The 56,471-nt window shown below is 70.9% G+C and carries 48 protein-coding genes, 1 tRNA gene, 1 pseudogene and 2 riboswitches (1 of these 52 running past the window's edge); of the genes and pseudogenes, 29 read left to right on the forward strand and 21 right to left on the reverse strand.

Annotated features, from left to right (window positions below):
• The 5 genes and pseudogenes from FQY64_RS07305 to FQY64_RS07325 form a co-directional block, all read right to left on the reverse strand.
• Positions 1 to 252, reverse strand: a pseudogene (locus FQY64_RS07305) (type IV secretion protein Rhs); the annotation flags it as partial.
• 67 nt (positions 253 to 319) lie between these two features.
• Positions 320 to 721, reverse strand: a complete 402-nt coding sequence (locus tag FQY64_RS07310) for a hypothetical protein (RefSeq protein WP_146473410.1) — start codon at positions 719 to 721, stop codon at positions 320 to 322.
• Between the two features lie 132 nt (positions 722 to 853).
• Entirely contained in the window at positions 854 to 5,473 is a 4,620-nt protein-coding gene (locus FQY64_RS07315) for an RHS repeat-associated core domain-containing protein (protein WP_146473412.1), read from the reverse strand.
• A gap of 60 nt (positions 5,474 to 5,533) precedes the next feature.
• Positions 5,534 to 6,664, reverse strand: a complete 1,131-nt coding sequence (locus FQY64_RS07320) for a PilT/PilU family type 4a pilus ATPase (protein WP_146473414.1) — start codon at positions 6,662 to 6,664, stop codon at positions 5,534 to 5,536.
• A gap of 152 nt (positions 6,665 to 6,816) precedes the next feature.
• A complete protein-coding gene (locus tag FQY64_RS07325) occupies positions 6,817 to 7,854 on the reverse strand; it encodes a type IV pilus twitching motility protein PilT (RefSeq protein WP_146473416.1) in 1,038 nt (345 codons plus the stop codon).
• A 77-nt stretch (positions 7,855 to 7,931) separates the two neighbouring features.
• Here FQY64_RS07325 and FQY64_RS07330 point away from each other — a divergent pair, with 77 nt between their 5' ends.
• The 3 genes from FQY64_RS07330 (at position 7,932) to FQY64_RS07340 (ending at position 10,681) form a co-directional block, all read left to right on the forward strand.
• On the forward strand, positions 7,932 to 8,654 hold the full coding sequence (locus FQY64_RS07330) for a YggS family pyridoxal phosphate-dependent enzyme (RefSeq protein ID WP_146473418.1): 723 nt from the start codon (positions 7,932 to 7,934) through the stop codon (positions 8,652 to 8,654).
• Between the two features lie 685 nt (positions 8,655 to 9,339).
• Positions 9,340 to 10,179 (forward strand): pyrroline-5-carboxylate reductase, encoded by an 840-nt coding sequence (proC, locus tag FQY64_RS07335; protein ID WP_146473420.1) that lies wholly within the window; start codon positions 9,340 to 9,342, stop codon positions 10,177 to 10,179.
• Positions 10,180 to 10,186: 7 nt separating this feature from the next.
• Entirely contained in the window at positions 10,187 to 10,681 is a 495-nt protein-coding gene (locus FQY64_RS07340) for a DUF4426 domain-containing protein (protein ID WP_146473422.1), read from the forward strand.
• Between the two features lie 462 nt (positions 10,682 to 11,143).
• Here the strand turns inward: FQY64_RS07340 and FQY64_RS07345 are convergent, their stop codons facing one another.
• Both FQY64_RS07345 and pdxH read right to left on the reverse strand, forming a co-directional pair.
• Positions 11,144 to 11,965 carry a cobalamin-binding protein gene (locus FQY64_RS07345; RefSeq protein ID WP_146473424.1) on the reverse strand — a complete coding sequence of 274 codons (822 nt, stop codon included), beginning with the start codon at positions 11,963 to 11,965 and terminating at the stop codon, positions 11,144 to 11,146.
• Complete coding sequence (gene pdxH, locus FQY64_RS07350) at positions 11,938 to 12,543, reverse strand: pyridoxamine 5'-phosphate oxidase (RefSeq protein WP_146473426.1); 606 nt, start codon at positions 12,541 to 12,543, stop codon at positions 11,938 to 11,940. Before pdxH ends, FQY64_RS07345 begins: the two co-directional genes overlap by 28 nt.
• Positions 12,544 to 12,560: 17 nt before the next feature.
• On the opposite strand from pdxH, the gene FQY64_RS07355 reads away from it, so the two are divergent.
• The 5 genes from FQY64_RS07355 (at position 12,561) to hemE (ending at position 16,604) form a co-directional block, all read left to right on the forward strand.
• Positions 12,561 to 13,409, forward strand: a complete 849-nt coding sequence (locus FQY64_RS07355) for a kinase (protein ID WP_146473428.1) — start codon at positions 12,561 to 12,563, stop codon at positions 13,407 to 13,409.
• Entirely contained in the window at positions 13,406 to 13,948 is a 543-nt protein-coding gene (locus FQY64_RS07360) for a shikimate kinase (RefSeq protein WP_146473430.1), read from the forward strand. The genes FQY64_RS07355 and FQY64_RS07360 overlap by 4 nt, the downstream gene beginning before the upstream one ends.
• Positions 13,945 to 15,063: a 3-dehydroquinate synthase gene (gene aroB / locus FQY64_RS07365; RefSeq protein WP_146473432.1), complete on the forward strand. Its 1,119-nt coding sequence runs from the start codon at positions 13,945 to 13,947 to the stop codon at positions 15,061 to 15,063. Before FQY64_RS07360 ends, aroB begins: the two co-directional genes overlap by 4 nt.
• 150 nt (positions 15,064 to 15,213) lie before the next feature.
• Positions 15,214 to 15,468: a WGR domain-containing protein gene (locus tag FQY64_RS07370; protein ID WP_146473434.1), complete on the forward strand. Its 255-nt coding sequence runs from the start codon at positions 15,214 to 15,216 to the stop codon at positions 15,466 to 15,468.
• Positions 15,469 to 15,503: 35 nt separating this feature from the next.
• Positions 15,504 to 16,604, forward strand: a complete 1,101-nt coding sequence (gene hemE / locus FQY64_RS07375) for a uroporphyrinogen decarboxylase (protein ID WP_146473435.1) — start codon at positions 15,504 to 15,506, stop codon at positions 16,602 to 16,604.
• A 159-nt stretch (positions 16,605 to 16,763) separates the two neighbouring features.
• On the opposite strand, the gene FQY64_RS07380 is transcribed toward hemE, so the two are convergent.
• Entirely contained in the window at positions 16,764 to 20,279 is a 3,516-nt protein-coding gene (locus tag FQY64_RS07380) for a sensor histidine kinase (RefSeq protein ID WP_229814879.1), read from the reverse strand.
• A 128-nt stretch (positions 20,280 to 20,407) separates the two neighbouring features.
• Between FQY64_RS07380 and FQY64_RS07385 the strand changes: the two genes are divergently transcribed.
• From FQY64_RS07385 to FQY64_RS07395, 3 genes are read left to right on the forward strand one after another with little or no spacing between them, the layout of a single operon-like run.
• On the forward strand, positions 20,408 to 21,043 hold the full coding sequence (locus FQY64_RS07385; protein WP_386112718.1) for a YceI family protein: 636 nt from the start codon (positions 20,408 to 20,410) through the stop codon (positions 21,041 to 21,043).
• On the forward strand, positions 21,040 to 21,606 hold the full coding sequence (locus FQY64_RS07390) for a cytochrome b (protein WP_146473437.1): 567 nt from the start codon (positions 21,040 to 21,042) through the stop codon (positions 21,604 to 21,606). Before FQY64_RS07385 ends, FQY64_RS07390 begins: the two co-directional genes overlap by 4 nt.
• Positions 21,606 to 22,160 (forward strand): YceI family protein, encoded by a 555-nt coding sequence (locus FQY64_RS07395; RefSeq protein WP_146473440.1) that lies wholly within the window; start codon positions 21,606 to 21,608, stop codon positions 22,158 to 22,160. The genes FQY64_RS07390 and FQY64_RS07395 overlap by 1 nt, the downstream gene beginning before the upstream one ends.
• A 9-nt stretch (positions 22,161 to 22,169) precedes the next feature.
• Here the strand turns inward: FQY64_RS07395 and FQY64_RS07400 are convergent, their stop codons facing one another.
• Positions 22,170 to 22,400: a glutaredoxin family protein gene (locus FQY64_RS07400; protein ID WP_146473442.1), complete on the reverse strand. Its 231-nt coding sequence runs from the start codon at positions 22,398 to 22,400 to the stop codon at positions 22,170 to 22,172.
• Between the two features lie 79 nt (positions 22,401 to 22,479).
• On the opposite strand from FQY64_RS07400, the gene FQY64_RS07405 reads away from it, so the two are divergent.
• The 3 genes from FQY64_RS07405 to FQY64_RS07415 all read left to right on the forward strand — a co-directional run bounded on the left by FQY64_RS07405 (position 22,480) and on the right by FQY64_RS07415 (position 27,426).
• Complete coding sequence (locus tag FQY64_RS07405) at positions 22,480 to 23,862, forward strand: L-serine ammonia-lyase (protein WP_146473444.1); 1,383 nt, start codon at positions 22,480 to 22,482, stop codon at positions 23,860 to 23,862.
• Positions 23,863 to 24,002: 140 nt separating this feature from the next.
• Positions 24,003 to 27,074 (forward strand): ligand-binding sensor domain-containing diguanylate cyclase, encoded by a 3,072-nt coding sequence (locus tag FQY64_RS07410; RefSeq protein WP_146473446.1) that lies wholly within the window; start codon positions 24,003 to 24,005, stop codon positions 27,072 to 27,074.
• A gap of 88 nt (positions 27,075 to 27,162) precedes the next feature.
• Positions 27,163 to 27,426, forward strand: a complete 264-nt coding sequence (locus FQY64_RS07415; protein WP_146473448.1) for a hypothetical protein — start codon at positions 27,163 to 27,165, stop codon at positions 27,424 to 27,426.
• On the opposite strand, the gene FQY64_RS07420 is transcribed toward FQY64_RS07415, so the two are convergent.
• From FQY64_RS07420 to metX, 3 genes are read right to left on the reverse strand one after another with little or no spacing between them, the layout of a single operon-like run.
• The gene (locus FQY64_RS07420; RefSeq protein WP_146473450.1) at positions 27,363 to 28,487 is read right to left on the reverse strand and encodes a homoserine dehydrogenase family protein; all 1,125 of its coding nucleotides are present in this window, start codon (positions 28,485 to 28,487) and stop codon (positions 27,363 to 27,365) included. The two genes, FQY64_RS07415 and FQY64_RS07420, sit on opposite strands and share 64 nt — an antisense overlap.
• A complete protein-coding gene (locus tag FQY64_RS07425) occupies positions 28,484 to 29,665 on the reverse strand; it encodes an O-succinylhomoserine (thiol)-lyase (RefSeq protein ID WP_146473452.1) in 1,182 nt (393 codons plus the stop codon). Before FQY64_RS07425 ends, FQY64_RS07420 begins: the two co-directional genes overlap by 4 nt.
• Entirely contained in the window at positions 29,662 to 30,711 is a 1,050-nt protein-coding gene (gene metX, locus FQY64_RS07430; protein ID WP_146473454.1) for a homoserine O-succinyltransferase MetX, read from the reverse strand. The genes FQY64_RS07425 and metX overlap by 4 nt, the downstream gene beginning before the upstream one ends.
• 76 nt (positions 30,712 to 30,787) lie before the next feature.
• A riboswitch (SAM riboswitch) is annotated at positions 30,788 to 30,899 on the reverse strand.
• Positions 30,900 to 31,005: 106 nt separating this feature from the next.
• Between metX and FQY64_RS07435 the strand changes: the two genes are divergently transcribed.
• The 8 genes from FQY64_RS07435 (at position 31,006) to FQY64_RS07470 (ending at position 40,423) form a co-directional block, all read left to right on the forward strand.
• Positions 31,006 to 32,067 (forward strand): NHL repeat-containing protein, encoded by a 1,062-nt coding sequence (locus tag FQY64_RS07435; RefSeq protein WP_146473456.1) that lies wholly within the window; start codon positions 31,006 to 31,008, stop codon positions 32,065 to 32,067.
• A 106-nt stretch (positions 32,068 to 32,173) separates the two neighbouring features.
• Positions 32,174 to 32,992, forward strand: coding sequence for a class I SAM-dependent methyltransferase (locus FQY64_RS07440; protein ID WP_146473458.1), 819 nt, complete (start codon positions 32,174 to 32,176; stop codon positions 32,990 to 32,992).
• A gap of 488 nt (positions 32,993 to 33,480) precedes the next feature.
• The gene (metK, locus tag FQY64_RS07445) at positions 33,481 to 34,710 is read left to right on the forward strand and encodes a methionine adenosyltransferase (protein ID WP_146473460.1); all 1,230 of its coding nucleotides are present in this window, start codon (positions 33,481 to 33,483) and stop codon (positions 34,708 to 34,710) included.
• Positions 34,711 to 34,808: 98 nt separating this feature from the next.
• Positions 34,809 to 34,918: riboswitch (S-adenosyl-L-homocysteine riboswitch) on the forward strand.
• Positions 34,919 to 34,955: 37 nt separating this feature from the next.
• Complete coding sequence (gene ahcY, locus FQY64_RS07450; protein ID WP_146473462.1) at positions 34,956 to 36,386, forward strand: adenosylhomocysteinase; 1,431 nt, start codon at positions 34,956 to 34,958, stop codon at positions 36,384 to 36,386.
• Positions 36,387 to 36,509: 123 nt separating this feature from the next.
• Positions 36,510 to 37,562, forward strand: coding sequence for a type 1 glutamine amidotransferase domain-containing protein (locus tag FQY64_RS07455; protein WP_146473464.1), 1,053 nt, complete (start codon positions 36,510 to 36,512; stop codon positions 37,560 to 37,562).
• Between the two features lie 164 nt (positions 37,563 to 37,726).
• Positions 37,727 to 38,398, forward strand: a complete 672-nt coding sequence (locus tag FQY64_RS07460) for a response regulator transcription factor (protein ID WP_186760888.1) — start codon at positions 37,727 to 37,729, stop codon at positions 38,396 to 38,398.
• A gap of 31 nt (positions 38,399 to 38,429) precedes the next feature.
• Positions 38,430 to 39,611: a sensor histidine kinase gene (locus FQY64_RS07465; protein WP_146473468.1), complete on the forward strand. Its 1,182-nt coding sequence runs from the start codon at positions 38,430 to 38,432 to the stop codon at positions 39,609 to 39,611.
• Between the two features lie 254 nt (positions 39,612 to 39,865).
• Positions 39,866 to 40,423, forward strand: a complete 558-nt coding sequence (locus FQY64_RS07470; RefSeq protein WP_146473470.1) for a hypothetical protein — start codon at positions 39,866 to 39,868, stop codon at positions 40,421 to 40,423.
• Positions 40,424 to 40,502: 79 nt separating this feature from the next.
• Here the strand turns inward: FQY64_RS07470 and FQY64_RS07475 are convergent, their stop codons facing one another.
• The 3 genes from FQY64_RS07475 to FQY64_RS07485 form a co-directional block, all read right to left on the reverse strand.
• Entirely contained in the window at positions 40,503 to 41,225 is a 723-nt protein-coding gene (locus FQY64_RS07475; RefSeq protein ID WP_146473472.1) for a LytR/AlgR family response regulator transcription factor, read from the reverse strand.
• The gene (locus FQY64_RS07480; protein ID WP_146473473.1) at positions 41,222 to 42,262 is read right to left on the reverse strand and encodes a sensor histidine kinase; all 1,041 of its coding nucleotides are present in this window, start codon (positions 42,260 to 42,262) and stop codon (positions 41,222 to 41,224) included. Before FQY64_RS07480 ends, FQY64_RS07475 begins: the two co-directional genes overlap by 4 nt.
• A gap of 78 nt (positions 42,263 to 42,340) precedes the next feature.
• On the reverse strand, positions 42,341 to 43,258 hold the full coding sequence (locus FQY64_RS07485) for an alpha/beta fold hydrolase (RefSeq protein WP_146473475.1): 918 nt from the start codon (positions 43,256 to 43,258) through the stop codon (positions 42,341 to 42,343).
• A gap of 252 nt (positions 43,259 to 43,510) precedes the next feature.
• Here FQY64_RS07485 and metF point away from each other — a divergent pair, with 252 nt between their 5' ends.
• The 3 genes from metF (at position 43,511) to FQY64_RS07500 (ending at position 45,952) form a co-directional block, all read left to right on the forward strand.
• Entirely contained in the window at positions 43,511 to 44,335 is an 825-nt protein-coding gene (gene metF, locus FQY64_RS07490; RefSeq protein WP_146473477.1) for a methylenetetrahydrofolate reductase [NAD(P)H], read from the forward strand.
• A 72-nt stretch (positions 44,336 to 44,407) separates the two neighbouring features.
• The gene (locus FQY64_RS07495; protein ID WP_146473479.1) at positions 44,408 to 44,935 is read left to right on the forward strand and encodes a hypothetical protein; all 528 of its coding nucleotides are present in this window, start codon (positions 44,408 to 44,410) and stop codon (positions 44,933 to 44,935) included.
• A 96-nt stretch (positions 44,936 to 45,031) separates the two neighbouring features.
• The gene (locus FQY64_RS07500) at positions 45,032 to 45,952 is read left to right on the forward strand and encodes a branched-chain amino acid transaminase (protein ID WP_146473481.1); all 921 of its coding nucleotides are present in this window, start codon (positions 45,032 to 45,034) and stop codon (positions 45,950 to 45,952) included.
• Between the two features lie 639 nt (positions 45,953 to 46,591).
• Here the strand turns inward: FQY64_RS07500 and FQY64_RS07510 are convergent.
• The 6 genes from FQY64_RS07510 to FQY64_RS07535 all read right to left on the reverse strand — a co-directional run bounded on the left by FQY64_RS07510 (position 46,592) and on the right by FQY64_RS07535 (position 52,427).
• Entirely contained in the window at positions 46,592 to 48,001 is a 1,410-nt protein-coding gene (locus tag FQY64_RS07510; protein ID WP_146473483.1) for a sensor histidine kinase, read from the reverse strand.
• Positions 47,961 to 48,641, reverse strand: a complete 681-nt coding sequence (locus FQY64_RS07515; RefSeq protein ID WP_146473485.1) for a response regulator transcription factor — start codon at positions 48,639 to 48,641, stop codon at positions 47,961 to 47,963. Before FQY64_RS07515 ends, FQY64_RS07510 begins: the two co-directional genes overlap by 41 nt.
• 378 nt (positions 48,642 to 49,019) lie before the next feature.
• On the reverse strand, positions 49,020 to 49,904 hold the full coding sequence (gene rimK / locus FQY64_RS07520) for a 30S ribosomal protein S6--L-glutamate ligase (RefSeq protein ID WP_146473487.1): 885 nt from the start codon (positions 49,902 to 49,904) through the stop codon (positions 49,020 to 49,022).
• A complete protein-coding gene (locus tag FQY64_RS07525) occupies positions 49,879 to 50,355 on the reverse strand; it encodes an ATP-dependent zinc protease family protein (protein WP_146473489.1) in 477 nt (158 codons plus the stop codon). Before FQY64_RS07525 ends, rimK begins: the two co-directional genes overlap by 26 nt.
• Before the next feature lie 94 nt (positions 50,356 to 50,449).
• A tRNA-Gly gene (locus tag FQY64_RS07530) sits at positions 50,450 to 50,523 on the reverse strand.
• 77 nt (positions 50,524 to 50,600) lie between these two features.
• Positions 50,601 to 52,427, reverse strand: coding sequence for an autotransporter domain-containing protein (locus FQY64_RS07535; RefSeq protein ID WP_186760889.1), 1,827 nt, complete (start codon positions 52,425 to 52,427; stop codon positions 50,601 to 50,603).
• 144 nt (positions 52,428 to 52,571) lie between these two features.
• Between FQY64_RS07535 and thiS the strand changes: the two genes are divergently transcribed.
• From thiS to FQY64_RS07555, 4 genes are all read left to right on the forward strand, one after another.
• Positions 52,572 to 52,772 carry a sulfur carrier protein ThiS gene (gene thiS / locus FQY64_RS07540; RefSeq protein ID WP_146473493.1) on the forward strand — a complete coding sequence of 67 codons (201 nt, stop codon included), beginning with the start codon at positions 52,572 to 52,574 and terminating at the stop codon, positions 52,770 to 52,772.
• A 67-nt stretch (positions 52,773 to 52,839) separates the two neighbouring features.
• Positions 52,840 to 53,637: a thiazole synthase gene (locus FQY64_RS07545; RefSeq protein WP_146473495.1), complete on the forward strand. Its 798-nt coding sequence runs from the start codon at positions 52,840 to 52,842 to the stop codon at positions 53,635 to 53,637.
• Positions 53,638 to 53,764: 127 nt separating this feature from the next.
• The gene (gene trmB / locus FQY64_RS07550) at positions 53,765 to 54,520 is read left to right on the forward strand and encodes a tRNA (guanosine(46)-N7)-methyltransferase TrmB (RefSeq protein WP_146473497.1); all 756 of its coding nucleotides are present in this window, start codon (positions 53,765 to 53,767) and stop codon (positions 54,518 to 54,520) included.
• A 118-nt stretch (positions 54,521 to 54,638) separates the two neighbouring features.
• Positions 54,639 to 56,471, forward strand: partial view of an SLC13 family permease gene (locus FQY64_RS07555; RefSeq protein WP_146473499.1) — the 5' portion only. The gene runs 6 nt beyond the window's last position; the window shows 1,833 of its 1,839 coding nt (coding positions 1-1,833); its start codon is at positions 54,639 to 54,641; its stop codon lies off the right edge, out of view.

Consider the following 56,471-nt stretch of genomic DNA (forward strand, 5'->3'; position numbering starts at 1 on the left):
GGCAGGGTATGTGTAAGCCGTCGCCGCGCCGCCCGCCATCTTCGAGGTGCGGTTGCCGGTGGCGTCGTAGCCGTAGGCGTGCAGCAGCGCGTCGGTCGCGCCGTCCTTGCTCTCCGTCAGCCGGCCCAGCGCGTCGTAGCCGAAGCGGCGCAGCGGCGGTTCGGTCTGGTCGCCGGTACGCAGCACGGCCAGGTTGCCGACTTCGTCGAACTCGAAGCCGAGCGGCCGGTGGTCAATCCTCGACGTCCTCATCCGCCTTCCCGCCTCCATGAAAAACCCGGGTGCGGCCTTCGGCCTTACCCGGGCTACGCTGATTTCATCACATCTCTGCCATCGACATCCAATAAACGCCAATCACTCGAACTGGCTTGTCGGAAGAAATAGCAATCCTTACCGCGCTGAACGACGCAGGCAGCGTCCCCCGGGCGCAAGAGAGACACACCGATAGCTCTTCGCCCGACGCCACAAGACCTTGCTTTGTCCAACCCTGATTGTTTTGATCAAACTCGATTACCCGGCCATCCTTGCCATAGACTGCCGCCCTCAAAATAGCCCCACCGAGAGCCTGCTCATACAACTCGTCTACGCGCTTCCGATTATCGTACTCAACATTATCAAGCAATACTAAGCAAATCCTGTCATCACCCTGAACAGGAACAGGTTGCCTTACAGTTAAGGTGATAGGATTCGATGTAATTGTGGCAGACGAAGAAAGAAGCACAACGTTATTGTGACCAGGGTATTCATGCCCATCTGGAGAAGTGTGACCATCACACGAGGCAGCCATAGCAGCCCCTAGAAGTGCTCCGCACAAACTAGCAGCTCTTGCAATCGAACAGCTCATCATTTGGGCCTAAAGAGGTGTTTTAACAGGCTCACACTCGTTACACGTCGACCAGATAACCTTCACGAGTTGCGACTTACCGATCAAGAGACTGGCACTCACATCTAGCCCTGCCCCTCCAGCCCCGCAATCGAGGAGCCTGCTAACGGCGGGAGTCCAGTGGCTTCCCAATTGGAAGGCATTGCACCCATATCCCCACGGGCCAATACTTATACCTGCCCCGTAGGTGCCAAACAAGCCGTTGAAATTCTCTGGGTATATGTCGGGCAAGTAGTCCTCTAATGTCATGGCGCCAGACGTGGCATTTGCGAGCGGCATCCACTTAAAGCCCGCACCAACACCGCCTGACTCGGCTTTCACAAGAACTCGTGCGCGGCGTCCTTTTACACACTGCGATTCAAGATCGAACACGAACAGACCAACTGCTCCCAAGGCGCCGATCGTGCCCGGAAGAACCTTGCCGGTCCATCGGACTAAACCGTGACGATCAATCCATTGCAGCGGAGTGCCCCCAACGTATCCGTATGTGGAGGGCCCTCCCTCTAATCCAATCGGATCACTCTGCACATAACGCCCGGTAGCCGGCTCGTAGTCACGGAAGTAGTTGTAGTTCAGCCCGCTCGCACTGTCGTAGCGCTGGCCCGGGAAGCGCATGTCGAACACGAAGGCGATGCCGTCGGCGTCGGGGTCCGGGTTGGGTTGATCCGCGCCGAACGCTTCGCCGGTCAGGGGCCAGGTCCAGACGGCCTTTTCGCGGATCGGGTCGATGACCACCCGCGGGCTGCCGAGGTGGTCGGGTTCGATGTAGTACAGCCGGTCGTTGGCGGCGGTCTCGTCCTTGACGATCAGGCCGACGGGCAGATCGTCCAGCCAGATCACCTCCTGCACGCGGGCGCCGTTGGTGTCGTAGTCGCCCAGCCAGCGGCCGGCTTCGTCGTAGACGCTGTAGGTGTGGGTGGTGCCCACCCAGCGACGGACACGCTCGCCCTTGCCGTTGTAGCGGTAGTTCATCGTCGCCACGCCATTGGCCTTGGTTTGGCTCAGGCGGTTGGTGGCGTCGTACACGAACTCGCGCGCGGTGCCGCCGATGGACGTCGTGTTGCCGGTGGCGTCGTACCAGCGGTTGATGCTGCCCACCCGGCTGAGACGGTGGCTGGTGGCAGGGTATGTGTAAGCCGTCGCCGCGCCGCCCGCCATCTTCGAGGTGCGGTTGCCGGTGGCGTCGTAGCCGTAGGCGTGCAGCAGCGCGTCGGTCGCGCCGTCCTTGCTCTCCGTCACCCGGCCCAGCGCGTCGTAGCCGAAGCGGCGCAGCGGCGGCTCGGTCTGGTCGCCGGTGCGCAGCACGGCCAGGTTGCCGACTTCGTCGAACTCGAAGCCGAGCGACAGCCCGTCCGGCCCGACATCCTGCACGATGCCCGGCTGGTAGTTGCGGTCGAGGGTGCGGCGCAGAGCGCGGCCGTCGCCGTAGCGCAACTCGGAGACCGGTCCGAACGGGTAGTAGGTGACGCTCGAGAGCAGCACCTCCCGCGCTGCGCCCGGTCGGGTGACGGCGATGCCCGAGGCCTGGCCGTTGACGTTGTACACGTAGTCCACACGCAGGCCACTGGGGTAGATCATCCACAGCGGCTTGCCGGCCAGGTCGTGGCCGTAGCGGGTGGTGAATGCCCTGCCGTTGGTGGTCTGCACCTTGCGCGTCAGGTTGCCGAAGCTGTCGTAGCAGTAGGCGGTGCTGCCGCTCGCATCGACCATGCGAGCCAGGCGCCCCGCGTGGAAGCGCTCGTCTCCGTCGCAGGCGCTGGACGGCGTGTCGTAGTGGTACGTCACGTCGTGAGTGCTGTCGGCGTAGGTGATAGCGGTCAGGCGGTTGAGCGCATCGTAGTGGTACGTCGACGTCACGCCGCGCGCATCGGTCTGCGTCTTGCGGTTGCCAGCGCCGTCGTAGGTGTAGGTGGTGGTGCCGGTGTCGGGGCTGGCGAGCTGGGTAAGGTCGCCCAGCCCGTTGTAGGTGTACGTGGTGACCAGGCCCTTCGGGTCGATGACCCTGGTGAGATTGTCGAGCGCGTCGTACTCGAATTTGGTCTCCGCCTTGATGCCGGCCACGTCCTGCAACGTGCGTACGAGACGGTTGAGCGGGTCGTAGTCGTTGTCGGTCACCACCCCCTTGGCGTCGGTGGCCTTATCGAGATTGCCGTTGGCGTCATAGGTGAAGCCGGTCGGACGCTCGTAAGCGTCCTTGGCCGTCTGCAATTGGCCGAGCTGGTTGTAGACGCGCGACAGCGTGCGCAGCAGTTGGCCGTCGGCGTCGAGGGTTTCTTCCTTGATGCGGTTGCCGGCGTTGTCCAGCGTGTAGTGGATCTTGTTGCCGAGGTTGTCGCTGATGTCGGTCAGCCGGTGCGCGGCATCGTAGGCGTAGGCGGTGAAGCTGCCGTCGGGCTGGGTGACCTTCTGCACCAGACCTGTGGGCCAGTACTCGATGCGGGTAATGGCATCGTCCGCCTCGGAAGCGTCGTTCGCGCCACGCACCTTGCGGGCGGTGAGCCAGCCGCGCGGGTGGTACTCGAAGTTGGTGACGACACCATTGGCGTCCTTGACCGATAGCACGCGGCCGGCGCCGTCGTAGCGCAGCGTCTCGGTGACGTGGCCGAGCGCATTTGTGACTTTCCACAGGTCGCCCTTGCGGTACGGGCAGGTGGTAGGCGCGCTGGCGCAGTCGGGGTGGTCGCTGGGGTAGTAGGTGTAGGTGGTGACGTCGCTGACGTCGGTGCACGGGCCGTCGATGGATGTCAGCAGGCCCACCAAGGGGCAGGTGCCGGCATCGACTCCGGCTTGGTCGCAGTACGCATAGCGCACCGACCGAGCCGTGTCGCTTGCCAGATCGACATGCGCGCTCTCGAGCACTTGTCCGGCTGTGTTGTAGGTGTAGCGGAGCTCGGAGCCGCCGCCATTCCTGCGGCGGACCAGCCGGTTGGTCTGAAGTTCGCGAGCTTCCTCGACGACACGCTGAGATGCCGTGCCGAACGCTTCGACCGTGGTCTTGACCCGAAGGGACACGCCATCCACCGCATGCTCGGAGTATTGGTAGCGCGTTTCTGTGCCCCGCCTGTCGACCGTTCGAATCAGCCGCCGCCTGAAGTCGCTACTGGCAGGCGCGTACTCGTATGTCTGGGTCCCGGAGGCATCAGTCGAAGCAACCGGTTTCCGATATTCCTGGCCCCCGGTGTACTCGAACAGGGTCGTCATCCCATTCGAATCAGTGAATCCAGCTCTGCCATCCGGGTATCGATCGACGTGTCCGACGAGCAGCCCTCCCCGGCGGGTACTGACCGCAGAACCGTTCGAGTCGTAGACGTATTCCGTCGAACCGTTGCCGCCCTCGCCCTCGATGGCAGTCAGATGATCGAAAAAGCTGGTGTTGTCGTACCGATACTGTCGAGAAGTTCCATCAGGGAAGATCACGGCCGTCAAGCGGCCATGCTCGTCGTACATGTACTCGGCCAAGATCGCGCCGCCGGACGACAGTCTCTTTATCCTCGACCGTTCCGATGGAGAGGGCCCTTCATAGGCGAACTCAAGCGAGCGCCCACCTGAATGGTCGATTCTGGAGAGACGATCGAATTGGTCGTAGATAAGCGCAAGGCGTGTCCCGTCTCTCCTCTCTATTTGCTCCGCGCGCCCTCCGCTGAAAACAATCACGTCCCCGTTGTGGTACAGAACGTACTTGTTGTCCTTGAGGACGAAACGACTGTTCGCGCCGTCGATCGACTCGTAGCCACCCGCCACCGAGCGAAAGGGAAGCAGGCTACCGTCTGCCAACTGCACGGAGTAATCAGACCGTCCGAAGAACAGCCTGAAGTTGAAGTTATGAGTCCAGTGGGCACCTAAGCCGCTCTGCACCACCGGGGCGACGCTGTGGTATGTCCGCTCGAACGCAATCCATGGAAGGGTGACGTCCCGCTCGACCTGCTTCTTGTCGCCTGTTGCGACCCCGATTGGATTGCCCTTGTAGTCGCACGGGTCGCAAAGGGTATGGTTCACGCGCAGGCGCGCGATGTCGTGCCGAACGCATGCCTTCTCGGTACTGCTCCATGCGAGGTCGACCGGGCAGGCGACCGGCCGCCGCCGCCACCCTTGGACCTTCCAGTTCGGGGAGCAGCTACCCTCAGAAGGCTCGGCCCGCATGTTGTAAAGACGCGTCTCGGCCGTGTGAGTTCCGTCATACCACTTGCTGGAGTACGCCCACTCAGTCGTAGGCGTGATCGAGACGAAATTGCAGGTCGGGTAGCGAGCGTTGTAGATCGCCAATTTGGCCGCTATTGCGCCCTCCTCGGTCGGCGAGGCACCCTCCGCGCTACTACCTTCCAGGTTGTAGGTCCACGAGCCGACATCCGGTGAAGTCGGCCGCGCGCCAAGAACATAGGTCGTGTGGCCTCGCTCGGGAACTACCCGCTCGACCTCGGTTGCCAGTGAATACGGGCGCCCCAGCGCATGGACGGCGGCCAGTGCGGCCTGCTTGGATGAGTGCGAGCCGGCTACAACGTTTGTTGTCCAGGCTTGAGGAGCGTTCTGCGCCCAAGCCGGAACAACCAAGATGAGGACAAGCGCCAGAAGTGCGCGGCAACAGTTCTTCATAAGAGCATCCTTGCTAAGTCTTGAGTGATCGAGCCTGGTTGGCGAGCGTGGCGGGACCGTTTATCGAATCTCCGCCACCTCGACACCGTCGAGGCCGGCCGACAGGGTGCGGGCGTCGCCGCCCTGGGCGAGCTTGATGCGCAGGCGCACCTCGTTCTGCGAGTCGGCGTAGCGCAGGGCGTCCTCGTAGCTGATCTCGCCGGCCTGGTACAGCTCGAACAGGCTCTGGTCGAAGGTCTTCATGCCGAGGTTGGTCGACTCCTTCATCACTTCCTTGATCTTGTGGATCTCGCCGTCGCGGATGTAGTCCTGCACCAGCGGGGTGCCGAGCAGGATCTCCATCGCCACGCGGCGGCCCTTGCCGTCCACGGTCGGGATCAGCTGCTGGGCGACGATGCCCTTGAGGTTGAGCGAGAGGTCCATCAGCAGTTGCTGGCGGCGGTCCTCGGGGAAGAAGTTGATGATGCGGTCGAGCGCCTGGTTGGCGTTGTTGGCGTGCAGGGTGCACAGCACCAGGTGGCCGGTTTCGGCGAAGGCGATCGCGTAGTCCATGCCTTCGCGCGTGCGCACCTCGCCGATCATGATGACGTCGGGCGCCTGGCGCAGGGTGTTCTTGAGCGCGTTCTCCCAACTGTCGGTGTCGATGCCGACCTCGCGTTGGGTGACGATGCAGCCTTCGTGCTTGTGCACGAACTCGATCGGGTCCTCGATCGTGATGATGTGGCCGCTGGAGTTCTTGTTGCGGTAGCCGATCATCGCCGCCAGCGAGGTCGACTTGCCGGTACCGGTGGCGCCGACGAAGATGATGATGCCGCGCTTGGTCATCGCCAGCGTCTTGATGATCGGCGGCAGGTTCAGCTCCTCGATCGTCGGGATCTTGGTCTCGATCCGCCGCAGCACCATGCCGACCTGGTTGCGCTGGTAGAAGCAGCTCACGCGGAAGCGGCCGACGTTCGCCACGCCGATGGCGAAGTTGCACTCGTGCGTCTTCTCGAACTCCTCGCGCTGGCCCGGCGTCATCACGTTGAGCACCAGGTCGCGGCTCTGCTGCGGCGTGAGCGGCGTCTGCGTGATCGGCACCAGCTTGCCGTGCACCTTCATCGACGGCGGCACGCCGGCCGTGATGAACAGGTCGGACGCCTTCTCGTGCGCCATCAGCTTGAGGAAGGAGGTGAAATCGATGGTGCTCATGGGTTGACTCCTGTGGAGTCCGGGAATCGGGTATCGGGAATCGGGAGTCGTCAAGAGCGAACCTGCCTTGCGCGATGTTCCGATCCGCAGCCCCCGATGCCTAGTTCTCCTGCTTTGAAGCGATTGCCGATTCCCGATTGCCGATGCAGGGCTCAGTCGAACAACCGCTTGTCCTTGGCGTACTCGCGGGCGTGGTGACGGGTGACGAGACCGCGCTTGACGAGGTCCTGCAGGTGCTGGTCGAGGGTCATCATGCCGTACTGCTGGCCGGTCTGGATGGCCGAGTACATCTGCGCGACCTTGTCCTCGCGGATCAGGTTACGGATGGCGGGAATGCCGACCATGATTTCCCACGCCGCGGTGCGGCCGCCGCCGACCTTCTTCAGCAGCGCCTGCGAGATCACCGCGCGCAGCGATTCGGACAGCATCGAGCGCACCATCGGCTTCTCGCCGGCCGGGAACACGTCGATGATGCGGTCGATGGTCTTGGCCGCCGAGCTGGTGTGCAGGGTGCCGAACACCAGGTGGCCGGTTTCCGCGGCGGTGAGCGCCAGGCGGATGGTTTCCAGGTCGCGCATTTCGCCGACCAGGATGTAGTCCGGGTCCTCGCGCAGCGCCGAGCGCAGGGCTTCGTTGAAGCCGTGGGTGTCGCGGTGCACCTCGCGCTGGTTGATGAGGCACTTCTGCGAGGTGTGGACGAACTCGATCGGGTCCTCGACGGTGAGGATGTGCCCGTACTCGTTCTTGTTGATGTGGTCGATCATCGCCGCCAGCGTGGTCGACTTGCCCGAGCCGGTCGGGCCGGTGACCAGGATCAGGCCCTGCGGCTGCTGGATCAGCTCGCGGAAGATCGGCGGGCAGCCGAGCGCGTCGAGCGAGAGCACCTCGGACGGAATGGTGCGGAACACCGCGCCGGCGCCGCGGTTCTGGTTGAAGGCGTTGACGCGGAAGCGCGCAAGGCCCGGAATCTCGAACGAGAAGTCGACTTCGAGGAACTCCTCGTAGTCGCGGCGCTGCTTGTCCGACATGATGTCGTACACGAGCGCGTGCACCTGCTTGTGGTCCAGCGCCGGGATGTTGATCCGGCGGACGTCGCCGTCGACGCGGATCATCGGCGGCAATCCGGCCGACAGGTGCAGGTCGGAAGCCTTGTTCTTGACCGAGAACGCCAGAAGCTCGGCGATATCCATGCGTACTCCCCTGCGCTGGCTGCGCTATCCCCTGCCGGGCAGTATAGCCCTCGAACCTTGCGGTCAATCCAGCCCCGATGAACGGTTTTTCCGGCGTGCTTCCACACTCTTTCCATGACGTGATGCGGCGATTGGACGCGGCCTCGGCCGCAGCCGGGCGGCCACGGCCGAGGCTGGTCGCGGTGAGCAAGACGCAGCCGGCCGCGAGGATGGCGGAGGTGGCCGCGCTGTGGGCCGAACGCGGCGAGCGTGCGGCGTTCGGCGAAAACTACGTGCAGGAGGCGCTGGCCAAGCAGGCCGAGCTGACTTCGCTGAACGTGCCCGCCGAATGGCATCTGATCGGCCACCTGCAGTCCAACAAGGCGCGCGAGGCGGCGCAGCGGTTCGACTGGGTGCAGACGGTGGATCGCCCCAAGCTCGTGGACGCGCTCGCGCGCCATCGTCCGCAGACGCTCGCACCGCTGAACGTGCTCATCCAGGTGAACGTGGACGATGAGGCCAGCAAGCACGGCTGCCGGCCGGAGGAGATCGACGCGCTGGCCGGGGCGGTGGCCGCCCAGCCGCGGCTGCGGCTGCGCGGGTTGATGGCGATTCCGCTCCCGCATCCCGAACCGGAGGCGCGACGCGCGGCGTTCCGCCGCATGGCCGGCCTGTTCGAGCGCCTGCAGTGCCGGTTCGACGGCATCGACACGCTGTCGATGGGAATGAGCGACGATTTCGAGATCGCCATCGAGGAAGGCGCGACGATGGTACGGGTGGGCAGCGCGCTGTTCGGGGCGCGGGTGCGGAAGGCGGGCTGAGCGCAACCAAGCCAACATCGCGTTGCGGGGCCCACGTTGGGCTTCGCCTTCGGCTCCGCCCAACCTACGTCAGCCTTGCGTAGGGCGGGACTTGTCCCGCCGCGGTGCGGCAAAGCCGTGCGCGCCCTCGCCCCAACCCCTCGTCCGGTCCACCCGCAATGCGGCGGGCGTTCGTCCGAGTTCCGGAGGTTGGGCTGAGCGCAGCGAAGCCCGACATCGCGTTGCGGGGCCGACGTTGGGCTTCGCCTTCGGCTCAGCCCAACCTACGTCAGCCTTGCGTAGGGCGGGACTTGTCCCGCCGCGGTGCGGCGAAGCCGTGCGCGCCTGCGGCGCGCGCCCTCACCCCAACCCCTCGTCCGGCCCGCCGCAGCGCGGCGGCGTTCGTGCGAGTTTCGTAGGTTGGGCTGAGCGCAGCGAAGCCCGACATCGCATTTGCGGGGCCCACGTTGGGCTTCGCCTTCGGTTCAGCCCAACCTACGTCAGCCTTGCGTAGGGCGGGACTTGTCCCGCCCCGGGTGCGGCGAAGCCGTGCGCGCCTGCGGCCGCAAGCGCGCCTCCTCGCCCCGCAAGCGGGAGAGGGGCTTGGAGCTGGGACTGCGTCACGGGGCCAGCGCCGCCGGAACACCCGCGCTCGCGTGGGTATGCGGTTGCTATCCTCGGCGACGGTCCAGACACGAGCGGTGCGATGTCCGTTTCCTCGATCACCGAGTCCGGCGCGGTCGCCTTCATCGGCGGCGGCAACATGGCGCGCAGCCTGATCGGCGGCCTGGTCGAGCGCGGCATGCCGGCCGCGCGCGTGCACGTCGCCGAGCCGGTGGAGGCGCTGCGCGAGGCGCTGCATCGCGACTTCGGCGTGCAGGCGCATGCGGACGCGCAGGCGGCCGCCGGGCAGGCCTCGACGTGGGTGCTGGCGGTCAAACCGCAGGTGATGCGCGGCGTGTGCGAGGGGCTGGCGGCGCTGGCCCAGGCGCGGCGGCCGCTGGTGGTTTCGATCGCGGCCGGGATCACCGCGTCGCAACTCGACCGCTGGCTCGGCGGCGGGCAGACCGTGGTGCGCACGATGCCGAACACGCCGGCGCTGCTCGGCGCCGGCATCACCGGCCTGTTCGCGGGCGCCGGCGTGAGCGCGGCGCAGCGCGCGCAGGCGCAGGCGCTGCTGGAGGCGGCGGGGCCGACGGTGTGGATCGAGGACGAAGCGCTGATGGATGCGGTCACCGCGGTGTCCGGCAGCGGCCCGGCGTATGTGTTCCTGCTGGCGGAGGCCATGATCGAGGCGGGCATCGCGCAGGGGCTGCCTTCGGAGGCGGCTTCGGCGCTCGCCCGGCAGACCGTCCTGGGCGCAGCGTTGATGCTGACGCGGCAGGACGAGCCGCCGGAGGTGCTGCGCGCGCGCGTGACCTCGCCCGGCGGCACCACGCAGGCGGCGATCGAGACGTTCGAGGCCGGGGGGTTCCGCGAACTCGTCGCACGCGCGATCGACGCCGCGACGCGCCGCGGACGCGAGCTGTCGGCGGCCAACGACTGAGGTGGGCATGACGCATCGCAATGGCCTGAGCATGCGTTGGGCGGCGCTTGCCCTGCTGCTCGCCGCGCTCGCGGCGTGCGGCCGCGGCCCCGAGGCGCCGCGCGAGGGCGCCACGTTCGAGCCGGCGATCGCGAGCGCGGGCGGGGTCACGGTGCGCGCCAGCGTGCTGCCGACCTCGCGACTGTCGGAGACGGTCGCGCGGCGGTACGGCATCGCGCGCTCCGACGCGACGGTGCTGCTGCTGGTCTCCGCGCGGCGCGGCAGCGGCGCCGGCGAGACCTCGGTGCCGGCGCGCGTCGTGGCGCGCGTCGCCGACCTGCAGGGGCGTTCCCGTGCGCTGACGCTGCGCGAGCTGCACGTGGGCGACGGCGCGGACGCGTTGCTCGATTACGTCGGGACGGTCGAGGTCGATGCGCCGGAGACGCTGGTGTTCGATCTCGAGGTGGTACCGCAGGGCGCGCCCGCGCAGCGGCTGCAGTTCACGCGCGATTTCTTTCCCTGAGGCGGGTACGGGAGATCGCGGCGGTTCGCGGCAGAAACCGCTCGTGCAGGGCGCGGGAGGTGCGGGAGGGCGCAGGAATCCGGGCGGCGGGTCGAGACCCGCCCTACGGGATCTGCAGGTGCGGGAGGGGCGCAGGGATCGGGCGGCGGGTCGAGACCCGCCCTACGCGGTCTGCAGGTGCGGGAGGGGCGCAGGGATCGGGCGGCGGGGCGAGACCCGCCCTACGGGATCTGCAGGTGCGGGAGGGCGCAGGAATCCGGGTGGCGGGTCGAGACCCGCCCTACGCGGTCTGCAGGTGCGGGAGGGGGCAGGGATCGGGCGGCGGGTCGAGACCCGCCCTACGCGGTCTACAGGTGCGGGAGGGGCGCAGGGATCGGGCGGCGGGTCGAGACCCGCCCTACGCGATCGTGTGCCTGCGTCGGATTTTTGGTCGCGGCGAAGCCGCGCCTACAGCGCCCGCGTTCAGGCGCGGCGCGCGGCCCAGGCGTGGACGATGCGGGCGATCTCGCGCACGCCGTCGGTCAGCGCGGCGGGGCCGGGCTGGAGGATGATCGGCGACTTGATCTCGTGCAGCTCGCCGTCGCGCACGGCGGGGATCGCCGACCAGCCGGGTCGCGCCGCGACCTTCTCCGCGCGGAACTTCTTGCCGCACCACGAGCCGAGGACGATGTCCGGCGCGCGCCGCACCACTTCCGAGGCGTCGGCGAGGATGCGCGCTTTCGCCAGCGGTTCGGCGGCCAGCTCGGGGAACACGTCGTCGCCGCCGGCGATGCGCACGAGTTCGGCGACCCAGCGGATGCCGGTGATCGGCGGGTCGTCCCATTCCTCGAAGTACACCCGCGGCCGGCGCGGCAACGCGGCGGCCTCGCGCGCGATCGCGTCCAGCCCGCGGCGCAGTTCGTCGGCGTAGGCGTTGGCGCGTTCCGCCGCGCCCACCAGCGCGCCGAGCCGGCGCACGTAGTCGAGGATGCCCTCGACGCTGCGGTGGTTGCTGATCCACACCTCCACGCCGCGCCGGATCAGTTCCGAAGCGATGTCGGCCTGGATGTCGGAGAAACCGATGACGAAGTCCGGCTCGAGCTTCAGGATCTCGTCGATCCTGGCGCTGGTGAACGCGCTGACCTTCGGCTTCTCGCGCCGCGCCCGCGGCGGGCGCACGGTGAAGCCGCTGATGCCGACGATGCGATGCTGCTCGCCGAGCGCGTAGAGGACTTCGGTCGGCTCCTCGGTCAGGCAGACGATGCGTTGCGGGCCACTCACGGGTACAGCATCCGCTTGTGCCATTCGCCGGCGCGGTCGACCTCGTACAGGTGACGCTCGTGCAGGCGGAATTCGGCGCCGTACCAGAACTCGATCCGCTCCGGGCGCACGCGCAGGCCGGTCCAGCGCGGCGGGCGCGGAACCTCGCGCCCGTCGAACTCGCGCTCGACCTGGGCGTAGCGGGCGTCGAACGCCTCGCGCGACTCCAGCGTCTCCGACTGCTTCGACGCCCAGGCGCCGAGCTGGCTGCCGCGCGGACGGCTCGCGAAGTAGGCGTCGGCCTCGGCGTCGGCGACGATCTCCACCGCGCCTTCGACGCGCACCTGCACGCCGGCGCGCACGCGCGGCCAGAAGAACAGCAGCGCGGCGTGCGGATTGGCCTGCAGCTCGCGACCCTTGCGGCCGTCCAGGTGGGTGTAGAACACGAATCCGCGCGCGTCGTGCGCCTTCAGCAGCACCATGCGCGCCGACGGCCGGGCGTCGAGGCCGGCGGTGGCGAGCGCCATCGCGGTCGGATCGGGCTCGCCGGCCAGGCGCGCTTCCTCGAACAGACGGTCGAACGTGGCCAGCGCTTCGGCAAGGAGGGCGGGAGGCGTCGTCATTCCGCTATTGTGAGCGGATGACGCCCGCTCCGCACCCTGCTCCCGGTTATGCCGCGCCGCTGGTCGAGGCGCTGCTCGACGACGCGCTCGATCATGGCGCGCGCGTGTACGCGCTGGCGGGGTTGCAGGGCACCGGGAAATCCACGCTCGCCGCGCAGATGGTCGAAGCGGCCCGCGTCCGCGGCGTGCGCGCGGTGGCGCTGTCGATCGACGACTTCTACCTCGACCGCCCCGAACGCGAGGCGCTGGGGCGCGCGGTGCATCCGCTGCTGGCCACGCGCGGACCGCCGGGCACGCACGATGTCGCGCTGGCGTGCGAGGTGATCGACGCGCTGCGTGCCGGCCGTTCCGCAGCGCTGCCGCGGTTCGACAAGATCGCCGACCGGCGGCTGCCGCGCGAGACGTGGCCGACCGTGGGCGAGGTCGGGCTGGTGGTGTTCGAAGGCTGGTTCCAGAAGGTGCCGCCGCAGCCGCCCGAGGCGCTGCGCGATGCGGTCAACGCGCTCGAACGCGAGGAGGATGCGCAGGGCGTGTGGCGCGCGTGGTGCAACGACGCGCTCGGCCGCGACTACCCGCCGCTGTGGCAGCGGCTGGACCGCCTGACCTTCCTGCAGGGTCCGGGATTCGAGATCGTCAGCGAATGGCGCTGGCAGCAGGAACTGACCCTGCAGGCGGCCAATCCCGGCCGCAGCGTGATGACGCGGCCGCAGGTGCTGCGGTTCATCCAGTTGTTCGAACGGGTCAGCCGTCATGCGCTCGTCACGCTGCCGGGCATCGCCGACAGCACGATCGCGCTGGATGCGTGCCGCACGCCGCACCGCGTGCGCGGCGCCTTGGCGCGCCGTCTCCCTACAATCCCCGCATGAATCCGGCGCGCAACCTGATCCTGGTCGGCCCGATGGGCGCAGGGAAGAGCTGCATCGGCCGCCGCCTGGCCGAGCGGTTCGGGCTGCGCTTCGTCGATGCCGACCGCGAGCTGGAGGCGCGCACGGGCGTGGGCATTCCGACCATCTTCGAGGTCGAGGGCGAAGCGGGGTTCCGCGCGCGCGAGCGCGCGGTGCTGGCCGACCTCGTCCGCGACGAGGGCATCGTGCTCGCCACCGGCGGCGGCGCCGTGCTGGATGCGGGCACCCGCGCGCTGCTGCGCGCACGGGGGTTCGTGGTCCATCTGCACGTCGAGGTCGAGCAGCAACTGGCGCGGCTGGCGCGCGACCGCAGCCGGCCGTTGCTGGCCCGCGGCGACCGCGAACAGGTGCTGCGCGAACTGGCCGCCGCGCGCGCGCCGCTGTACGCCGAAGTCGCCGATCTGCGCTTCGACACCGGCCGCATGAACGCGGCCGACGCGGCGGCGCGGCTGACCGACGCGCTGCTGCGCAGCTGGCAACGAGGCGAGGTGACGGCATGAAGTCGCTGCATACCGTGCACGTGGGCGGCGACCGCCCGTACGACGTGCTGATCGGCCCGGGCCTGCTGGGCGACAGCGGACATCTGGCCGCGCCGCTGCGCGGCCGCCACGTGCTGATCGCAAGCGACGCCCACGTCGCCCCGCTGTATGCGGACACGCTGCAGGCCTCGCTGTGCGCCGCGCGCGGCGAGCTGGCGGTCGCGCGCTTCGTGATTCCGCCGGGCGAGCAGGAAAAGACGCTGGCGCGCTTCGCCGAGTGTCTCGACGCACTGGCCGCGCTCGGCGCCACCCGCGACGCGGCGGTGTACGCGCTGGGCGGCGGCGTGGTCGGCGATCTCGCCGGCTTCGCCGCCGCCTGCTGGATGCGCGGCATCGACTGCGTGCAGGTGCCGACCACGCTGCTGGCGATGGTGGATTCGTCGGTCGGCGGCAAGACCGCGGTGGACCTGCCCGCCGGCAAGAACCTGGTCGGCGCGTTCCACCCGCCGGCGGCGGTGTTCGCCGACACCCGCACGCTGCGCACCCTGCCCGAACGCGAACTGCGCGCCGGCTTCGCCGAGGTGGTGAAGTACGGCGCGGCGTTCGACGTCGCGTTCCTGGACTGGCTCGACCGTCACGTCGATGCGCTGCTCGCCCGCGACGATGCCGCGCTCGCCGAAGCGATCGCGCGCAGCGTGCGCTACAAGGCGGACGTGGTCGGGCGCGACCCGTTCGAACAGGGCGAACGCGCGCTGCTCAACTTCGGCCATACCTTCGGCCATGCCATCGAAGCCGAACAGGGCTACCGCGGCGGGCTGAACCACGGCGAGGCGGTGGCGGTCGGGATGGTGCTGGCGGCGCGTCTGTCGGCGCGGCTGGGGATGATCGCGACCGACGACGCCGGACGGCTGCGCGAGCTGCTGGCGAGGTTCGGGCTGCCGACCGCATTGCCGCACGGGCTCGATCCGCAGGCGCTGCTGGCCCGCATGCGGCTGGACAAGAAGGCGGCCGCGCATGGGCTGCGGTTCGTGCTGCTCGATCGCATGGGCGTGGCGCGCGTGGCCAGCGGCGTGCCGGAGGCGGCGGTGCTCGCCGTGCTGGGCGAAGCGACCCTGCCCGCGCATCCCCCGCTGTAGCAGCGGCTTCAGCCTGCGACCGGGGACGCGCGGTCGTGGCCGGTCGCGGGTGAAGCCGCTTCTGAAGCTTCGCGGGGGCCGGCCGCGGGTGAGGGCCCTGCATCCCGCTGGCGGGCCCTGCGGCATACGAGCCCGTACAATGCGCGTCCCATGCGCCTGTTCCTGCAACAACGCCCCGAAGGCCGCGAGCCGCCGCGCTACGTCCAGCTCATGCTGCAGCCGGACCTGCTCGGCGGCTGGACGCTCGTGCGCGAGTCCGGTCAGGTCGGCGGGCGCAGCACGCTCAAGCGCGAACAGTTCCTCGACCGCGACGCCGCGTTCGCCGCGCTGGAGAAGGCGCGCGACGCGCAGCTCAAGCGGGGGTTCCAGTTGATGTTCGTGCAAGGCGCGGAAGCGCCGAAGTGATGCCTTCCACCGGCGCGCCGCGCCCAGGATCCCCGATGACCGCACTGAAGAACGACCGCTTCCTGCGCGCGCTGCGCCGCGAACCCGTGGACCGCACTCCGGTCTGGCTGATGCGCCAGGCCGGCCGCTACCTGCCGGAGTACCGCGCCACCCGCCAGCGCGCCGGCAGCTTCCTGGCGATGGCGAAGACGCCGGAGCTGGCGTGCGAGGTCACGCTGCAGCCGCTGGAGCGCTTCCCGCTGGATGCGGCGATCCTGTTCTCCGACATCCTGACCGTGCCGGATGCGATGGGGCTGGGGCTGTATTTCGTCGAAGGCGAAGGCCCGAAGTTCGAGCGCCCGGTCCGCAGCGCCGCCGACATCGCGAAGCTCGCGGTGCCCGACATGGGCACCGAGCTGCGCTACGTCACCGACGCGGTCAGCCTGATCCGCCGGGAGCTCGACGGCCGCGTGCCGCTGATCGGCTTCTCCGGCAGCCCGTGGACGCTCGCCTGCTACATGGTCGAAGGCGGCGGCAGCGAGAACTTCGCCCGGGTGAAGTCGCTGGCGCTCAACGATCCGGCCGCGATGCACCGGCTGCTGTCGGTGGTGACCGACGCGGTGATCGCGTATCTCGATGCGCAGCGTCAGGCCGGCGCGCAGGCGCTGCAGGTGTTCGACACCTGGGGCGGCGTGCTGGCGCCGGCGATGTACCGCGAATTCTCGCTGCGGTACCTGGCGCGCATCGCCGCCGAACTGGAGCGCGACGGCACGCCGCTGATCCTGTTCGGCAAGGGCAACGGCGCCTATGTCGAGGAACTGGCCGCCACCGGCGCCGAGGGCGTCGGCGTGGATTGGACGATCGGCCTCGGCGAGGCCGCGCGCCGCGCGGGCGGACGGGTGGCGCTGCAGGGCAATCTCGACCCGGCGGTGCTGTACGCGCAGCCGGAGGCGATCCGCGGCGAGGTCGCGCGCCTGCTCGACGACTACGCCGCCGGCAACGGCGGCTCGCGCGAGGGCCACGTGTTCAACCTCGGCCACGGGCTGTCGCCGGACATGGACCCCGAGCACGTCGGCGCGCTGGTGCGCGCGGTGCACGAGCTGAGCGCGCGGGCCCTTACCCCGACCTCTCTCCCGCAGGCGGGAGAGGGGCGCTGACAGCGCGCTCACCCCAACCCCTCGTCCAGCCCGCCGCAGCGCGGCGGGCGTTCGTCGGCGCGCGAGCCTGCGGCTCGCAAGCGCGCCTCCTCACCCCGCAGGCGGGAGCGGGGCTTTAACAGCGCGCTCACCCCGGTCTGCTGCCGCTGTAGGAGCGATTCAGGCCGGTTGCGGGGCGGGTGCGGTGTGTCGCACGGCCGCATCCAGCGCGGCTTCCAGCATCGCCCGCGTCATCGGCTTGCGCAGGAAACCGTCGAACGCGGCCGCGCGCACCTGGGCTTCGACCTCGCCGTCGGCGCGCGCGGTGATCGCGATCAGCGGCGCGTCGAATCCCTGCGCGCGCAACTGCGCGGCGAGCTCGAAGCCGTCGATGCCGGGCAGATCGAGATCGACCAGCGCGGCGTCGAAACGGCGTACGCCGATCTCGGCGAGCGCGGCCAGGCCATGCGGGGCGTGCGCGATCGCGTGCCCCTGCGCGCGCAGCAGGCCGGCGATCACCTCGGCGACGGTCGGGTCGTCCTCGACCAGCAGCACCGCGTACCGCCCCGCGCCGGGCTCGGGTCCGGCCGCGGCCGGCAGCGAGCCGGCCTCGACCGCCGGCAGCGGCAGGTCGACGCGGAAACAGGTGCCCACGCCGGGCGTGCTGTCGACCTCGATGCGGCCGCCCATCGCGCCGGCCAGTTCCTGGCAGATGGCCAGGCCCAGGCCGCTGCCGCCGTAACGCGCGGCGGTGCGCGCGCCCTCGGCCTGCTCGAAGCGCCGGAACAGCCGCGCCTTCTGCTCCTCGTTGAGGCCCGGACCGGTGTCGCAGACGTGCACGCGCACGCCGGCCGCGAGCGCCTCCACGCGCAGCGTCACCTCGCCGCGTTCGGTGAACTTGACCGCGTTGTTGAGCAGGTTCAGCAGGATCTGGCAGACCCGGCTGCGATCGCCGCGCAGCGCGGCGGGCGCGCCGGCGGCGATCTCCGAACGGAACGCGAGCCCCTTGCGCTCGGCCAGCGGCGCCATCAGCGCGGCGACCTCCTCCACCAGCGGTCGCAGTTCGAACGGCGCGTCGGCCAGTTCGAGCTTGCCGGATTCGATCCGCGCCAGATCGAGCGCGTCGTTGACCAGCCGCAGCAGATGCTCGCCGGCGCGGCGGATGGACTCGGCATAGCGGCGCTGCTGCGGATCCAGCGGGGTGCCCAGCAGCAGCTCGCTCATGCCGAGCACGCCGGTCATCGGCGTGCGCACCTCGTGGCCGAGCGTGGCGAGGAAGCGCGTCTTCGCCAGCGAGGCGCGATGCGCCAGTTCGCGCTCGCGCTGGCTCTGCAGCCACGCCGCGCGCCGCTGCACGCGGCGGCGGTAGGCGAGCGCGGCGCCGACCAGCGCGGCCACCGCCAGCAGCGCGAACGCGCCCAGCGCCCAGCCGGTGCGCCACCACGGCGGCAGCACCCGGAAGCGCAGCACCTGCTCGCGCGCGGGGGTGCCGGTCGCATCGGTCGCGCGCGCGCGCAGCACGTACTCGCCCGGCGGCAGGCCGGCGAACACGCGTTCGCCGTTCGGCGTCGGCGTCCAGCCGCCGTCGTCGCCGACCAGCCAGGTGGCGTAGCGGTTCTGCGTCGGGTCCTCGAAGGCGAGCAGGCGCAGCCGCACGCGCAGCTCGCGGTCCTCCGGCGCGAGCGCGGCGCCGCGCGGCAGCGGCAGCCAGCGGCCGCCGCGACGCACTTCGATCGCGTCCCACACCAGGCGCGGCGGCACGGCGCGCGGTTCCGCGAAACCGGTGTCGATGCGCACCAGGCCGCCGTCCTCGAGCGAGGCGGTCAGCACGCCGTCCTCGCCCAGCACCAGCGCGCGGTCGATCACTTCCTGGCTGCTGAGCCCGTCCTGCAGGCCGAAGCGCCGCACCTGGGCGCGCACCGGATCCCAGCGGTACAGGCCGCGCTGGCTGCCCAGCCAGACGCGGCCGCGGGGGTCGACCGCCAGCGCGCCGCCTTCCAGCGCCGGAAGGCCCTGCGCGAGGCCGACCTGCGCGTCCTGCCGCCAGCGGTCGCCGTCGCGGACGAAACGCGCAAGGCCCGCGAAGCGATGCAGCCAGAGGCGGTCGGGGCCGTCGAAGGCGAACGCGAACACGCGCCCGGCGGGCAATCCCGCCGGCGCGCGGAAGCGGCCGGCGCGCGCGTCCCAGCGCAACAGCCCGGCGCCGGTCGCCAGCCAGGGCATGCCGTCGGGGCCGACGCGCGCCTGCTCGAAATCGGCGCCGGGCAGGCCGCTCGCGACGCCCGGCTCGAGGGTGCGCAGCACGCGCCCGGTGGCGGCCTCGCGCTGCTGCAGGCCGGCATCGTTGACGACCGTCCAGACGGTGCCGTCGGCCGCGCCGAGCACGGCGATGGTCGGGCCCGGCAGCGCCGCATCGTCGCCCTCGGGCCCCCAGCGCCGCACGCGGCCGTCGGTGTCGATCCGCACCAGGCCGCTGTTCATCCCCAGCCACAGGCGCCCGTCGCCGTCCTCGAGCAGCGCGATCGGGCGCGTGCCCTCCAGCGCTTCCTGCGCGTCGGCGGCGATACGGTGGAGCCCGCCGTCGGGCGCGAGCCGGAACACATCGCCGCGCAGCCCGGCCAGCCACACCCCGCCCGCACGCGCGGGCGCCAGCGCCGGATAGCGGGTGCGCTCGGCTTCGCCGAACCCCGGCGGAAACGCCGCCAGCCGCTTCCAGTCGGGACGCAGATAGCCCACGCCGGCGCCGGAGACGGGAAACCACATCGCACCGTTGGCCTGACGCACCAGTTGCAGCACCGCGCGCGGCACGCCGCCGCCGACCGGGACCGGGGTGCCGCCGGGCGGCACGCGCCAGACCTCGCGCTGACTGCCGATCCACAGCCCGCCGGCGCCGTCGGCGACCAGCGAGACCACCGCGTTGGGCCGTTCGAACATCGGCGACCACGCCGGCTGCCGCCAGCGTCCGTCCGCGAGGCGCTCGAACACGCCGATGTCGGTGCCGACCCACAGCGAACCGCCCACCGGACTCACCGACAGCACCATCGGCCGCGGCTGCGGACCGGGCAGCGGCACCGCCTCGAAGCCCCGCCCGGACCAGCGCGCCAGGCCGCCGGGCGTGGCCACCCACAGGCGCCCGCGCGCATCGAAGGCGAGCGAGATCACGGTGTCGTCGGGCAGGCCCTGCGCGGCGCCGAAGCGCGCGATCCGGCCGCGCGCGTCGATGCGGTGCACGCCGCCGCCGTAGGTGCCGAACCACACCTCCCCGCCGCGACTGGCGATCGCGAACACGTCGTCGCTGCCCATCGCCGGGTGCGTGCCGCGCTGGAAATGGGTGAAGCGCCTGCGCGCCGGATCCAGCATCGCCAGGCCCCGGCCCTCGACCGCTACCCACAGCCGGTCGTGCGCGTCCACGTGCACCGCCGTCGTGTGCGAGTTGCCGGGCAGCGAGGCGGGATCGTCGGGGTCGTGCCGCCACACCCGCATGCCGACGCCGTCGTAACGCGCCAGCCCGTCGGTGGTGGCGAACCAGAGGTAGCCCTGGCGGTCCTCGGCGATGCCGTTGACGGTGCTCGAAGGCAATCCCTCGTTGACGCCGATGTGCCGCGGCCGCGGCCGCTCCGGCACGGCGCCGTGCGCCGCCGCCAGCGCCATCCACGCCGCCAGCGCGGCCATCGCCACGATCCTGCGGATCTCCATGCGCCCCTCTCCCCGTCCTCGCGCGCGGCACAGGCTGGGCCATCCGCGCGCGCCGGGCAAGCGCCGCGCAACGGACGGTTGCGGCGCGGACACCGGCGGCGCAGGCTGGGCCGCCTAGAATCCCCCGCATGGCCCGCATCGTGCCGTTCCGCCTCCGCCCCCCCGCCATGCTGTGCGCGCTGCTGCTCGCCGCGCCCGCCGCCGCGCGCGAGGTCGAGACCTACGCGATCGACCCCGACCACACGCGGGTGGTGGTCGCCGTCGACCACGCCGGCTTCTCCAGGGCGCTCGGCGCGGTCTCCGGCGCGCGCGGGACGATCGTGATCGCGACCGAACCGACCGGCATCGACTGGGGCGCCAGCCGCGTCGAGGTCGAGGTGCCGCTCGCCGGCCTCGACTTCGGCGCCGAGGCGATCACCCGGGCGGTGCTCGGGCGCGGCTTCCTCGACGCCGGGCGTCATCCGCAAGCGCGCTTCGTCGGCACCGGCACCGAGGCGACCGCCGACAACCAGGCGCGCGTGTGCGGCGAGCTCACGCTGCGCGGCGTCACCCGTCCGCTGTGCCTGGACGTGCGGCTGAACGCGCTCAAGCGTCATCCGCTGCCGCCGTTCCGCCGCACGGCCGGCTTCTCCGCCACCGCCACGCTCGACCGCACCGAGTACGGCATCGACGCCTGGCCCACGGTGGTCGGGCATACGGTCGAGATGCGCATCGAGGTCGAGGCCACGCTCGACCGCTCCGCCGCCCGGGAGGACACGCCTTGAACTGGAAGAACGTCGACCGCTGGGGCCCGGTCAGCCAGTCGCTGCACTGGCTGATCGTGCTGCTGATCCTGGCTCTCGCCGCGATCGGCCTGACGATGGGCGAGCTGCCCAACGGCCCCGGCAAGATCCGCATCTACGCGCTGCACAAGTCGCTCGGCATCACCGTGCTGGCGCTGGCAGTGGCGCGCATCGCGTGGCGGCTGTATGCCGGCGCGCCGCGGCCGCTGCCGGGTCCGGGCTGGCAGCGCCGGCTCGCATCGCTCACCCACCTCGCGCTGTACGCGCTGCTGCTGGTGATGCCGCTCAGCGGCTGGGTGCTGAACTCGGCCGCGGGTTTTCCGCTGCAGTGGTTCGGTCTGGTGAAGCTGCCGAGCCTCGCCGGCCGCGACGAAGGGCTGCACGAACTGGCCGAGGAGATCCACGAGAACGCGTTCTGGTTGCTGGCGCTGCTGGTCGTGCTGCATGCCGCGGCCGCGCTCTACCACCACCTGTTCGTGGGCGACGACACGCTGCGGCGCATGCTGCCGCGGGCTCGCCCGCCCCGCCGCCCGGGAGGGGCGTGATGCGCGCGCTGCCGACGCTGCTGCTCGCCGGCCTGCTGGCGATCGCCGCGCCCGCGCGGGCGGCGGATTACGTGCAGGCGCCCGGGTCCACGCTGGCGTTCGCCACGCAGTACCAGGGCGAGACCTTCACCGGCCGCTTCCCCGGCTTCGCGGTGCACCTGCGCTTCGATCCGGCGCATCTGGCGCAGGCGCGGCTGGAGGTGACGATTCCGCTGGCCGGCGTCGGCACCGACAACGACGAGCGCGACGACACGCTGAAGGGCGCCGACTTCTTCGATATCGCGCGCTTTCCGGAAGCGCGCTACACCGCCACCCGCTTCCGCAGCCTGGGCGCGGGCCGCTACGTCGCCGAGGGCACGCTGACGCTGCGCGGTATCGAAAAGCCGGTCGCGCTGACGTTCACCTGGACGCCGGGCGCGCAGCCGGTGCTCGCCGGCAAGGCGACGGTGAAACGGCTGCAGTTCGGCGTCGGCGGCGGCGATTGGGCCGATACCTCGCTCATCCCGGACGACGTCGCCGTCAGCACGCGCGTCGTGCTGCAGCCGGCCGACTGACGGCAGCCGCTACGCGCCGGCCAGCGCGCGTACCGCGTCGGCGTCGAACGGCCAGTCCAGCTCCAGCCCGCGCTGCGCGTCGCGCAGCACGGGGACGCGGATGCCGTAGCGCGCTTCCAGCGTCGCGTCGTCGTCGATGAACACGCTGTCGAACTCGGGCAGGCGCGCCTGCGCCAGCACCTCGAGCGCCAGGTCGCAGAGATGGCAATCGTCGCGCTGGAACAGGATGAACCGGCTCATTCGGTGCGCCCGCGTATGGGAGGCCGCGTGGGACGGGCGCCGTAGAATACCTGCCCCTTCCCCGCCCGGGCCTGCGCGCGTGGCCGTCTCCACTTTCGACCTGTTCAAGATCGGCATCGGTCCCAGCTCCTCGCACACCGTGGGTCCGATGCGCGCGGCCGCGCGCTTCGTGCAGCGCTGGCTGATCGAGAACGGCGATCTCGAACGCACCGCGCGCGTGCGCGCCGAGGTGTTCGGCTCGCTGGCGCTCACCGGCCGCGGCCACGGCACCGACAAGGCGGTGCTGATGGGCCTGGAAGGCCATTGGCCGAACGAGATCGACCCCGACATCATCCCGCCGGCGCTGGAACGCATCCGCGGCACCCGGCGCATCCGCCTGTTCGGGCAGCACGAGATCGGCTTCGACGAGAAGCACGACCTCATCATGAACAAGCGCCAGAAGCTGCCGTTCCACACCAACGGCATGCGCTTCACCGCGTTCGATGCCGCCGGCGGCGTGATCGCCACGCGCGACTACTACAGCGTCGGCGGCGGTTTCGTGGTCAACCAGGACGAAGCGGCGGAGGACCGCATCGTCGCCGACACCACCGAGCTGCCGCATCCGTTCCATTCGGCGGAGGAGCTGCTGGCGCGCTGCGCGCAGACTGGCCTCACGATCGGCCAGTTGATGTTCCAGAACGAACAGGTCTGGCGCGCACCGCAGCAGATCGAGGCCGGGCTGGACGAGATCTGGGCGGCGATGCAGGCCTGCGTGGCGCGCGGCATCCGTTCGGCCGGCACGCTGCCGGGCGGCCTGCACGTGCCGCGACGCGCGCCGGCGCTGTACGCCGAGCTGTCCGGGCGGCCGGAGGCGGCGATGCGCGATCCGCTGACCGTGCTCGACTGGGTGAACCTGTACGCGCTCGCGGTGAACGAGGAGAACGCCGCCGGCGGCCGCGTGGTGACCGCGCCCACCAACGGCGCGGCCGGCATCATCCCGGCCGTGCTGCACTACTACGACCGCTTCTGCCCCGGCGCCACCCTCCACGGGGTGCGCGAGTTCCTGCTCACCGCGGCCGCGGTCGGCATCCTCTACAAGGAGAACGCCTCGATCAGCGGCGCCGAGGTCGGCTGCCAGGGCGAGGTCGGCGTGGCCTGCTCGATGGCGGCGGCGGGCCTGACCGCCGCGCTCGGCGGCACGCCGGGGCAGATCGAGAACGCCGCCGAGATCGGCATGGAGCACAACCTGGGCCTCACCTGCGACCCGATCGGCGGGCTGGTGCAGATCCCGTGCATCGAGCGCAACGCGATGGGCGCGGTGAAGGCGATCAACGCCAGCCGCATGGCGCTGCGCGGCGACGGCAAGCACAAGGTCTCGCTCGACAAGGTCATCAAGACCATGCGCGACACCGGCCGCGACATGCAGGACAAGTACAAGGAAACCTCGCGCGGCGGGCTGGCGGTCAACGTCATCGAATGCTGAACGCGCCGGCGGCCCGTCGCGGCGCCGCCGGCATCGACTGGCCCGGGTCTTGCAGGCACCCGCACGTCACGTCCCCGCGGCCGCGCCGCGGGCGACGGTTCGGTCTGCGTGAGGGGCGACGGGTGCGGATACTTCTTGGATTGCTCGGCCTGCTGTCCGGCCTGTGGCCGGGGGCGGCGTCCGCCCTGCAGCCGGACAAGGCGTTCCATCACCACCTGCGCCAGGAGTGGTCGATCGAGGCCGGGCTGCCGCAGATCACGGTGGCGGCGCTCGCGCAGGATCCGACCGGCTATCTGTGGATCGGCACCCAGGCCGGGCTCGCGCGCTTCGACGGCGTGCGCTTCACGACCTTCACGCCCGAGAACGAGCCCGGCATACCGGGCATCTGGATCCACGCCCTGCACCCGGCCCGCGACGGCCGGCTGTGGGTGGGCACCTACAAGGGCGTGGCGGTCTACGACGGGCGGCGGTTTTCCGTCGTCGCCACGCGCGATCCGCGCCGCTGGCCGGCGCTGGACGCGCGCGCGTTCGCCGAGGACCGCGACGGCCGGCTGTGGGTGGCCGCCGGCGAGGGCGTGTTCGGCCTGCAGCCGGACGGACGCCTGGCGCCGCTGCCGCAGGCGCCGGTGCCCGCGACCGCCCTGGTGTGGCGTCCCGACGGCCTGTGGGTGGGCACCCGCGGGCGGGTGCTGCGGCGCTCCCGCGACGGCCGCTGGGACGCCTTCCCGCTGCCGGACGCGGCCGCCGCGGCCGCGGTCCATCGTCTGCACGCCGCGCAGGGGCGCCTGTGGGCCGCGACCGCGACCGGCCTGTACGCGCTGACGCCGGACGGCCGCTGGAGCGAGTTCGCGGACGCCGCCGCGCTGCGCGGCGCGCCGGTGGAGCTGCTCTACGCCGACCGCGACGGCAACCTGTGGGCGGGCGGCGATGCGGGCCTTGCGCGCATCCGCGACGGCCGGCTCGCCGAGTTCGTGCCGGCCCGCAGCCACGGCGGCATCCCCGGCGCGCGCACCGCGCTGGAGGATCGCGAAGGCAACCTCTGGATCGGCAGCCAGTGGGCCGGCCTGATCCGCGTCACCGATGCCTGGACGCGCCGGCTCAGCGCGGCCGAAGGCCTGCACGAGCCGATCGTGTGGTCGGTCGCGCCGGATCCCGCGCGCGCGCGCAGTTGGGTGGGCACCAACGACGGCATCGCGCTGTTCGAGGACGGCCGCTTCCGCCTGGTCGCGCGCGGCGACGCGCTGCCCCATCCGCACGCCTACAACCTGTTCGCCGAGCGCGACCGCCTGTGGATCGGCACCCGCCGCGGCGCGGCGGTGATCGATCTCGACCAGGACGGCCGGCCCGGCCCCGTGCGCCGCCTGCCGGAGCTGCGCGCGCTCGACGGCGTGCAGATCCACGGCTTCGTGCGCGACGGCGATGCGCTGTGGATGCCCACCAACGAGGGCGTGTTCCGTCTCAAGGACGGCCGCACCGAACGCTACGCGCAGGCCGAGGGCCTCGACGATCCGCGCACCATGTTCCTGCTGCGCACGCGCGCCGGCCGCATCCTGGTCGGCAGCCGCAGCGGCGTGTTCGAGTGGCGCGACGGCCGCTTCGCGCCGTTCGGCGACGGCCGCCAGCGCGCCAGCGACGTCACCTCGCTGCACGAACTGCCCGACGGTCGGCTGGTGGTGGGCACCCTGCTCGAGCACACCTGGCTGACCGACGGCCGGCGCTGGCTGCGCCTCGGCCCGGAACAGGGCCTGCCGGCCAACTCGGCGTTCTTCCTCGCCGAGCAGGACGGCCACCTGTGGACCGCCGGCCTGCGCGGCATCGTGCGCGTGCCGCTGGCCGATCTCGACGCCTTCGCGCGCGGCCGCATCGGCCGCGTGCGCGGCGAGATGGTGCTCAACGAGCGCGGCGACCCGCGCAGCGGCCAGCAGGGCTACTGCTGCAACGGCGCCGGCACCGGCAAGGGCTTCGTGCGCGACGGCGCGCTGTGGCTGCCCAGCCGCGACGGCGTGGTGGTGCTGGACCCGCGCGACATCGTCAAGAACGCGGTCGCGCCGCGCAGCGCGATCGAGCGCGTGCAGCACGGCGAGCGCTGGGTGCCCGCGCACGCGCTGGCGGGCGCCGAGCTGCCGGCCGATGCGCGCGATGTCGGCTTCGAGTTCACCGTTCTGAGCCTGCAGGATCCGCAGAGCGTGGTCCTGCGCTACCGGCTGCGCGGCTACGACCGCACCTGGCGGCAGGCCGATCCGTTCGTGCGCGCCACCCGCTACACCAACCTGCCGCCCGGCGATTACGTGTTCGAGGTGACCGGCGCCAACAACGCCGGCGTGCCGGCGCTGGCGGCGTCGCTGCCGTTCGCGATCCGCCCGCACTTCCACGAGACGCGCGCGTTCTTCGCGCTGCTGGGGCTGGCGCTGCTGGCGCTGGTGTTCGCCGGCTACCGCTGGCTGCTGCACCGCCATCGCCAGCAGAGCGCGGTGCTGGAGGCGCTGGTGCGGCAGCGCACGCAGGCGCTGGAGGAAGCGCGGCAGCGGCTGGAGGACGTCAGCCGCACCGATCCGCTCACCGGCCTGCGCAACCGCCGCTACGTCAGCGACCAGATCGCCACCGACCTGGCCTACTACGACCGCCAGCTCGAGCTGGGCGTGCATCAGGACCAGGTCATCGTGCTGGCGCTGGTGGACATCGACCATTTCAAGTCGATCAACGACCGCTACGGCCACCGCTCCGGCGACATGGTCCTGCAGCAGTTCGCCGACATCCTCACCCGGCAGGTGCGCAGCGGCGACTACGTGGCGCGCTGGGGCGGCGAGGAGTTCCTGCTGGTGTTCCGCCCGATGGACCGCGAGCGGCTGCCGATGATCGGCCGCCGCCTGCGCGATGCGGTGGCGCGGCACGCGTTCACGCTGGCCGACGGCACCACGCTGCGCATCACCTGCTCGATCGGCTTCGCCGAATACCCGCTGTTCCGCAACGCGCGCATGCAGTTCAACTGGGAATCGCTGGTCGAGCTGGCGGACCTCGCGCTGTACTACGTCAAGAGCCGCGGCCGCGACGGCTGGGCCGCGTTCCGGCCGACCGACCGCACCGATCTTGCGACCGTGCTGGCGGAAATGCACCAGGACCTGGACGGCCTGCTCGCCGACGGACGGTTGTGCGTGCTCGGCGAGATCGCAGGCCACGCCTTCGGCGCCGAGCAGGCGGCGCAGGTGCGGTGAAGGCGACGTCGACGCACCGCGCCGGCATTCGCGCCGCGTTCGGTCTGCCGCGCGCAGACTCGGAGGCCCGATGCGAGCGAGGCGCGACATGAACGAGTTCGTCGAGCAGAAGCTGCTTCAGCCGGGCGACGGCGTGCAGGTGCAGAACCAGGGCAACGTCGCGCAGCGCATCCAGCTCGTCACCGAAGCGGGGACGGTGTTCTCCTCGGTATTGCCGCCGGGCGCCGGCGTGACCGTCATCATCGGCCACGAAGCGCTGGCGATGCAGATCGACACCCCCGATCCCGACTACCCCGGACTGCATCTCGTCCGTCCCGCGGACGACGACGAGGACGACGACGCCTTCCACTGACCGGCCTCGCACAGGATCGCGCGCACGTCGTCCAGCAACGCGGCCGCGGTGACCTCGGCGCCCGCACCGGGGCCCTGGATCACCAGCGGCCGCTCGCGGTAGCGGTCGCACCAGATCGCCACGCGATTGTCGGTGCCCGCGCCGCCGGCGAGCGGATCGTCCGCCGGCAACGAGGCCAGCCCCACCCGCGCGCGGCCCTGCTCCAGCCGCGCCACGAAGCGCAGCCGCTCGCCGTTGCGGTACGCCTCGGCGAAGCGCGCGCGCAGCGGCGCATCGAGCGCGTCCAGCGCGCCGTCCACCGCCGCCGCGGGCAGCGCCGCCAGCGCCGGCGACACCAGCGATTCCACGTCCACGTCCGCGCTCTCCAGCTCCACGCCGGCGGTGCGCGCCAGGATCAGCAGCTTGCGGCGCACGTCCTCGCCGGACAGGTCGTCGCGCGGGTCCGGCTCGGTGTAGCCGGCCGCGCGCGCCTCGCGCACGAAACGCGAGAACGGGCGCAGGCCGTCGAAGCGGTCGAACAGCCAGGCCAGCGAGCCCGACAGCACGCCGGCGATGGCGTGGATGCGGTCGCCGCCCGCACGCAGCGCGCGCAGCGTGCGCAGCAGCGGCAGCCCGGCGCCGACCGTGGCGGCATCGCCGTAGCAGGCGCCGCTTGCCGCGCACGCCGCGCGGATCGCACGCCAGCGCGCAAGCTCCGCGCCCTGCCCCAGCTTGCACGCGGTCACCACGTGGATGCCCCGCGCCAGCCAGTGCGCATGGCGCGCGGCGACCGCCTCGCTCGCGGTGGCGTCGACCACGATCCGCATCCCCGCCTCGCCCAGCGCGTGCTCGGCGGCGGCGAAGCCGTCCTCGAGCGAGCCGAAGCGCTCGCGACAACGCGCTTCCGCCGTGCCCGCGTCCTCCGGCGCGAACGCGCCGCGCGAGTTGGCCACGTGCACCAGCCCCTCGCCGTGCAGCGTACGCCAGCGCTGCAGGAACGCACGTCCGACGGTGCCCACGCCGAGCACGGCGATGCGCGCTTGCACCTGCGCGCGCGGTGCGATCCGGGCCGGCGCGTTCATGGCGCCGCCCGCGCGCGGTCCTGTGCGGCGAGCGCGCGCTCGAGCCCCGCCGCCACGTCCGCGCACAGATCCTCGGCCGCCTCGATGCCCACCGACAGCCGCAGCAGACCGTCGCCGATGCCGGCCGCCGCGCGCGCCTCGGCGCTCATCGCCGCGTGCGTCATCGTCGCCGGATGCGCGATCAGGCTCTCCACGCCGCCCAGCGACTCGGCCAGGGTGAACCACCGCAGGCCGTCGAGGAACGCGCGCACCGCGCGCTCGCCGCCGTGCAGTTCCACGCTCAGCATCGCGCCGAAGCCGCGCTGCTGGCGCGCCGCCAGCGCATGGCCGGGATGGCGCGGCAGCCCCGGCCAGTGCAGCGCGCGCACCGCCGGATGGCCGTCGAGCAGCGCCACCAGCGCCTGCGCGTTGTGCTGGTGCACGCGCAGGCGCGCATCCAGCGTGCGCAGGCCGCGCAGGGTGAGGAAGCTGTCGAACGGCGCGCCGGTCAGCCCGAGCGCGTTGGCCCACCACGTCAGCTGCGCGTGCAGCTCCGGATCGCGCGCGATCACCGCGCCGCCGACCACGTCGCTGTGGCCGTTGATGTACTTGGTGGTCGAGTGCACCACGAGATCGGCGCCGAACTCGAGCGGCCGCTGCAACGCGGGCGAGAGGAAGGTGTTGTCCACCGCCACCCGCGCGCCGGCCGCGTGCGCCGCCTCGGTGACGAAGCGCAGGTCGGTGATGCGCAGCAGCGGGTTGGAGGGCGTTTCGATCCACACCAGCGCCGGCGCGCGCGCCAGCGCCGCGGCCAGCGCGCGCGGATCGGTGAGGTCGCAGGTGACCAGCTCGAACGCGCCCTTCGCGGCCAGCGCGTTGAACAGCCGCCAGCTCCCGCCGTAGGCATCGTGCGGCACCACCAGCCGCTCGCCGGGCGCGAGCAGCGCGTGCAGCACCAGCGCCACCGCCGCCATGCCGGTGGCGGTGACCACGCCGCCCGCGCCGCCCTCCAGATCGGCCAGCGCCTCGCCCAGCAGATCGCGGGTGGGATTGCCGCTGCGCGTGTAGTCGTAGGCGCGCTTCTCGCCGAAGCCGGCGAAGCTGAAGTTGGACGACAGCACGATCGGCGGCGTCACCGCGCCGAAGGCGGCATCCCGGTCGATGCCGGCGCGCACCGCGCGCGTGCACGGCGCGCTCATGCCGCCACCTCCGCGCAGTCGGCCAGCGCCTCGCGCAGCACCGCGGCGACCGCCTCGGTCTCCTTCAGGAACGCATCGTGGCCGTACTTCGATCGCAGCACGCGCAGGCGCGTTTCGCCGCGCAGGCGCTCGGCCAGCGCGCAGGCGTCGGCGATCGGCACCAGCCGGTCCTCGGCGACCGCGACCACGGTCACCGCCGCGGTGATGCGCTCCGGCTGCACGCGCTGCAGATCGATCGACTCGCTCAGCCGCACGAACGCGGCGGCCGGCGTGCGCACCGCGTAGCGCGCGCCGCAGTGCGCGAGGTAATCCTCGGCGTCCACCCGCACCCGCCCGGCCGCCACCGTCGCCTCGCCGAAGCGGCCTTCGAACTCCTCCGGCGTGCGGTAGCTCAGGATCGCGAGCTGCCGCGCCAGCGACAGCCCGTGCTGCAGATCGCCCTGCAGCGCGCCCAGCGCCACCGCCTGCCGCTGCAGCGCGCGCCACGCGCTGGCATAGGGGTGCGCGCGATGGGTGCCGCTGACGGCGATCGCATGCCCCACCCGCGCGCCATGCAGCGCGGCGAACTGCAACGCCACCATCGCGCCATACGAGCAGCCGACGAACGCCTTCAGCCGCGCGATGCACAGATGGTCGAGCAGCGCCGCGACCGCGTCGGCCTGGTCGGCCGGATCGATCGGCGCATCGAGTCCGCCGTCGGCGCCGAGCCAGTCGAACGCCAGCAGCCGGTGCTCGCGCGGATCGAGCGCGCGCCGCGGGCCGACCTGCGCCTCCCACCAGCCCGGCTCGGGAAACGCATCGCTCGCGGCCAGGTGGCGGTCGGCGGAGATGCCGCCGGCGACGAACACCGCCGGCAGCGCCGCATCGCCCTGCACTTCGTAACGCAGCGTCACCTCGCGCGCGCCCGCATGCCGCATCGCCAGCCGCACGCGCACTTCGCCGCGCACCACCGGCACCGGCGCGTCGGGAACGGCGGACAGTACGGAGGCGCGCGCCGGCAGCGGCGCGCGCGGACGGGAACGCGGACGGGATGGGGCAAGGCTCATGGCAGCGGGTCTCCGGTCGTGAACGAAACCCTCGAGCCTGCGCTGCCGACGCCCGCGGGCATGCCGCGTGCGATCGCAACCATCTGCCGGCTGCCGCGTGCGCGGCACCGCAGGAATTGGCACCTGGCGCGGATGCGCTGGTTGCCCCGGCGTCGTCGGGCCTGTCCCTCAGCCGGTCTCGATGGATGCGCGCAGTCTGCCGAGCGGATCCGCGCCTGTCAATCGCTTCATGCAGATGAAGCGATGGAATAAGCCGGGGCTGGCGGGGGCGTGATGGCGGCGTAGACTCGCGCCATGCCGATGCCCGTCCCGCGCCTTGCCGCGCTCTGCCTCGCCCTCGCGTTCGCGCCCGCACACGCGCGGCCGCCGCTGCCCGCACCGCTCGAAGTGGCCGAACGCTACGTCTCCGCCGCCGACCCGCGCGACGAACTCGACTCGCTCGCCACCTGGACCGCGCCCGACGGCCGCACCTGGCTGATCGTCACCGGCAAGAGCAGCCATCGCCTGGTGGTGTACGACGCCGACACCGGCGAGCGTCTGCGCGAGGTCGGCGAGGAAGGCGCCGAGCCCGGCCGCTTCCGCCGGCCCAACGGCATCGCGGTCGACGGCGACCGCCTGTTCGTGGTGGAGCGCGACAACCGCCGGGTGCAGGTGCTCAAGCTCCCGCAGTTCCGCCCGCTCGGCACGTTCGGCGCGGAGCTGCGCAGCCCCTACGGGATCTGGCTGGATGCGACCGAACCGGGCGAGCTGACGGCCTACGTCACCGACAGTTTCATGTACGGCGAACGCTACGACCGCGTGCCGCCCGCCGCGGAGATGGACCAGCGCGTGCGCCGCTACCGCGTGCGTTTCGACCCCGACGACACGCTGCACGCGCGCTATGCCGGTTCGTTCGGCGAAACCGGCGAACACGCGCTTCGCATCGTCGAATCGATCGCCGGCGATCCGGCGCACGACCGCCTGCTGATTGCCGACGAGTACCGCCCCGCCTCCACCCTGCGCGAATACCGCTTCGACGGCCGCGCCACCGGCCGCAGCCTGCCGCCGGACAGTTTCGCCGCCGAAGCCGAGGGCGTCGTGCTCTGGCGCTGCGGCGAGGGCGGCTACTGGATCACCGTCGACCAGCTTGCCCCGCGCACGCACTTCCACCTGTTCGAGCGCGCCACGCTGGCGCCGGTGGCGAGCTTCGCCGGCCGCATCGCCTCGCAGACCGACGGCATCGCCTTGCACGCGGCGCCCACGCGCGCGTTTCCGCACGGGGCGCTGTTCGCGGTCCACGAGGACGAGTCGGTCGCCGCGTTCGATCTGGGCGAAGTGGCGCGCGCGCTGAAGCTCGACCCGGCCTGCGCGCGCTGACGCGGCCGCACGGCGACGCCGACCGTCGTGCCACCACGCGCCGCCGCGCCGTCCCGGCATATCCTGTGGCGATCGCCGCACACGGCATCCGGGTTCGACTTCGCCCATGTCCAAGGACTTCCCCTACCTGCACGGCTTCTCCGAAACCGAACAGGCCCGTCTGGTGAAACAGGCGCGGCTGGCCGAATCGACCATCTTCCGCAACATCGACTACGCCGGCGCGCGTCGGCTGCTGGAGATCGGCAGCGGCGTCGGCGCGCAGACCGAGATCCTGCTGCGCCGCTTTCCCGAGCTGCACGTCACCTGCGTGGAGCTGTCCGAGCGCCAGATCGAGGCGGCGCGCCGCAACCTGGGCGCGATGCCCTGGTTCGACGGCCGCTACACCCTGCAGCAGGCCGACGCCACCGATCTGCCGTTCGAGCCGCGCAGCTTCGATTCGGCGTTCCTGTGCTGGGTGCTGGAGCACGTCCCCTCGCCCGCGCGGGTGCTGAGCGAAGTGCGCCGCGTGCTCGCGCCGGGCTCTACGATCTACATCACCGAAGTGATGAACGCCTCGTTCCTGCTCGATCCGTACTCGCCCAACACGTGGCGTTACTGGATGGCGTTCAACGACTACCAGATCGACATGGGCGGCGATCCGTTCATCGGCGCCAAGCTCGGCAACCTGCTGCTCGCCAACGGCTATCGCGACGTCGCCACCGAGATCAAGACGTTCTACTTCGACAACCGCGAGCCGGCCCGCCGCAAGCAGATGATCGCGTTCTGGGAGGAGCTGCTGATGTCCGCCGCCGACCAGCTCATCGAGGCCGGCAAGGTCGACCGCGAGACGGTCGACGGCATGCACCGCGAGATGACCGCGGTGCAGAACGACCCCAACGCGGTGTTCTTCTACGCGTTCGTGCAGGCGCGCGCGACCGTCTACTGAAAACCGCGGCGCGCAAGGCTTGATCGGTAGGTTGGGCTGAGCCGAAGGCGAAGCCCAACGTCGGCCCCCCCGCAACGCGATGCAGGGCTCCGACCCCGCGGCGGGACAAGTCCCGCCCTACGCAAGGGGTTGATCGGTAGGTTGGGCTGAGCCGAAGGCGAAGCCCAACGTCGGCCCCCCCCCCGCAACGCGATGCAGGGCTCCGACCCGCGGCGGGACAAGTCCCGCCCTACGCAAGGGGTTGATCGGTAGGTTGGGTTGAGCCGAAGGCGAAGCCCAACGTCGGCCCCCCGCAACGCGATGCAGGGCTTCGCACCCGCGGCGGGACGAGTCCGGTCAAGAGCGCCGCCCCCGCCGATGGCCACCGGCCCGGCACGCAGCGTCCCGCCCACGCCGCCATCGCGTCGGGGCCGCACAATGCGCGGGGTCCCCGCAGGCGGTATCATGCGCGGCCATCCTTTCATCCGAATGCAGGGATAAAAGCCCCGATGTCCAGCTACCTCTTCACCTCCGAGTCCGTCTCCGAAGGCCATCCGGACAAGATCGCCGACCAGATCTCCGATGCCGTCCTCGACGCGATCCTGGCCCAGGACAAGCGCGCGCGTGTGGCCTGCGAGACGCTGGTGAAGACCGGCGCAGCGATCGTCGCGGGCGAAGTCACCACCACCGCGTGGGTCGACATCGAGGCGCTGGCGCGCCGGATCATCAACCAGATCGGCTACGACAACTCGTCGGTCGGCTTCGACGGCCACACCTGCGCGATCATCAACATGCTCGGCAAGCAGTCGCCCGACATCGCCGCCGGCGTGGACCGCAAGAAGCCGGAGGAACAGGGCGCGGGCGACCAGGGCCTGATGTTCGGCTACGCCTGCAACGAGGCGCCCGAGTTCATGCCGGCGCCGATCTACTACAGCCACCGCCTGGTCGAGCAGCAGGCGAAGATCCGCAAAAAGAAGAACTCGCCGCTGCCGTGGCTGCGCCCGGACGCCAAGAGCCAGGTCACGCTGCGCTACGAGAACGACAAGGTCGTGGGCCTTGATGCGGTGGTGCTGTCGACCCAGCACGACCCCGGCATCAAGCACAAGGACATCGTCGAGGGCGTGTACGAGCACATCCTCAAGCCGGTGCTGCCGAAGGCGTGGCTGCAGAACCTGCCGAAGAACAAGCTGCACATCAATCCGACCGGCATCTTCGTGATCGGCGGCCCGGTCGGCGACTGCGGCCTGACCGGCCGCAAGATCATCGTCGACACCTACGGCGGCATGGCCCGCCACGGCGGCGGCGCGTTCTCCGGCAAGGACCCGTCGAAGGTCGACCGCTCGGCCGCCTACGCGGCGCGTTACGTCGCCAAGAACGTGGTCGCCGCGGGTCTCGCCGACCGCTGCGAGGTGCAGGTGAGCTACGCGATCGGCGTCGCCCAGCCGACTTCGATCTCGGTCACCACCTTCGGCACCGGCAAGATCCCCGACGCCAAGATCGAGGCGCTGATCCGCAAGCATTTCGACCTGCGCCCGTACGGCATCATCCAGATGCTCGACCTGGTGCACCCGATCTACCAGTCCACCGCCGCCTACGGCCACTTCGGCCGCAAGCCCGAGCAGGTCAGCTACGTCGACGGCGCCGGCAAGACCCAGACCGCCACCGCGTTCTCGTGGGAGAAGACCGACAAGGCCGAGCAGCTTCGCGCGGCCGCGGGCCTCGGCGGCAGGAAGAAGTAAGCAGGCACCGCCAGCCTGCCGGACGGGGCCGCGAGGCCCCGCTCGCGTCTGCGGCGTCGTTCACCGGCGCCGCGACCGCGGGCGGTAGAATTCCCGCGTTCCCCGAGGGGCGCTGCGACTGTGACGCGGACGAGGTCCGCGCGTTCGCCACGCGAACGCCGACAGCCAGGCTCGGGGAACGTCAGTGCGACAACGGCGCCCGATGACCGCGCGGTCTTCCGCGCCTTCCTATCGGAGCTCAACAGATGAACGCTGTTCCCAAGAATTCCGCCGGCCACGACTACAAGGTCGCCGACATTTCCCTCGCCGACTGGGGCCGCAAGGAGATCGAGATCGCCGAGCACGAGATGCCCGGCCTGATGTCGATCCGCCGCAAGTACGCCGCCGAGAAGCCGCTGGCGGGCGTGCGCGTGACCGGTTCGCTGCACATGACCATCCAGACCGCGGTGCTGATCGAGACGCTGGTGGATCTCGGCGCCTCGGTGCGCTGGGCGAGCTGCAACATTTTCTCCACCCAGGATCACGCCGCCGCCGCGATCGCCGCCGCCGGCATCCCGGTGTTCGCCTGGAAGGGCGAGACGCTGGAGGAGTACTGGGAGTGCACGCTCGACGCGCTCACCCACCCGGGCATGAAGGGTCCGGAGCTGGTGGTGGACGACGGCGGCGACGTCACCCTGCTGATCCACAAGGGCTACGAGCTCGAGCACGGCAGCGACTGGGTGGACACGCCTTCTTCCAGCCAGGAGGAGCAGATCATCAAGAACCTGCTCAAGCGCGTGGCCAAGGAACGTCCGGGCTTCTGGACCGGCGTCGTGAAGGAGTGGCGCGGCGTGTCCGAGGAAACCACCACCGGCGTGCACCGCCTGTACCAGCTCGCCGAGGCCGGGAAGCTGCTGGTGCCGGCGATCAACGTCAACGACTCGGTCACCAAGAGCAAGTTCGACAACCTGTACGGCTGCCGCGAGTCGTTGGCCGACGGCCTGAAGCGCGCGATGGACGTGATGCTGGCGGGCAAGGTCGCGGTGGTGTGCGGCTACGGCGACGTCGGCAAGGGCTCGGCGCACTCGCTGCGCGCCTACGGCTGCCGCGTGATCGTCACCGAGATCGACCCGATCAACGCGCTGCAGGCGGCGATGGAGGGCTTCCAGGTCACCACGATCGAGGAGACGCTCGGCATCGCCGACATCTACGTCACCGCCACCGGCAACCGCGACGTGATCACGCTGGATCACATGCTGCGGATGAAGGACCAGGCGATCGTCTGCAACATCGGCCACTTCGACAACGAGATCCAGGTCGACGCGCTCTACGCGCTGGACGGCGTGCGCAAGGTCAACATCAAGCCGCAGGTCGACAAGTTCGTGCTGCCGAACGGCCGCGAGATCTTCCTGCTGGCCGAAGGCCGCCTGGTGAACCTGGGCTGCGCGACCGGCCATCCGAGCTTCGTGATGTCCAACTCGTTCTCCAACCAGACGCTCGCGCAGATCGATCTGTGGAAGAACCGCGACGTCTACGAGAAGACGGTGTACCGCCTGCCGAAGAAGCTCGACGAGGAAGTCGCGCGCCTGCACCTGGAGAAGATCGGCGTGAAGCTGACCCAACTGACGCCCGAGCAGGCCGCCTACATCGGCGTGCCGGTGGACGGGCCGTACAAGCCGGAGCATTATCGCTACTGACGCGCGTAAGGCGCTGTCCACCCAAGGGCCGCGAAAGCGGCCCTTGTCGTTGGTGGCGACTGACATTCGGCTGACATCGGGACGCTACGGTCACGCCCATCCACCGCCGCACCGGAGGTTCCGATGGGAAAGCGACTGCGCAAGGTGTTGTTCGGACTCGGCACGACCGCCCTCATGCTCGTCGTGGCGGCGTTCGTGTACGTGTGGACGCTCGACCTCGACAGCCAGCCCCTGCCCGACCCCGCGACCCGACCGCAGGATCTGGCCTACCTCGAGCATGCCGTACCGCGCACGCGCGGCCGGATCCTCGCCGTGGTGACGAGCACCGCGACCTTCGGTCCGGACGCGCGCAAGGCCGGCTACGAACTTACCGAGCTCGCCCGCGCCTACTGGGTCTTCGTGGCCAACGGCTTCGAGGTGGACATCGCAAGCCCGCGCGGCGGAGAGCCGCCGATGCGACTGGACGACGAACTCGTAGCCGCCGACTACGCCTTCCTCAACGACCCGGAGGCCCGGCGCAAGGTACGTGCGACGCTGCCGCTGCAGCAGGTGGATCCGACGCGATATTCGGCGGTCTACTTCGTGGGCGGCAAAGGCACCATGTTCGATTTCCGGGGCAATCCCGCCATCGCGCGGGTGGTCAGGCAGGTGTACGAGCGCGGCGGCGTAATCGGTGCGGTATGCCACGGACCTGCGGCGCTGCTCGATGTTTCCCTCGCCGACGGCCGGCCCCTTCTCGCCGGCCGTCGCGTCACGGGCTTTACCAACGCCGAAGAACTCTTCCTGATGAAGGACGCCCGCAGCGCGCTTCCCTTCCTGCTGCAGGATGCGATGCGCGCACAAGGCGCGCGGTTCGTGGAGGCACCTCGCTATCTGGATAACACCGTCACCGATGGCCGCCTGGTCACCGGACAGAACCCGTGGTCCACCTGGTCGGTCGCTGAAGCCATGATCCGCGCGCTCGGGCATCGCCCCCTCCCTCGGACGCCCACCGGCGAGGAGCTTGCGGTGCGCGTGCTGCAGGCGTACCACGCGCAGGGGCCGGATGCTGCGCGACGTCTGCGCGCCCGGTTGCCGGACGCCGACAAGCGCCTGCTGCTGCTTCATGCGGTGATCGCCGCGATGGACGGCCAGTTCGTCGAGGCCTGGCGCCTGCAAGGACTCGCGCGCCAATGAGGACGCGCCGTGACGGTCGGCCTCTGCTACGGTTTCCCGGCGCCCTCCCGCGCCGACGTCCCGCCATACGGAAACCCGCGATGCCGCTCGTCCCCGCCGTAGCCGCGAACGCCGACTGCTGACCGACCGATCCGATGCAGCACGCCCCTCCCCTTCGAGTGCTGTTGGTCGAGGACGATCCCGACGTGGCGGCGGGCATCTGCGCCTACCTCGAGATGCGCGGCGTGCGCGTCGACTTCGCCTACACCTCGGCGCAAGCCCATGCGCGTCTCGCCGACGCCGCGTTCGACCTGCTCATTCTGGACGCGCAGTTGCCGGACGAAGACGGGATTCGTCTGTGCCGTACCCTCAAGCGGGCCGGCGTCGCCGCGCCCGTACTGTTCCTGACCGCCCGCGGTGCGCTGGAAGACAAGCTGGAGGCGTTCGACGCCGGGGCGATCGATTACATGGTGAAACCGTTCGCACCGGCGGAGCTGTTCGCGCGTATCCGCGCCCTGACCGCCCACGTCCCCGCCGCGGGCGGTCCGCGGCTGCGCGCGGGTGGTTACACGCTGGATCTGCACGGGCGACTCCTGGAGTACGGCGACAAGCGACTGGCGCTGCACGCGACCGGTTTTTCCCTGTTGCGTTGCCTGATGTCGGCCAGTCCGGGCAGCGTCGACCGACGCACGCTGTGCGATCTGCTGTGGGGCAACGCACTCCCGGACAGCGATCCGTTGCGCATGCACGTATACGAGCTGCGGCGCGCGATCGCCGAGCATTTCGGCACCGCGCCGATCGAGACCGTGCGAGGCGTCGGCTACCGGTTCGTGACCGACTGCGATGACCCGTCCTAGAACGCTGGCCCGTCTGCTCGCCCGCCAGTGGATGGCCTACACCCTGGCGCTGTGCGCGCTGTTCCTCGGCGCCACGGTGCTGCTGCTGTACATCCTCGAGGACAGTTTCCTGGATCGCAGGCTGCGGTCGGTGGCGTCCACCGTGGCGGCGCGGCCGACCGAACGGCGGCTTCCGCCCGCCTTCGCCGCTTGGCCGATCGAACAGGCGCCCGGAGATCTGCGCGCGCGGTTCGAGGGCCGAGGCGACGGCGCGCTGGCCGAGTTCCGCCGTTCCAACGGCCGTTACGTCCACGCGATGCGGATCCGTGGCGCCGATGGCCGCGCGTACGTCGTCGCCTTCGACGCGACGGACGAGCTGACCGTAAACCCGGGGCTTGGCCGTGGCATCGGGTATGCGACCGCGCTGACGGGCTTGCTCCTGCTGTGCGCTGCGCTTCTGGCGCGCGCTTTCATGCAGCGGATCGAGCGTGCGGCGCGCGACGTCGTTGCCGACGCGCTGCGCAGCCCCGATCCTGAGGCGCTCCGTCGGCTCGCCGCGAGCCAGCGCATTCGCGAGTTCGGCACCCTGATCGCGATGCAGGCCGACGCGTGGCAGGCGCAGCGGACCGCGGTGGAGAGCGAACGGGAAATGCTCGCCTATCTTGGACACGAACTGCGCACGCCGCTGCAATCCGCGCGTACCAGCCTCGCGCTGCTTCGCGAGCGGTCCGACGATGCGGCCGCACTGGGCCGGCTGGAACGCGCGGTCTCGCGCCTCGCGCGGGCCAGCGCCGCCGTCCTCTGGCTCGCCGCTCGCGACACCCCCGATGGCGCCGAGCGGACGCGTCTGGCGCCGTGCGTTGCCGCCCTGCTGCAGGAACTCGGTCCATTGGCGGAGGCCCGCGGCCAGCGCCTTCGCGCACGCGTGCCACCATCGCTCGCGGTGTCTGCGCCTGCCGAGGCGGTCGAGGCGATTCTCGCCAACCTGCTGGCCAATGCCATCCGCCATGGCGCCGCAGGACCCATCACGGTAGCGGCCAACGATCGCGAGCTTCGCGTTCGCAATCGCAGCGGCGGACACGGCGCGGGCGGGTTCGGCATGGGTCTGCGGCTGGTCGAACGGATTGCGACCCGCCTGCGCTGGTCGGTCGATGTGCGTCACGCCGCCGATCGCACGCTGGCGACGGTGCGTTGGTGCCCAACGTCATCCGCCGACGCCGAGGTGCACGACTGAGCGCCGGGTGTCCTCGAGCCGACCCGGTCGCGCCACGCGAACCGTGTCGGGCACGCGCCTGTCTGGCTCGTTCAGCGAAGTCGTGCGCAACCGTGCGCGTCCTTGCGCCGCCGGGCCCGCGATGGGTGAAGATGGCGCGAAGGGGAGCATGATCGGGGGCGGTCATGAAGGGGTGGCTCAGCCGTGTCGTGTGCGGCGCGGCGCTCATGCTTGCGACGGCAACGGGCGCCCGCGCGACAGCGGCGGACGCCGTGGTGACCGCATCGGTCGACGGCCGGGCACTGTACGTCGTCGGCGTGATCGGTCCGCGCTTCGAGCGCGACGTGCGCAAGGCGCTGCGGCGGCATCGCGGCATCCGCGAACTGGTGATCGAAAGTCCCGGCGGGCTGCGCGCGCAGGCGTTCAAGGTGGCGCGGCTGGTGAACGCGCGCGGGGTGACGGTGCGCGTGGAGCGCCACTGCGCCAGCGCGTGCGTGCTGCTGTGGGCGCTGGCGCGCTCGCGCGAGCTGGACGCGGGCGCGCGAATCGGGCTGCACCGCAGCAGCCTCCCGACCGACTTTCCACTACCGCCCGCGATGCGCGCGGACCTGATGCGCCGCAACGACCGCGAGACCGACGCGGTGCTGCGCGCGGCCGGCTTCCCGGAGCGGATCGTCGCGCTCGGCGCCGACACGCCGGCATGGTCGATGAGCTGGTTCTCGGCCACGGAACTGCAGCGCGAGGGGGTGCCGTTCGTGATGCGGGATTCCGCCGCCATCGCAACGCCCGGCGCGTACGCGAGCAGCGAGGCCAGCGAGGCGCGTGGGCGATGACGCGCCCGCGGCTTCTGCTGCAGGGTTTCAGCCGCGATCGGGCGCCTGCGCTGGACACCGGTCGCGGCCGACGCCGCTCCTACAGCGCGAGGCGCTCGCGCAGCTCGCGCGCCTGGCGGCGCGAGACCTCCACCGTGCTGCCGTCCTTGAGCGTGAGGTCGTAGCCGTCGCCGACGTTCAGCTCGACCGCCCTGATGTGGCGCAGGTTGACCAGGGTGTTGCGGTTGGCGCGGAAGAACAGCGCCGGATCCAGGCGCGACTCCAGCGCGCTCAGGCTGCGGGTGAGCATCGCGCGCTCGCCGCGGAAGCGGACGCTGGCGTAGTTGCCGTCGACGTCGATGCGGCTGATCTCGGCCAGCGTCACGAACCAGCAGCGTTCGCCGTCGCGCAGGAACACCTGGTCGTCGGCGCCCAGCACGCCGCGCGATTCCGGCGCATGCGTCTGCGCCCGCCGCGCACGGGCGCGGTCGAGCGCGGCGGCCAGCCGCTGCGGGTCCACCGGCTTGACCAGGTAGTCGAGCGCGCTGGCCTCGAATGCGCGCACGGCGTAGTGGTCGTACGCGGTGGTGAACACCACCGCCGGCGCCCGTTCGAGCGCATCGAGCACGTCGAAGCCGGTGCCGGACGGCATCTGGATGTCGAGCAGCACCAGGTCCGGCTGCAGCGCTTCGATCGCCCGCGTCGCCGCCGGCACGTCGTCGGCCTCGCCGACGATCTCGACGTCGCGGTGCGCGGCCAGCAGCGTGCGCAGCTCCTGACGCGCCAGCCGGGTGTCGTCGACGAGCAGCACGCGCAGCGTCATTGCGGAATCTCCATGCGGGCGACCACGTCCCCGCCCTCCTGTTCGAGCACGATGCGGCCGCCGTGGGGCTCCAGCCGCCGGCGCAGGTAGCGCAGGCCGACGCCCGCGCCATCGCTGCCGCCGCCGAGCCGGCCCGGATTGCGTACTTCAAGCGACAGGCGGCCGCCTTCGCATCCGGCGCGCAGGTGCAGCGCCCCGCCGCCGGGCGTGCGCGCGATGCCGTGCTTGATCGCGTTCTCGACCAGCAACTGCACCGCCATCGGCGGCACGCGCGCGTCGAGTGCGGCGGGGTCGATCGCGCGCTCGACGCGCAGGCGCTGCTCGTAATGCACGGCCTCCACCGCCAGGTAGTCCTCCACCACCGCCAGCTCCTCGGCCAGCGTGGTGGCCTCGCCCTGGCTGTATTCGAGCGCGTGACGCAGCGTGCTGGACAGCCGCGTGACCAGCTCGCGCGCACGCTGCGGGTCCTCGAGGATCAGCGCGCGCAGGTTGTTGAGCGCGTTGAACACGAAGTGCGGGTTGAGGCGCGCGCGCAGCGCTTCCAGCTCCATCGCGTGGCGCTCGGCCTCGGCGCGCGCCTGCGCCAGCCGGCTCTGGCGTGCGCGCTGCAGCGCGCGTGCGCCGACCCAGCCGGCGGTCCACAGGCCGAGCACGATCGCGGTGTTGGCCCAGTAGGTGAGCGCGGAACCGAGCCGGTAGTCGGCGCGGCCGCCCGGCATCTCGATCCAGCCGAGCGCGCTGGCCGGCGCGACCACCGCGGCGACGGCGACCTGCACCGCGAGCGCCGCCAGCGGCACCGCCAGCAACAGTTTCGCCACCAGCGCGCCCGGCTCGCGGTCGAGCCAGCCGCGCCGCAGCACCAGCGCGCGCAGCGTGGCGCTCGCCAGTGCGTCGAACACCGCGAGCAGCGCCGAAACGAGCACGATGCCCGAAGTCAGGCCGACGAACGCCGCGCCCATCCACAGGTTGAACGCGCCGTACAGCGACCAGACGGCCGCATTGATCCAGGCGAAGCGGCGCGACGGCGCGTGGTCCATGTGTCCTCCCCTCGTCGAAGATTAGCGTGGTCCGTGCACGACGAAGGCCCTCCCGCGGGAGGGCCTCCGCGCCGACGCTCACTCGGCGATGAAGTCGCGCACCTGCGCCACCAGCCACTGCGGGTCGTCCCACATCAGGAAGTGGTAGCCGGCCTCGCTCATCTCGATCCGCACGCCGTCCAGTTTCGCGAACTGCGCCTTGAAGATCGCCGCGGTCGATTCCTTGGTGGCGCCGTACGGCTTGAAGCCGGCCCAGGCGCCGAGCACCAGCGTCGGCACGCGGATCCTCGCGACCTCGCCGCGCAGGTCGGTGGTCATCAGCTCGAACATCGCCTGGGTGGTGGTGCGGCGGTCGCTGGCCGCGCCCCAGGCCCTGATCTGCTCGGTGCGCTGCGCATCGTGCGCCATGTTCCGGATCGCCGCTGCGGCGCGGGCGCGGAAGGTGGCATCGTCGCTGGCCTCCATGCCCTGGCGCATCTGCTCGGCCATCGGCCGCACGTTGTCGACGGTCGCCGCCGGGTTCTGCGCCGCCGGCAGGAACGGCAGCGCATCCACGATGATCAGGCGCTCGGCCACATCGGGCCGGGCCGCCGCCATCTGCAGCGCCAGCACGCCGCCAAGGCTGTGGCCCATCAGCACCGGCCGCTTCAGGCGTTTGCCGGCGACGTAGGCCAGCAGGCGGTCGCGCATCGCCGGCAGGAACGCGCCGGTCTCGACCGCCGGCTGGCCGGCGAAGCCCGGCAGGGTGACGATGTGGCACTGCACGCGCGCAGGCTGCAGCGCGGCGCAGGTCTCGCGCCAGGTGTCGCCGTGGCTGTTGAGGCCCGGGATCATCAGCACCGGCCGGCCGCTGCCGATCACTTCGACCGCCAGGCCCTGGAACTGTTCGACCTTGCCCTTGCCGCGCGCGGCGGCGGGCCCGGCGGCGGCCCCGGCGAGCAGCAGGGCGGCGGCGGCGATCAGGACACGGGGGCTGCGGGACAGCAGGCGCTTCATGGCGAACTCCGTTGGCGTGTGGAAGGTGGCGCCAGCGTGGCCGCCGTCCGCGCACGCCGGGCGGAAAAGATGACGAGCGGCCGCGCGCGTCCATGAGCGGTCGCGGACGCCGCTCGCGCCGTCCGGAGAGCGCCGTCTTCCGCGTCGCGCAGCCCGCCCGCGGACCTCTCGAATCCCGATCCCGAACCCGCGCTGATTCCTTCCATCGCGATGAAGCGATAGACTGCCGGCACCCCGCACCCGGCCGGTCTCATGGTCCCCATCAGCTTCGAGTTCTATCCGCCCAAGACCGACGAGCAGCGCGCGCAACTGGACAAGACGGCGGCCCGGCTGAAGGCGAAGGCGCCCGAGTACGTCAGCGTCACCTTCGGCGCCGGCGGCTCGACGCTCAGCCACACGCCCGAGGCGGTGCAGCGCCTGCACAGCGAGCACGGCTTCCAGGCCGCGCCGCACATCACCTGCATGGGCGGTTCGCGCGAGGAGATCCGCAGCCTGCTCAAGCTGTACCGCGCGCTCGGCGCGCGCCGGCTCGTGGCGCTGCGCGGCGACCTGCCCTCCGGCATGGTCAAGGCCGGCGAGCTGCGTTACGCCGAGGAACTGGTGAGCTTCATCCGCGAGGAGACCGGCGAGCACTTCCACATCGAAGTGGCGGCCTATCCGGAGACGCATCCGCAGGCGCGCGATGCGCTCAGCGATCTGGACCACTTCGTGCGCAAGGTGCGCGCCGGGGCCAACGGCGCGATCACGCAGTACTTCTACAACGCCGACGCCTACTTCCGCTTCATCGACGACCTGCGCGCGCGCGGGGTCGACATCCCGGTCGTGCCGGGCGTGATGCCGATCGCCAACTTCAGCCAGATCCGCCGCTTCTCCGAGCTGTGCGGCGCCGAGATCCCGCGCTGGATGGCGCAGCGCATGCAGGCGTTCGGCGACGACGTCCACAGCATCCGCGAGTTCGCCGCCGACGCGGTCGCGCACCTGTGCCGCCGGCTGATCGAGGGCGGCGCGCCGGGGCTGCACTTCTACACCCTCAACCTGTCGCGCCCGACCCTGAGCGTGCTCGACCGCCTGGCCTGACGCCCGCCCGGCGCTGAACGCCGCATGGGCGCGGGCTGGGCGCATCGCCGACCGGCCGCTACCTTGTCGGCCATGCGCCGGCTCACGCCGCTCCTGTTCGCCGTCCTTCTGCTGGCCGCCGGCGGTCGCGCCGAAGCGCAGGTGCGACGCTGCCAGGGGCCGTCCGGCGAAGCCATCTACACCGACCGCAGTTGCGAGGCGGTCGGCGGCACCGAATACCGCGCGCCCGCCCGCCCCGCCACCGCCCGCGCCACCTGGACCTGCGCGCGCACCGTGCGCGATCTCGCGTTCGAGATCACCAGCGCCATCGACAACGGCAACCCGGACGGGCTCGTGCGTCTCTACGACTGGGACGGCGTCGACGGCGACCGCGGCTATCGCATTGCCGAACGCCTGGCCGCGCTCGCCGAGCGCCCGCTGATCGGCATCTCCGCGATCGCGCCCGACAGCGCCACGCCGGACGACGGCCAGTTCCTCACCACCGCGCGCCGGCCGCCGGTGGCCCTGCGCCTGCAGCAGGTCGGCCGCGACGGCAGCAGCGTCGCCAGCACCGTGCTCGGTCTGCACAAGCGGCTGGGCTGCTGGTGGATCCGGCTCTGACGAGGGTACGCGCCGGGCGTCCATAGGCCATCCGTCCCGGGCAGGCGCGCGGGAGCAGCCGGTACACTTGGCGGCGGTTCCCTTCGAGACGCGCGCATGACGATGCAATACCCGGATTGGATCTGGCACAACGGCCGCATCAAGCCGTGGGCCGAAGCCACCACGCACGTCATGTCGCATGCGCTGCACTACGGCTCCTCGGTGTTCGAGGGCATCCGCAGCTACGAGACCCCCAACGGCCCGGCGATCTTCCGCCTCACCGACCACAATCGGCGCCTGTTCGCCTCGGCGAAGATCTACGAGATGGCGATGCCCTATTCGCTGGAGCAGATCAACGCCGCCTGCCGCGAGGTGATCAAGGCCAACGGCCTGACCCGCGCCTACCTGCGACCGCTCGCCTACCGCGGCCTCGGCGGCTTCGGGCTGTCGGCCGAGACGCCGACCGACGTCGCGGTGGCGGCGTGGAAGATGGGCGCCTATCTCGGCGACGGCGTGCTCGAGGAAGGCATCGACGCCTGCGTCTCGAGCTGGCAGCGCTTCGCGCCCAACACCATCCCGGCCGGCGCCAAGGCCGGCGGCAATTACCTGTCCGGCCAGCTCGTCGCGCGCGAGGCGCGCCGGCTCGGTTTCGGCGAAGGCATCGCGCTGGCCTCCACCGGCCTGCTCAGCGAAGGCGCCGGCGAGAACCTGTTCCTCGTGTTCGACGGCGCGCTGCACACCACGCCGGTCAGCGCCGCACTGCTCAACGGCATCACCCGCAACACGCTGATGACGCTGGCGCGCGATGCCGGCATCCCGGTGATCGAACGCGACATCCCGCGCGAATACCTGTACCTGTGCGACGAGCTGTTCATGTGCGGCACCGCGGCGGAGATCACCCCCATCCGCTCGGTCGACGGCCGCCCGGTCGGCACCGGCAAGCCCGGCCCGCTGACGCGGCGCATGCAGGAGCTGTTCTTCGGCCTGTTCGATGGCCGCACGCCCGATCGCTACGGCTGGCTCGAGTACGTGGGCTGAGCGGGGAACGGGGAACGGGGAACGGGGAACGGGGAACGGGGAACGGGGAATCGGGAATCGGGAATCGGGAATCGGGAATCGGGAATCGGGAATCGGGGCGAGCGTGGCGTAGGTTGGGCTGAGCCGCAGGCGAAGCCCAACGCTGCCACCGTCGCCCCGCCGAAAGCCGGGGCCCATTTCCCGGTGACACGACGCCCGGCCGACAAATGGATCGCGGCCTTCGCCGCGATGACGGCACAGGCGCCTCAGTGGCGTAGGTTGGGCTGAGCCGCAGGCGAAGCCCAACGCTGCCCCCGTCGCCCCGGCGAAAGCCGGGGCCCATTTCCCGGTGACACGACGCCCGGCCGACAAATGGATCGCGGCCTTCGCCGCGATGACGGCGCGAATGCGTGACGCCGCAAGCTCCCGTCGCCCCGCCGAAAGCCGGGGCCCATTTCCGGTGACACGACGCCCGGCCGACAAATGGATCGCGGCCTTCGCCGCGATGACGGCACAGGCGCCTCAGTGGCGTAGGTTGGGCTGAGCCGCAGGCGAAGCCCAACGCTGCCACCGTCGCCCCGCCGAAAGCCGGGGCCCATTTCCCGGTGACACGACGCCCGGCCGACAAATAGACCGCGGCCTTCGCCGCGATGACCGCGCCTACTGCCCGCGCTGCGCACTCACCGGCGCGCCGCTCGGCGGTGCGAACCGAAGCATCGCCACCACCCCGCGCTCGGGGCCCGGCCGCACGCGCACGTCCCAGCCGTACAACTCGCACAGCCGGCGCACGATCGACAGCCCGATGCCGCCGCCCTGCGAATGGCCCGCATGGGTGCCGCGGTAGCCGCGCTCGAACAGGCGCTTGGCGTCCTCCTCGCTCAGGCCGGGCCCGGAGTCGATCACCTCGACCGCATGCGGATGCAGGCGCACGACCACGCTGCCCTCCTGCGTGTACTTCACCGCATTGCCGATCAGGTTGTTGAGCGCGACCGTCACCGCCGCTTCCGGCGCATCGGCGATCAGGCCACGCTCGCCCTCGATGCGCAGCTCCACCGGTTTGCCGCCGAGCTGCGCGCGATGGGCGTCGAGCAGTTGCTCGGCCACCCGCGCCACGTCGGTGGCGCCGTGCCCGCGCTCGCTGCGCGACAGCAGCAGCAACGCGCTGATGAGATCGGTGCACTGCTGCTCGGCGCGCTGGATGCGAAGCAACCGGCCGCGCGTCTTCTCGTCGAGATCCGGCTTGGCCAGCAACAGCTCGACCGCGCCCTTGATCACCGCCAGCGGCGTGCGCAGCTCGTGGCTGACGTCGGCATTGAACTCGCGGTCGCGCTGCACCACCTGGGTCAGGCGCGCGGCGTAATCGTCGAGCGCCTTGGCCAGCTCGCCGACCTCGTCGTCGGCGAAACCGGCGGCCAGCGCCTCCGGCTCCGCGGTCCGCCCCGAGCGGCGAAGCCGCTGCGCCAGCTCCGATACCGGGCTCATCACCCGCGAGGCCGACCACCAGCCGATCAGCAGCGACAGCGCGGTGAACACCACCACCACCACGACCAACGCGCGGTAGAAGCGCTGCTCGCCGCGCGTCGCCTGGGTCATGTCGTAGGCCAGGAAGAACCAGGCGTCCGGCGTCTTGCGTACCGCCAGCCGGTAGGAGAACGGCGAGCCGTCCGCATTGGTGCCCGACAGCGAGTGGATGCCGTCCGGCAGCTCGTACCAGTCCGGCTCCTCCACCCGCAGTTGCTCGAACTTGTCCGGCGTGAACACGAACGCCCGCATCTGTTCGACCGGCAGATCGCGCTGGCGTCCCTCGCTACGGAAGTAGCGCTGCTGGTAGAGCGAGATGTTGCGGTTCATCACGTCCAGGACGAGTTCGTCCTCGACGCGGTTGCGTACCCAGTTGGCCGAGTACGCCAGCAACAGCGTGAGGCTGAAGCCGAGCAGCGCGAACGCCAGGATGAGCCGGCTGCGCAGCCGCCGGCGGTAGCGCGTGCGCCGGGGCCGGCGACGGGAGGCGGCCGCGGCGCTCACCTGCTCAGGCGTTGTCGGGCGCGGCGATGCGGTAACCGATGCCATGTCGGGTCTGGATCAGCGGCACGTCGAACGGCTTGTCGACCACCGCGCGCAGGCCGTGGATGTGCACGCGCAGGCTGTCCGAATCCGGCAGCTCCTCGCCCCAGACGCGGGTTTCGAGGTCCTGCCGGGTCACCACCGCGGGCGAGGCCTCCATCAGCGCCTGCAGGATCTTCAGCGCGGTCGGATTGAGCTGCAGCAGCTTGCCCTGCCGGCGCACTTCCAGCGTGTCGAGGTTGTATTCCAGATCGCCCACGCTCAGCACCCGCGTCTGCACGCCGCGGCCGCGGCGCGCCAGCGCGTTGAGGCGCACTTCGACCTCCTGCAGCGCGAACGGCTTGATCAGGTAGTCGTCGGCGCCGGAATCGAACCCGGCCAGCTTGTTCTCCAGCGAATCGCGCGCGGTCAGCATCAGCACCGGGGTCTGCTTGCGCGCCTCGTTGCGCAGCTTGCGGCAGACCTCCAGGCCGTCGAGGCCGGGCAGGTTGAGGTCGAGCACGATCGCGTCGAAGTCGTTGACCACCGCCAGATGCAGCCCGGTGATGCCGTCGGCGGCGAAGTCCACGGTGTGGCCGCGGTCTTCGAGGAAGTCGCCGAGGTTGGCGGCGATGTCCTGGTTGTCTTCGATGACGAGGATTCGCATTGAGTCGTCCTGTGGGAACCACGCACTTCGACCCGGCCGGCGCGGCGCGGTTCCATGGCGGGCCACGATTGTGCCAGCCCCGGCCGTCGCCCGATGCATGCGCGCGGCGGCCCCAAAAGAAAGGGCCCAGACGCGGGGCCGCCGCGCCTGGGCCAAGAAGGGTGTTGCCCCGATACCGTAACCTGCGCCGACCCGACGCCGGCCGGTCGAGGAGGAACCGGACCGGAAGGCGGAAGCAAGCTGCGGTAGGGGTACGCTACCCCCGGGGCGATTAAACGGTCGTTAACCGCTTCGTTAGGTTTTCGTTAAAAAATAGTGAAAACCGCCGTAAGTGCCTGCCGGCCAAGCAGTTGCCGCCCGTCGGCTCGACGGCCGGGTTCAGCCCCCCTCGCGGACCCGCGCCTCGATGTACTCGACGATGGCCCCGGCCACGTCCACCCCGGTCGCCTGCTCGATGCCTTCCAGCCCGGGCGAGGCGTTCACCTCCAGCACCAGCGGCCCGCGCGCGGAGCGGATCAGATCCACGCCCGCCACGCCGAGCCCGACCACTTCCGCCGCGCGCGCCGCGACCTCCTGCTCCGCCTCGCTCGGACGCACCGGCCGGGCGATGCCGCCGCGGTGCAGATTCGACCGGAAATCGCCCTTCGGCGCCTGCCGCCGCATGGCCGCGATCACCCGCCCGCCGACCACGAAGCAGCGCAGGTCCGCGCCCTTCGCCTCGGCGATGAACTCCTGCACCAGGAAGTCCGCGTACAACCCGCGCAGCGCCTCGATCACGCCGCGCGAGGCCGACAGCTTCTCCGCCAGCAGCACGCCCGCGCCCTGGGTGCCTTCGTTGAGTTTGATCACGTGCGGCGGTGGGCCCAGCATCGACAGCAGGTCCTGGGTGTCGTCCGGGTTGTCGCCGAACACCGTCACCGGCATGCCGATGCCGTCGGCGGCCAGCATCTGGTGGCAGCGCAGCTTGTCGCGCGCGCGCAGGATGGCATCCGAGCCGTTCGGCGTGAAGGTGCCCATCAGTTCGAACTGGCGCACCACCGCGGTGCCGTAGCGGGTGATCGACGCGCCCACGCGCGGTATCACCGCGTGGTAGCCGTCGATCTCGCGGCCCTTGTAGTGCATCTCGAACTGCCCTTCGGCGATGCGCATGTAGCAGCGCAGCGGGTCGAGCACGCGCGCGCTGTGCCCGCGCGCGCGCGCCGCCTCCACCAGCCGGCGGGTCGAATAGAGCTTGCCGTTACGCGAGAGGATGGCGAGTTTCATCGGCGATCGCAGGCGACGCGGGCGGTTGGCGGCCGTGCAGGAAGGAGCGTGACGGATCGACCGTGAAGGCGCGCGAGATCGCCGTGCGGCCGACCAGCATCGGGAACAGCATGCCGTGACGCGTGGTGAGATTGACCTCGACCTCGCGCGCGCAGCCGGCGAGCACGAGCGTGGTGCGCACGAACACCCGGCGCGTGCAGCGCCCGCCGGAATCCACCACGTCGCGCTCGTCGATCACCGGCGCGCAGGCCTCCACCACGCGCAGGTCGTGCGCGCCGCAGCGCAGGCGGAAGCCGACCCACGGCGCGCCGCGCTCGGTGAAGCGCCAATGGTCGTCCACGTGCAGCGCCGAACTGCGGGCGCCGGTGTCGATCTTGGCGCGCACCGCCTCGATGCCGAACGCCGGCAGCGCCACCCATTCCCGCCAGCCGAGCGTGATCCGTTTGGCCATCGCATTCTCCGACGAACCCTGGCCAGCGTGCCGGACGGCGGTGCGGCAGCGGATGAAAAACGGCGGCGTTCCGGGGAACGCCGCCGTCGCGGTCTGGAGCGGGTGATGGGAATCGAACCCACGTCATCAGCTTGGGAAGCTGAGGTTCTACCATTGAACTACACCCGCGTGCGCCGAAGTCTACGCGGCGCCGGCCGCAAGGCGCAACGCGCGCCGGATGCGCCCGCCGGCGCATCCGGCAAGGCTCAGAAGCGGGCCCCGACGGTGGCGAACACGGTCGCGTCGTTGCCGCCTTCGTGCCCCACGGTCGCGCTGACGCCGACGTTGGCGTCGAGCCCGAACGCCTGCGTGCGCGCGCCGAGCAGCAGCATCCCGTAGCTGTCGTCGAAGCGCAGGCCCGGCACCGCGTACTCGCCGGTGGCCGGCAGCGACTGCACGCGGGCGAACGCCTCGTCCTGCTCGTCCTCGAACTCGCGCTCGTAGGTGAGCTGGGCGTACGGCTGCAGGTGCCCGCCGCCGGTAAGGCGCGCGCGCCAGCCGACGCGGCCGATCAGCGAGTCGTACTCCTGATCGGGGTAGGCCAGCGAGGTGGACAGCGCCGGATCGCTCTCGGCGAAGCCGTCGACCTCGATGCGCTGCGCCAGCACGCCCACCACCGGGCCGTGACGGAAGCCCTCGTCGCCGAACTCGAAGCCGGCGTTCACCCCCACCGTGAGGTTGCGGCCGTCCGGCGAGCCCTCGTGGCTGCGCTTGGACGGGCCGAGCCAGATCTCGCGGTCGACGTCGTAGCGCAACCAGGTGTAGCTGGCCTGCGCGTTCAGCCATACCGATTCGCCGCGCCAGGCGAAGAAGCCGCCGAGCGTGCCGTCGAGCTGCTCGAAATCGCCGCGGCGCTCGCCGAAATCGACGTAGCTGCGGCCGATGCCGCCGAACACGCCGTAGACCATGCCGCCGCGCGTCCAGTCGACGCCGCCGGTAAGGCCCGGCGCCACGCCGTCGAAGCCGATACCGGTGTCGTAGCGCAGCGAATCGCCACGCGCGTCCACCCACCAGCGCATGCCCTCGCCTTCCGCATCGGCCGCCAGATCGGCGTGTTCGGAGACGCGGTCGGCGCGCGAGCGCCCGACCACCTTCGCGCTGTACGGCAGCACCGCGACCTGGCGCGGCGCTTCCAGCACCGACACCGCGAACTCGGACAGAAGCTGGTGCGCGCGCGAGGTCGGATGCACGCCGTCGGCGAACAGGTAGCTGTCGGCGGCACCGGGGCTCACCAGCGTGTTCGGGGTGCAGGTCAGCGAATTGGCGGTGATCTGCGGCTGACAGGCGGTGCCGGTGATGTTGGCGAACCCGTAGGCGCCCGGATTGGCGACCACTTCCTGGAACAGCGAGAAGGTGTTGAGCGGGATCACGCGCAACCCGGCGCCGCTGAGCCCGGCGAACAGGCTGCTGTTGTAGGTGACGGCCAGTTGCGTCAGCGCCGCCTGCGCGGCCGGGCCCTGCGCGCGCGCCGACGGCGTCAGGCCGGTATCGGGCACGGTCGGCACCAGGATGTAGCGGGCGCCCGCGCTGCGCAGCGAGGCGACCGCGGTGACGTGCGCGCCGACCGCGGTGGCGATCGTGGTCTGCGCCGGCGCGCCGGCGGCGACCGCGAAGATGTCGTTGGCACCGCTCCAGACCGTGTACAGCGCGTTGGGGTCGGCGCGGCCGCCGTTGGCCGCCAGATACCCGCTCACCTGCGCCGACACCGACGGGATCGGCCCGAACGGGCTGGTGCCGTTGACGCCGCCGCGCGCGCCGCCGACCGCGTAGTTGGTGCCGCCCTGGTTCGATGGCGTCGCCCCGGTGCCGTAGTAGTTGGCGAGGTACTCCGACCACACCAGCCCCGGGTTGGTGGTGAAACGGCCGACCAGCGCCGCGGTCGGGCCGCCGACCTGGATCAGGCCGGGCCGGAACGCGCCGGCGTCGGTCAGGCTGTCGCCGAAGAAGATGGTCTGCGAATAGGTCTGGGCCAGCGCCGGAGCGGCGGCCAGGGCGAGGGCGGCGGCGAGCGCCGAACGGGCAAGCGTCTTCATGCTGTCCTTTTGAAGTTCGACCGGAAGGGGGCCTCCGCCATCCATACGGCGGTGGACGGCGCATCGAAGCACGCCGTCGCCGCGCACTCAAGCGGCAATGCGTCATGACTGGCCGGGCACCGCGCGGGGCGGGACAATGACGCCATGGACATCCTGCTCAATGGCGAACCCCGCACGTTTCCCGGCGCGCTGAGCGTGCGCGCCCTGCTCGAGGCGGAAGGGCTGGCCGCACGGCGCGTCGCCGTCGAGGTCAACGGCGAGATCGTGCCGCGCGGCCGGCACGAGCATCACATGCTCGCCGATGGCGACCGCGTCGAGATCGTGCATGCGCTCGGTGGAGGGTGAGCATCGCCGCGCGCGCCGTTCCGCCGCGAATCGGGCCGGCGCGCCGGCCGGGTGCGATAATCGCGCGATGACCACCGACTTCCCGCACGACGACCCGCTGATCATCGCGGGCAAGACCTACCGCTCGCGGCTGCTGACCGGCACCGGCAAGTTCAAGGATCTCGACGAAACGCGCCGCGCCACCGAGGCCGCCGGCGCCGAGATCGTCACCGTCGCCATCCGCCGCACCAACATCGGCCAGAACCCGGGCGAGCCGAACCTGCTCGACGTGCTGCCGCCGGACCGCTACACCATCCTACCGAACACGGCCGGCTGCTACACCGCCGAGGACGCGGTGCGCACCTGCCGGCTGGCGCGCGAGCTGCTCGACGGCCATGCGCTGGTGAAGCTCGAGGTGCTCGGCGACCAGAAGACGCTCTACCCCGACGTGGTGCAGACGCTGAAGGCCGCCGAGACGCTGGTCGCCGAAGGCTTCCAGGTGATGGTCTACACCAGCGACGACCCGATCCTGGCCAAGCGGCTGGAGGAGATCGGCTGCGTCGCGGTGATGCCGCTGGCGGCGCCGATCGGTTCGGGTCTCGGCGTGCAGAACCGCTACAACCTGCTGGAGATCGTCGAGAACGCGAAGGTGCCGATCCTGGTCGACGCCGGCGTCGGCACCGCCTCGGACGCCTCGATCGCGATGGAGCTCGGCTGCGACGGCGTGCTGATGAACACCGCGATCGCCGGTGCGAAGGACCCGGTGCTGATGGCGCACGCGATGAAGCTCGCGGTCGAGGCCGGACGCGCCGCGTTCAAGGCCGGCCGCATCCCGCGCAAGCGCTACGCCAGCGCCTCCTCGCCGGTGGAGGGGCTGATCGGGTGATCGCGCGTGTCGCAGGGGGGGTCTGGATCCGCCATCGCCGGCAAGCTTTCGACCGGCGGATCCCGACCCGCCACCACCGGCCGACTTTCGACCGGCGGGTCAAGACCCGCCCTACGGGCGCTTGTCCATGACTGACATCGGCAAGCTGCCGCCGAAGCCGTTCACCGTCGAGGAAGGCCGCCGCAAGGTGCGCAGCTTCGTGCTGCGCCAGGGCCGCTTCACGCCGGCGCAGCAGCGCGCGTTCGATGCCTTGTGGCCGCGCTTCGGCCTCGACTACGGCGGGCAGCCGCGCGATTTCGACGCGGTTTTCGGGCGCCACGCGCCGCGCGTGCTGGAGATCGGCTTCGGCAACGGCGAGGCGCTGCGCTTCGCGGCGGCGAACGACCGCGCACGCGATTACCTCGGCATCGAGGTGCACGCGCCCGGCGTCGGCCGTCTGCTCAACGGTCTGGCCGAGGACGGCAGCGACCACGTGCGCGTCTACCACCACGACGCCGTGGAGGTGCTGGAGCGCGAGATCGCCGACGGCGCGCTCGACGAGATCCGCATCTACTTCCCCGACCCCTGGCACAAGAAGCGCCACCACAAGCGGCGCCTGATCCAGCCCGCATTCGCCGCCCTGCTGGTGCGCAAACTGCGGCCCGGCGGACGCTTGCACCTCGCCACCGATTGGCAGGACTATGCGGAACAGATGTGGGACGTGCTCGACGCCACGCCCGGTCTGCGCAACGTCGCCGGCCCGCGCGGCCACGTGCCGCGTCCCGAGTGGCGCCCGCAGACCCACTTCGAGGCGCGCGGCCTGCGGCTGGGGCATGGCGTGTGGGATCTGCTTTACGAGAAAGCCGGGAATCGGGAATCGGGAATCGGGAATGGGGAATCGTGAGCAGAAGCCGCATCGCCACGTTCGGTTCGCGAGCGCAACCGCCTCAGGATGCCGGCACCGCCGTACGTAGCCGCGGTCCTGACCATTCCCGACTCCCGATTCCCGACTCCCGCTGAAGATGGAAACCGCGCTGACGCTCACCACCGACATGAAGCTCGTGCTCGGGCTGGTGGGCTTCACGATGGTGATGTTCGTGTTCGAGCGCATCCGCGCCGACGTGGTGGCGCTGGTGGTGCTGGTGCTGCTCGGGCTGTCGGGACTGGTGGAGCCGGAGGAGCTGTTCAACGGTTTTTCCGGCAACGCGGTGATCGCCATCATCGCCACCATGATCCTTGGCGCCGGGCTCGACCGCACCGGCGCGCTCAACCGCCTGGCCGGCTGGCTGCTGCGGCGTGCGCAGGGGCTGGAGCAGCGGCTGCTGCTGCTGACCACCGGCATCGCCGGGCTCAACTCCTCTTTCATGCAGAACCCGTCGGTGATGGCGCTGTACATGCCGGTCGCCTCGCGCCTGTCCTCGCGCACCGGCGTTCCGCTGCCGCGCTTCCTGCTGCCGATCGCGGCGGCGATCGTGATGGGCGGCGGGCTGACGATGGTCGGCAACTCGCCGCTGATCCTGCTCAACGACCTGCTGGTCGCCGCCAACAGCAACCTGCCCTCGGGCGCGGCCACGCTCGAGCCGCTGAAGATGTTCGCGCCGCTGCCGATCGGCCTGGCGCTGCTGGCCGCCTCGCTGCTGTATTTCCGCTTCTTCGGCTACCGCCAGCTCGGCGACGAGGAAGGCAAGGGGGTGACGCCGGCGCGCACGCAGAGCTACTTCGCCAAGGCCTACGGCATCGAGGGCGACGTCTACGAGCTGACCGTCACCGCCGACAGCCCGCTGGTGGGCATGTCGCTCGGCGAGGCCGAGGCGCTGCGCGGGGCGCCGCTGCTGCTGGCGCTGAAGACCGGCAACGAGGCGCGCCTGGCGCCTCCCGCCGACGCGCGCATCTGGGTCGGCAGCGTGCTCGGCGCGATGGGGAGCCGCGAGCAGGTCAACGACTTCGCGCAGAACCACTTCCTGCGCCTGAGCACGCGCCTGCGGCATTTCGGCGACCTGTTCAACCCGAGCCGCGCCGGCATCTCCGAAGCGGTGGTGCCGCCGACGTCGCGCTTCATCGGCAAGACCCAGGCCGACCTGCAACTGCGCAAGCAGTACGGCCTGAGCCTGCTGGCGATCAACCGCGACAAGCAGGTGCTGCGCGACAACGTGCGCAACACCCCGCTGCGCTCGGGCGATATGCTGGTGCTGCACAGCATCTGGACCGACCTCGCCGAGGCGGCGGCCAGCAAGGACCTGGTCGTGGTCACCGACTACCCGAAGGGCGAGCAGCGTCCGCACAAGCTGAAGATCGCGCTGGTGATCTTCGCCATCTCGATGCTGCTGGCGCTGTCCTCGCGTCTGCCGGTGTCGATCGCGCTGATGACCGGCGTGGCCGGCATGCTGATCGCCGGCGTGCTCAACATCGACGAGGCCTATGCCGCGATCAACTGGCGCACCGTGTTCCTGATGGCGTGCCTGATTCCGCTCGGCTGGGCGATGGACTCCAGCGGCGCGGCCGCCTGGGTCGCCGGCCATACCCTGGAGCAGTTGCCCGAGGGCACGCCGCCGTGGCTGCTCGGCCTGCTGCTCGGCCTGCTGACGACCGCGTTCTCGCTGGTGATCAGCCATGTCGGCGCGACCATCGTGATGGTGCCGCTGGCGATCAACCTGGCGCTCGCCGCCGGCGGCAATCCCACCGCGTTCGCGCTGATCGTCGCGCTGTCGGCGTCGAACAACTTCATGACCGCCTCCAACCCGGTGATCGCGATGATCACCGGCCCCGCCGGCTACACCACGCAGACCTTGTGGCGCGTCGGCGCCCCGCTGTCGCTGCTGTACCTGCTGGTGGCGGTGGCGATGGTCAATCTGCTG

Origin of the sequence: Vulcaniibacterium thermophilum (assembly GCF_007923255.1) — a bacterium.
Lineage (GTDB): Bacteria > Pseudomonadota > Gammaproteobacteria > Xanthomonadales > Xanthomonadaceae > Lysobacter_F > Lysobacter_F thermophilum.

Excerpts from the sequence above, each read along its gene's own strand:
- FQY64_RS07315 (WP_146473412.1), bottom strand. The coding sequence starts at position 5,473 with ATGAAGAACTGTTGCCGCGCACTTCTGGCGCTTGTCCTCATCTTGGTT.
- FQY64_RS07320 (WP_146473414.1), bottom strand. The coding sequence starts at position 6,664 with ATGAGCACCATCGATTTCACCTCCTTCCTCAAGCTGATGGCGCACGAG.
- FQY64_RS07325 (WP_146473416.1), bottom strand. The coding sequence starts at position 7,854 with ATGGATATCGCCGAGCTTCTGGCGTTCTCGGTCAAGAACAAGGCTTCC.
- FQY64_RS07330 (WP_146473418.1), top strand. The coding sequence starts at position 7,932 with ATGAACGGTTTTTCCGGCGTGCTTCCACACTCTTTCCATGACGTGATG.
- proC (WP_146473420.1), top strand. The coding sequence starts at position 9,340 with ATGTCCGTTTCCTCGATCACCGAGTCCGGCGCGGTCGCCTTCATCGGC.
- FQY64_RS07340 (WP_146473422.1), top strand. The coding sequence starts at position 10,187 with ATGACGCATCGCAATGGCCTGAGCATGCGTTGGGCGGCGCTTGCCCTG.
- FQY64_RS07345 (WP_146473424.1), bottom strand. The coding sequence starts at position 11,965 with ATGGCACAAGCGGATGCTGTACCCGTGAGTGGCCCGCAACGCATCGTC.
- pdxH (WP_146473426.1), bottom strand. The coding sequence starts at position 12,543 with ATGACGACGCCTCCCGCCCTCCTTGCCGAAGCGCTGGCCACGTTCGAC.
- FQY64_RS07355 (WP_146473428.1), top strand. The coding sequence starts at position 12,561 with ATGACGCCCGCTCCGCACCCTGCTCCCGGTTATGCCGCGCCGCTGGTC.
- FQY64_RS07360 (WP_146473430.1), top strand. The coding sequence starts at position 13,406 with ATGAATCCGGCGCGCAACCTGATCCTGGTCGGCCCGATGGGCGCAGGG.
- aroB (WP_146473432.1), top strand. The coding sequence starts at position 13,945 with ATGAAGTCGCTGCATACCGTGCACGTGGGCGGCGACCGCCCGTACGAC.
- FQY64_RS07370 (WP_146473434.1), top strand. The coding sequence starts at position 15,214 with ATGCGCCTGTTCCTGCAACAACGCCCCGAAGGCCGCGAGCCGCCGCGC.
- hemE (WP_146473435.1), top strand. The coding sequence starts at position 15,504 with ATGACCGCACTGAAGAACGACCGCTTCCTGCGCGCGCTGCGCCGCGAA.
- FQY64_RS07380 (WP_229814879.1), bottom strand. The coding sequence starts at position 20,279 with ATGGAGATCCGCAGGATCGTGGCGATGGCCGCGCTGGCGGCGTGGATG.
- FQY64_RS07385 (WP_386112718.1), top strand. The coding sequence starts at position 20,408 with ATGGCCCGCATCGTGCCGTTCCGCCTCCGCCCCCCCGCCATGCTGTGC.
- FQY64_RS07395 (WP_146473440.1), top strand. The coding sequence starts at position 21,606 with ATGCGCGCGCTGCCGACGCTGCTGCTCGCCGGCCTGCTGGCGATCGCC.
- FQY64_RS07400 (WP_146473442.1), bottom strand. The coding sequence starts at position 22,400 with ATGAGCCGGTTCATCCTGTTCCAGCGCGACGATTGCCATCTCTGCGAC.
- FQY64_RS07415 (WP_146473448.1), top strand. The coding sequence starts at position 27,163 with ATGAACGAGTTCGTCGAGCAGAAGCTGCTTCAGCCGGGCGACGGCGTG.
- FQY64_RS07420 (WP_146473450.1), bottom strand. The coding sequence starts at position 28,487 with ATGAACGCGCCGGCCCGGATCGCACCGCGCGCGCAGGTGCAAGCGCGC.
- FQY64_RS07425 (WP_146473452.1), bottom strand. The coding sequence starts at position 29,665 with ATGAGCGCGCCGTGCACGCGCGCGGTGCGCGCCGGCATCGACCGGGAT.
- metX (WP_146473454.1), bottom strand. The coding sequence starts at position 30,711 with ATGAGCCTTGCCCCATCCCGTCCGCGTTCCCGTCCGCGCGCGCCGCTG.
- FQY64_RS07435 (WP_146473456.1), top strand. The coding sequence starts at position 31,006 with ATGCCGATGCCCGTCCCGCGCCTTGCCGCGCTCTGCCTCGCCCTCGCG.
- FQY64_RS07440 (WP_146473458.1), top strand. The coding sequence starts at position 32,174 with ATGTCCAAGGACTTCCCCTACCTGCACGGCTTCTCCGAAACCGAACAG.
- metK (WP_146473460.1), top strand. The coding sequence starts at position 33,481 with ATGTCCAGCTACCTCTTCACCTCCGAGTCCGTCTCCGAAGGCCATCCG.
- ahcY (WP_146473462.1), top strand. The coding sequence starts at position 34,956 with ATGAACGCTGTTCCCAAGAATTCCGCCGGCCACGACTACAAGGTCGCC.
- FQY64_RS07455 (WP_146473464.1), top strand. The coding sequence starts at position 36,510 with ATGGGAAAGCGACTGCGCAAGGTGTTGTTCGGACTCGGCACGACCGCC.
- FQY64_RS07465 (WP_146473468.1), top strand. The coding sequence starts at position 38,430 with ATGGCCTACACCCTGGCGCTGTGCGCGCTGTTCCTCGGCGCCACGGTG.
- FQY64_RS07475 (WP_146473472.1), bottom strand. The coding sequence starts at position 41,225 with ATGACGCTGCGCGTGCTGCTCGTCGACGACACCCGGCTGGCGCGTCAG.
- FQY64_RS07480 (WP_146473473.1), bottom strand. The coding sequence starts at position 42,262 with ATGGACCACGCGCCGTCGCGCCGCTTCGCCTGGATCAATGCGGCCGTC.
- FQY64_RS07485 (WP_146473475.1), bottom strand. The coding sequence starts at position 43,258 with ATGAAGCGCCTGCTGTCCCGCAGCCCCCGTGTCCTGATCGCCGCCGCC.
- metF (WP_146473477.1), top strand. The coding sequence starts at position 43,511 with ATGGTCCCCATCAGCTTCGAGTTCTATCCGCCCAAGACCGACGAGCAG.
- FQY64_RS07495 (WP_146473479.1), top strand. The coding sequence starts at position 44,408 with ATGCGCCGGCTCACGCCGCTCCTGTTCGCCGTCCTTCTGCTGGCCGCC.
- FQY64_RS07500 (WP_146473481.1), top strand. The coding sequence starts at position 45,032 with ATGACGATGCAATACCCGGATTGGATCTGGCACAACGGCCGCATCAAG.
- FQY64_RS07510 (WP_146473483.1), bottom strand. The coding sequence starts at position 48,001 with ATGGCATCGGTTACCGCATCGCCGCGCCCGACAACGCCTGAGCAGGTG.
- FQY64_RS07515 (WP_146473485.1), bottom strand. The coding sequence starts at position 48,641 with ATGCGAATCCTCGTCATCGAAGACAACCAGGACATCGCCGCCAACCTC.
- rimK (WP_146473487.1), bottom strand. The coding sequence starts at position 49,904 with ATGAAACTCGCCATCCTCTCGCGTAACGGCAAGCTCTATTCGACCCGC.
- FQY64_RS07525 (WP_146473489.1), bottom strand. The coding sequence starts at position 50,355 with ATGGCCAAACGGATCACGCTCGGCTGGCGGGAATGGGTGGCGCTGCCG.
- FQY64_RS07535 (WP_186760889.1), bottom strand. The coding sequence starts at position 52,427 with ATGAAGACGCTTGCCCGTTCGGCGCTCGCCGCCGCCCTCGCCCTGGCC.
- thiS (WP_146473493.1), top strand. The coding sequence starts at position 52,572 with ATGGACATCCTGCTCAATGGCGAACCCCGCACGTTTCCCGGCGCGCTG.
- FQY64_RS07545 (WP_146473495.1), top strand. The coding sequence starts at position 52,840 with ATGACCACCGACTTCCCGCACGACGACCCGCTGATCATCGCGGGCAAG.
- trmB (WP_146473497.1), top strand. The coding sequence starts at position 53,765 with ATGACTGACATCGGCAAGCTGCCGCCGAAGCCGTTCACCGTCGAGGAA.